Source organism: Paracoccus thiocyanatus (genome assembly GCF_900156255.1).
GTDB classification, from domain to species: domain Bacteria; phylum Pseudomonadota; class Alphaproteobacteria; order Rhodobacterales; family Rhodobacteraceae; genus Paracoccus; species Paracoccus thiocyanatus.
Genome location: NZ_FTMK01000001.1, coordinates 167,281 through 220,852 on the forward strand (window position 1 = coordinate 167,281; position 53,572 = coordinate 220,852).

The 53,572-nt window shown below is 68.4% G+C and carries 57 protein-coding genes and 2 tRNA genes (2 of these 59 running past the window's edge); 36 read left to right on the forward strand and 23 right to left on the reverse strand.

All coding sequences use genetic code 11. The features are described 5' to 3' along the window. Positions 1-50 carry the 3' end of an O-acetylhomoserine aminocarboxypropyltransferase/cysteine synthase family protein gene (locus F3H32_RS00750; protein ID WP_149763512.1) on the forward strand. 1,237 nt of this gene lie to the left of the window's left edge, so 50 of the gene's 1,287 nt are visible here — the last part of the coding sequence; its start codon lies beyond the left edge, outside the window; it ends in the stop codon at positions 48-50. Between the two features lie 45 nt (positions 51-95). Here the strand turns inward: F3H32_RS00750 and F3H32_RS00755 are convergent, their stop codons facing one another. Continuing rightward, positions 96-920: an SIMPL domain-containing protein gene (locus tag F3H32_RS00755; RefSeq protein ID WP_149763514.1), complete on the reverse strand. Its 825-nt coding sequence runs from the start codon at positions 918-920 to the stop codon at positions 96-98. 205 nt (positions 921-1,125) lie between these two features. Between F3H32_RS00755 and F3H32_RS00760 the strand changes: the two genes are divergently transcribed. From F3H32_RS00760 to F3H32_RS00775, 4 genes are all read left to right on the forward strand, one after another. Beyond that, positions 1,126-4,062 carry a hypothetical protein gene (locus F3H32_RS00760; RefSeq protein WP_149763516.1) on the forward strand — a complete coding sequence of 979 codons (2,937 nt, stop codon included), beginning with the start codon at positions 1,126-1,128 and terminating at the stop codon, positions 4,060-4,062. An 87-nt stretch (positions 4,063-4,149) separates the two neighbouring features. Then, positions 4,150-5,664, forward strand: a complete 1,515-nt coding sequence (gene gatB, locus F3H32_RS00765; RefSeq protein ID WP_149763517.1) for an Asp-tRNA(Asn)/Glu-tRNA(Gln) amidotransferase subunit GatB — start codon at positions 4,150-4,152, stop codon at positions 5,662-5,664. A gap of 118 nt (positions 5,665-5,782) precedes the next feature. Further along, positions 5,783-6,274 (forward strand): cell wall hydrolase, encoded by a 492-nt coding sequence (locus F3H32_RS00770; protein WP_149763519.1) that lies wholly within the window; start codon positions 5,783-5,785, stop codon positions 6,272-6,274. Positions 6,275-6,381: 107 nt separating this feature from the next. Next, a complete protein-coding gene (locus tag F3H32_RS00775; RefSeq protein WP_149763521.1) occupies positions 6,382-6,882 on the forward strand; it encodes a DUF4177 domain-containing protein in 501 nt (166 codons plus the stop codon). Positions 6,883-6,952: 70 nt separating this feature from the next. Here the strand turns inward: F3H32_RS00775 and F3H32_RS00780 are convergent, their stop codons facing one another. Further along, complete coding sequence (locus tag F3H32_RS00780; RefSeq protein WP_149763523.1) at positions 6,953-7,168, reverse strand: SlyX family protein; 216 nt, start codon at positions 7,166-7,168, stop codon at positions 6,953-6,955. Between the two features lie 48 nt (positions 7,169-7,216). On the opposite strand from F3H32_RS00780, the gene hisS reads away from it, so the two are divergent. The 4 genes from hisS to F3H32_RS00800 are packed head-to-tail and all read left to right on the forward strand — an operon-like array spanning position 7,217 to position 10,864. Next, positions 7,217-8,701: a histidine--tRNA ligase gene (gene hisS, locus F3H32_RS00785; RefSeq protein ID WP_149763525.1), complete on the forward strand. Its 1,485-nt coding sequence runs from the start codon at positions 7,217-7,219 to the stop codon at positions 8,699-8,701. Continuing rightward, a complete protein-coding gene (locus F3H32_RS00790) occupies positions 8,698-9,765 on the forward strand; it encodes an ATP phosphoribosyltransferase regulatory subunit (protein ID WP_149763527.1) in 1,068 nt (355 codons plus the stop codon). The genes hisS and F3H32_RS00790 overlap by 4 nt, the downstream gene beginning before the upstream one ends. Continuing rightward, positions 9,762-10,439 carry an ATP phosphoribosyltransferase gene (hisG, locus tag F3H32_RS00795; RefSeq protein ID WP_149763529.1) on the forward strand — a complete coding sequence of 226 codons (678 nt, stop codon included), beginning with the start codon at positions 9,762-9,764 and terminating at the stop codon, positions 10,437-10,439. Before F3H32_RS00790 ends, hisG begins: the two co-directional genes overlap by 4 nt. A 50-nt stretch (positions 10,440-10,489) precedes the next feature. Then, on the forward strand, positions 10,490-10,864 hold the full coding sequence (locus F3H32_RS00800; protein WP_223191304.1) for a hypothetical protein: 375 nt from the start codon (positions 10,490-10,492) through the stop codon (positions 10,862-10,864). A 55-nt stretch (positions 10,865-10,919) separates the two neighbouring features. Here the strand turns inward: F3H32_RS00800 and ftsY are convergent, their stop codons facing one another. The 3 genes from ftsY to F3H32_RS00815 all read right to left on the reverse strand — a co-directional run bounded on the left by ftsY (position 10,920) and on the right by F3H32_RS00815 (position 14,455). Then, complete coding sequence (gene ftsY / locus F3H32_RS00805) at positions 10,920-12,032, reverse strand: signal recognition particle-docking protein FtsY (RefSeq protein WP_149763531.1); 1,113 nt, start codon at positions 12,030-12,032, stop codon at positions 10,920-10,922. 128 nt (positions 12,033-12,160) lie between these two features. Further along, positions 12,161-13,090 carry a class I fructose-bisphosphate aldolase gene (locus tag F3H32_RS00810; RefSeq protein WP_149763533.1) on the reverse strand — a complete coding sequence of 310 codons (930 nt, stop codon included), beginning with the start codon at positions 13,088-13,090 and terminating at the stop codon, positions 12,161-12,163. Positions 13,091-13,258: 168 nt separating this feature from the next. After that, on the reverse strand, positions 13,259-14,455 hold the full coding sequence (locus F3H32_RS00815; protein ID WP_149763747.1) for a phosphoglycerate kinase: 1,197 nt from the start codon (positions 14,453-14,455) through the stop codon (positions 13,259-13,261). Between the two features lie 179 nt (positions 14,456-14,634). Here F3H32_RS00815 and F3H32_RS00820 point away from each other — a divergent pair, with 179 nt between their 5' ends. The 4 genes from F3H32_RS00820 to F3H32_RS00835 all read left to right on the forward strand — a co-directional run bounded on the left by F3H32_RS00820 (position 14,635) and on the right by F3H32_RS00835 (position 16,844). Further along, complete coding sequence (locus F3H32_RS00820; protein WP_149763535.1) at positions 14,635-15,144, forward strand: peptidylprolyl isomerase; 510 nt, start codon at positions 14,635-14,637, stop codon at positions 15,142-15,144. Continuing rightward, positions 15,134-15,727 (forward strand): peptidylprolyl isomerase, encoded by a 594-nt coding sequence (locus F3H32_RS00825; RefSeq protein ID WP_149763536.1) that lies wholly within the window; start codon positions 15,134-15,136, stop codon positions 15,725-15,727. The genes F3H32_RS00820 and F3H32_RS00825 overlap by 11 nt, the downstream gene beginning before the upstream one ends. A 61-nt stretch (positions 15,728-15,788) precedes the next feature. After that, positions 15,789-16,244, forward strand: a complete 456-nt coding sequence (locus tag F3H32_RS00830) for a YaiI/YqxD family protein (protein WP_149763538.1) — start codon at positions 15,789-15,791, stop codon at positions 16,242-16,244. A 21-nt stretch (positions 16,245-16,265) separates the two neighbouring features. Continuing rightward, positions 16,266-16,844, forward strand: a complete 579-nt coding sequence (locus F3H32_RS00835; protein WP_149763540.1) for a DUF2585 domain-containing protein — start codon at positions 16,266-16,268, stop codon at positions 16,842-16,844. 143 nt (positions 16,845-16,987) lie between these two features. On the opposite strand, the gene tyrS is transcribed toward F3H32_RS00835, so the two are convergent. Next, on the reverse strand, positions 16,988-18,226 hold the full coding sequence (gene tyrS, locus F3H32_RS00840; RefSeq protein ID WP_149763542.1) for a tyrosine--tRNA ligase: 1,239 nt from the start codon (positions 18,224-18,226) through the stop codon (positions 16,988-16,990). Between the two features lie 58 nt (positions 18,227-18,284). Between tyrS and F3H32_RS00845 the strand changes: the two genes are divergently transcribed. The 9 genes from F3H32_RS00845 (at position 18,285) to F3H32_RS00885 (ending at position 24,064) form a co-directional block, all read left to right on the forward strand. Then, entirely contained in the window at positions 18,285-19,385 is a 1,101-nt protein-coding gene (locus F3H32_RS00845; RefSeq protein WP_149763543.1) for an anhydro-N-acetylmuramic acid kinase, read from the forward strand. Positions 19,386-19,528: 143 nt separating this feature from the next. Further along, a complete protein-coding gene (locus F3H32_RS00850; RefSeq protein ID WP_149763545.1) occupies positions 19,529-20,362 on the forward strand; it encodes a PRC-barrel domain-containing protein in 834 nt (277 codons plus the stop codon). A 137-nt stretch (positions 20,363-20,499) separates the two neighbouring features. Next, positions 20,500-20,576 (forward strand) — tRNA-Asp (locus tag F3H32_RS00855). A 26-nt stretch (positions 20,577-20,602) separates the two neighbouring features. Continuing rightward, a tRNA-Asp gene (locus tag F3H32_RS00860) sits at positions 20,603-20,679 on the forward strand. Positions 20,680-20,847: 168 nt separating this feature from the next. Then, positions 20,848-21,315, forward strand: coding sequence for an SspB family protein (locus F3H32_RS00865; protein WP_115754526.1), 468 nt, complete (start codon positions 20,848-20,850; stop codon positions 21,313-21,315). A gap of 92 nt (positions 21,316-21,407) precedes the next feature. Continuing rightward, complete coding sequence (gene fumC / locus F3H32_RS00870) at positions 21,408-22,805, forward strand: class II fumarate hydratase (protein WP_149763547.1); 1,398 nt, start codon at positions 21,408-21,410, stop codon at positions 22,803-22,805. A gap of 2 nt (positions 22,806-22,807) precedes the next feature. Continuing rightward, on the forward strand, positions 22,808-23,017 hold the full coding sequence (locus F3H32_RS00875; protein WP_149763549.1) for a DUF4169 family protein: 210 nt from the start codon (positions 22,808-22,810) through the stop codon (positions 23,015-23,017). Next, the gene (locus tag F3H32_RS00880) at positions 23,010-23,258 is read left to right on the forward strand and encodes a ribbon-helix-helix domain-containing protein (RefSeq protein WP_149763551.1); all 249 of its coding nucleotides are present in this window, start codon (positions 23,010-23,012) and stop codon (positions 23,256-23,258) included. The genes F3H32_RS00875 and F3H32_RS00880 overlap by 8 nt, the downstream gene beginning before the upstream one ends. A gap of 65 nt (positions 23,259-23,323) precedes the next feature. Continuing rightward, complete coding sequence (locus F3H32_RS00885; RefSeq protein ID WP_115754530.1) at positions 23,324-24,064, forward strand: YebC/PmpR family DNA-binding transcriptional regulator; 741 nt, start codon at positions 23,324-23,326, stop codon at positions 24,062-24,064. 39 nt (positions 24,065-24,103) lie between these two features. Here F3H32_RS00885 and F3H32_RS00890 read toward each other — a convergent pair whose 3' ends face one another. Beyond that, positions 24,104-24,964, reverse strand: coding sequence for a LysR family transcriptional regulator ArgP (locus F3H32_RS00890; RefSeq protein ID WP_149763553.1), 861 nt, complete (start codon positions 24,962-24,964; stop codon positions 24,104-24,106). An 82-nt stretch (positions 24,965-25,046) separates the two neighbouring features. Here F3H32_RS00890 and F3H32_RS00895 point away from each other — a divergent pair, with 82 nt between their 5' ends. Next, positions 25,047-25,646, forward strand: a complete 600-nt coding sequence (locus F3H32_RS00895) for a LysE/ArgO family amino acid transporter (protein ID WP_149763555.1) — start codon at positions 25,047-25,049, stop codon at positions 25,644-25,646. A 38-nt stretch (positions 25,647-25,684) separates the two neighbouring features. After that, entirely contained in the window at positions 25,685-26,635 is a 951-nt protein-coding gene (locus F3H32_RS00900) for a DMT family transporter (RefSeq protein ID WP_223191305.1), read from the forward strand. Here F3H32_RS00900 and choV read toward each other — a convergent pair. From choV to choX, 3 genes are all read right to left on the reverse strand, one after another. Beyond that, the gene (gene choV, locus F3H32_RS00905) at positions 26,632-27,690 is read right to left on the reverse strand and encodes a choline ABC transporter ATP-binding protein (RefSeq protein ID WP_149763557.1); all 1,059 of its coding nucleotides are present in this window, start codon (positions 27,688-27,690) and stop codon (positions 26,632-26,634) included. The two genes, F3H32_RS00900 and choV, sit on opposite strands and share 4 nt — an antisense overlap. Beyond that, on the reverse strand, positions 27,683-28,534 hold the full coding sequence (gene choW, locus F3H32_RS00910; RefSeq protein WP_149763560.1) for a choline ABC transporter permease subunit: 852 nt from the start codon (positions 28,532-28,534) through the stop codon (positions 27,683-27,685). The genes choV and choW overlap by 8 nt, the downstream gene beginning before the upstream one ends. A gap of 165 nt (positions 28,535-28,699) precedes the next feature. After that, entirely contained in the window at positions 28,700-29,653 is a 954-nt protein-coding gene (gene choX, locus F3H32_RS00915; RefSeq protein ID WP_149763562.1) for a choline ABC transporter substrate-binding protein, read from the reverse strand. 130 nt (positions 29,654-29,783) lie between these two features. Between choX and betI the strand changes: the two genes are divergently transcribed. The 3 genes from betI to betA all read left to right on the forward strand — a co-directional run bounded on the left by betI (position 29,784) and on the right by betA (position 33,529). Next, positions 29,784-30,353 (forward strand): transcriptional regulator BetI, encoded by a 570-nt coding sequence (betI, locus tag F3H32_RS00920; RefSeq protein WP_149763564.1) that lies wholly within the window; start codon positions 29,784-29,786, stop codon positions 30,351-30,353. Further along, positions 30,350-31,795: a betaine-aldehyde dehydrogenase gene (gene betB / locus F3H32_RS00925; protein WP_149763566.1), complete on the forward strand. Its 1,446-nt coding sequence runs from the start codon at positions 30,350-30,352 to the stop codon at positions 31,793-31,795. The genes betI and betB overlap by 4 nt, the downstream gene beginning before the upstream one ends. Before the next feature lie 81 nt (positions 31,796-31,876). Then, positions 31,877-33,529, forward strand: coding sequence for a choline dehydrogenase (gene betA, locus F3H32_RS00930; protein ID WP_149763568.1), 1,653 nt, complete (start codon positions 31,877-31,879; stop codon positions 33,527-33,529). Here betA and F3H32_RS00935 read toward each other — a convergent pair. After that, positions 33,526-34,056, reverse strand: a complete 531-nt coding sequence (locus tag F3H32_RS00935; protein WP_149763570.1) for a YceD family protein — start codon at positions 34,054-34,056, stop codon at positions 33,526-33,528. The genes betA and F3H32_RS00935 overlap by 4 nt on opposite strands. A 115-nt stretch (positions 34,057-34,171) precedes the next feature. Here F3H32_RS00935 and F3H32_RS00940 point away from each other — a divergent pair, with 115 nt between their 5' ends. Then, complete coding sequence (locus F3H32_RS00940; RefSeq protein WP_115754537.1) at positions 34,172-34,627, forward strand: outer membrane protein assembly factor BamE; 456 nt, start codon at positions 34,172-34,174, stop codon at positions 34,625-34,627. Positions 34,628-34,719: 92 nt separating this feature from the next. On the opposite strand, the gene msrB is transcribed toward F3H32_RS00940, so the two are convergent. Beyond that, entirely contained in the window at positions 34,720-35,127 is a 408-nt protein-coding gene (gene msrB / locus F3H32_RS00945) for a peptide-methionine (R)-S-oxide reductase MsrB (protein WP_149763572.1), read from the reverse strand. Between the two features lie 98 nt (positions 35,128-35,225). On the opposite strand from msrB, the gene F3H32_RS00950 reads away from it, so the two are divergent. The 3 genes from F3H32_RS00950 (at position 35,226) to rnd (ending at position 38,448) form a co-directional block, all read left to right on the forward strand. Then, on the forward strand, positions 35,226-35,978 hold the full coding sequence (locus F3H32_RS00950; RefSeq protein ID WP_149763574.1) for a GNAT family N-acetyltransferase: 753 nt from the start codon (positions 35,226-35,228) through the stop codon (positions 35,976-35,978). 44 nt (positions 35,979-36,022) lie between these two features. After that, on the forward strand, positions 36,023-37,153 hold the full coding sequence (gene tgt / locus F3H32_RS00955; RefSeq protein ID WP_149763576.1) for a tRNA guanosine(34) transglycosylase Tgt: 1,131 nt from the start codon (positions 36,023-36,025) through the stop codon (positions 37,151-37,153). Positions 37,154-37,275: 122 nt separating this feature from the next. After that, positions 37,276-38,448 (forward strand): ribonuclease D, encoded by a 1,173-nt coding sequence (gene rnd / locus F3H32_RS00960; RefSeq protein WP_188128555.1) that lies wholly within the window; start codon positions 37,276-37,278, stop codon positions 38,446-38,448. Here the strand turns inward: rnd and F3H32_RS00965 are convergent. From F3H32_RS00965 to hisA, 4 genes are read right to left on the reverse strand one after another with little or no spacing between them, the layout of a single operon-like run. Further along, positions 38,445-38,945, reverse strand: a complete 501-nt coding sequence (locus F3H32_RS00965; protein ID WP_149763580.1) for an MgtC/SapB family protein — start codon at positions 38,943-38,945, stop codon at positions 38,445-38,447. The two genes, rnd and F3H32_RS00965, sit on opposite strands and share 4 nt — an antisense overlap. Positions 38,946-38,949: 4 nt before the next feature. Further along, on the reverse strand, positions 38,950-39,276 hold the full coding sequence (locus F3H32_RS00970) for a phosphoribosyl-ATP diphosphatase (RefSeq protein WP_149763582.1): 327 nt from the start codon (positions 39,274-39,276) through the stop codon (positions 38,950-38,952). Then, positions 39,273-40,034, reverse strand: a complete 762-nt coding sequence (gene hisF / locus F3H32_RS00975) for an imidazole glycerol phosphate synthase subunit HisF (RefSeq protein WP_149763584.1) — start codon at positions 40,032-40,034, stop codon at positions 39,273-39,275. Before hisF ends, F3H32_RS00970 begins: the two co-directional genes overlap by 4 nt. Before the next feature lie 26 nt (positions 40,035-40,060). Next, positions 40,061-40,777, reverse strand: a complete 717-nt coding sequence (hisA, locus tag F3H32_RS00980; protein WP_149763586.1) for a 1-(5-phosphoribosyl)-5-[(5-phosphoribosylamino)methylideneamino]imidazole-4-carboxamide isomerase — start codon at positions 40,775-40,777, stop codon at positions 40,061-40,063. 159 nt (positions 40,778-40,936) lie between these two features. Between hisA and F3H32_RS00985 the strand changes: the two genes are divergently transcribed. From F3H32_RS00985 to otsA, 4 genes are all read left to right on the forward strand, one after another. Next, a complete protein-coding gene (locus F3H32_RS00985) occupies positions 40,937-41,323 on the forward strand; it encodes a DUF2147 domain-containing protein (RefSeq protein WP_149763588.1) in 387 nt (128 codons plus the stop codon). A 338-nt stretch (positions 41,324-41,661) separates the two neighbouring features. Then, on the forward strand, positions 41,662-42,441 hold the full coding sequence (gene otsB / locus F3H32_RS00990) for a trehalose-phosphatase (protein ID WP_149763590.1): 780 nt from the start codon (positions 41,662-41,664) through the stop codon (positions 42,439-42,441). Then, complete coding sequence (locus F3H32_RS00995; RefSeq protein WP_223191306.1) at positions 42,438-44,246, forward strand: glycoside hydrolase family 15 protein; 1,809 nt, start codon at positions 42,438-42,440, stop codon at positions 44,244-44,246. Before otsB ends, F3H32_RS00995 begins: the two co-directional genes overlap by 4 nt. After that, positions 44,243-45,655: an alpha,alpha-trehalose-phosphate synthase (UDP-forming) gene (otsA, locus tag F3H32_RS01000; protein WP_149763592.1), complete on the forward strand. Its 1,413-nt coding sequence runs from the start codon at positions 44,243-44,245 to the stop codon at positions 45,653-45,655. The genes F3H32_RS00995 and otsA overlap by 4 nt, the downstream gene beginning before the upstream one ends. Positions 45,656-45,721: 66 nt before the next feature. On the opposite strand, the gene F3H32_RS01005 is transcribed toward otsA, so the two are convergent. Both F3H32_RS01005 and lysM read right to left on the reverse strand, forming a co-directional pair. Continuing rightward, on the reverse strand, positions 45,722-47,608 hold the full coding sequence (locus F3H32_RS01005; protein ID WP_149763594.1) for an acyl-CoA synthetase: 1,887 nt from the start codon (positions 47,606-47,608) through the stop codon (positions 45,722-45,724). Between the two features lie 125 nt (positions 47,609-47,733). Continuing rightward, positions 47,734-48,252, reverse strand: a complete 519-nt coding sequence (gene lysM, locus F3H32_RS01010) for a peptidoglycan-binding protein LysM (RefSeq protein WP_149763596.1) — start codon at positions 48,250-48,252, stop codon at positions 47,734-47,736. A gap of 119 nt (positions 48,253-48,371) precedes the next feature. Here lysM and F3H32_RS01015 point away from each other — a divergent pair, with 119 nt between their 5' ends. After that, positions 48,372-48,884: a CAP domain-containing protein gene (locus F3H32_RS01015; RefSeq protein ID WP_149763598.1), complete on the forward strand. Its 513-nt coding sequence runs from the start codon at positions 48,372-48,374 to the stop codon at positions 48,882-48,884. Positions 48,885-49,046: 162 nt separating this feature from the next. Here F3H32_RS01015 and F3H32_RS01020 read toward each other — a convergent pair whose 3' ends face one another. The 5 genes in view from F3H32_RS01020 to tsaD are tightly spaced (at most 41 nt apart) and all read right to left on the reverse strand, a layout consistent with a single transcriptional unit that may run on beyond the window. Beyond that, positions 49,047-50,837, reverse strand: coding sequence for an ABC transporter transmembrane domain-containing protein (locus F3H32_RS01020; RefSeq protein ID WP_149763600.1), 1,791 nt, complete (start codon positions 50,835-50,837; stop codon positions 49,047-49,049). Positions 50,838-50,878: 41 nt separating this feature from the next. Beyond that, positions 50,879-51,304: an EVE domain-containing protein gene (locus F3H32_RS01025; protein ID WP_188128549.1), complete on the reverse strand. Its 426-nt coding sequence runs from the start codon at positions 51,302-51,304 to the stop codon at positions 50,879-50,881. Further along, positions 51,304-51,576 (reverse strand): YciI family protein, encoded by a 273-nt coding sequence (locus F3H32_RS01030; protein ID WP_374189425.1) that lies wholly within the window; start codon positions 51,574-51,576, stop codon positions 51,304-51,306. Before F3H32_RS01030 ends, F3H32_RS01025 begins: the two co-directional genes overlap by 1 nt. After that, positions 51,576-52,520 (reverse strand): NAD(P)H-dependent glycerol-3-phosphate dehydrogenase, encoded by a 945-nt coding sequence (locus F3H32_RS01035; RefSeq protein ID WP_149763602.1) that lies wholly within the window; start codon positions 52,518-52,520, stop codon positions 51,576-51,578. Before F3H32_RS01035 ends, F3H32_RS01030 begins: the two co-directional genes overlap by 1 nt. Beyond that, on the reverse strand, positions 52,517-53,572 hold the 3' portion of the coding sequence (gene tsaD / locus F3H32_RS01040) for a tRNA (adenosine(37)-N6)-threonylcarbamoyltransferase complex transferase subunit TsaD (RefSeq protein ID WP_149763603.1). Its footprint extends 9 nt past the window's final position; 1,056 of the gene's 1,065 nt are visible here — the last part of the coding sequence; its start codon lies beyond the right edge, outside the window; its stop codon occupies positions 52,517-52,519. The genes F3H32_RS01035 and tsaD overlap by 4 nt, the downstream gene beginning before the upstream one ends.

Below are 53,572 nucleotides of genomic sequence, written 5' to 3' on the forward strand. Positions count from 1 at the left end.
CCGACATCATTGCCGACCTGGACCAGGCGCTGGCCGCCGCCACCGCATGAACGGCAGGGCGACGGGGGCACCTGCCGCCCTGGGCCAAGCCCGGCTCAGTTTTCCGGCGCGCTTTCGGTCGTGCCCTGCGGCGCGGCCGGGCGGCCGTCCGGCGCGTCAAGCGGGCGAAGGGCAAAGACGGCGGTGACATTGGCGTCGACCGTAAGCTCGCCCGCCTCGATCGGCGTGTCGGCCGCGCCCGCCGCCTGGGCCCGCATCGCCATCATCGGCCGCGGCCCGCCGCCCGATCCGACCTCGGCCAGCGAAATCAGCCGGCCCAGCCGCATGCCCGCCGCCTGGGCCATCACCTCGGCGCGGCGGCGCGCGTCGGCCACGGCCTCGCTGCGGGCCTTGTCCTCGACTTCGGTCATGTCGTCGCGCGCAAAGGCGATGCCGCCGATCTCGTTGGCGCCCGACGCCACCAGCCGGTCCAGCACCGCGCCCAGGCCGGCAAGGTCGCGGACCCGCACCGTCACGCTGTTCTGCGCCCCATAGCCGGTCAGCTTGGGCGGCTGGCCCTGGTCGGAATAATCCATCACCGGCGACAGGTTCAGCCCCGAGGTCTGGATGTCGCGGGCCTCGATCCCCTCGGCCTTCAATGTCTCGATGACCTTGGCCTGCTGTTCGGCATTCTGCGTCATGGCCTCGGCCGCGGTGGCGGCGCGGGTGCTGACGCCCAGGGTGATGCTGGCCATGTCGGGCTGGACGGTGGCCTGGCCCGTCCCGGTCACGGTCAGCTTGGCGAAGGCGGCGTGTTTCATCGGATGAACGCCCATCCCGGCGGGCGGTGGCGCATCGGTCGGGGCGGGCTGGGCGATCAGGGGGCCGGCGCCCAGGACGATCAGCGTCGCGGCAGCCATCAGGGGTCGGAAAGCGGGCATCGGGTCTTCTCCTTGGCGGGGCGGGAATTTTCCGCAGGCGGTTGTCTTCACGAACCTCCTTAATGCCGCAAATGCGGTTCGGGGTGCCTCACAATCCGGTGTTCGGCTTTTCACGCATTGCGTTCTGGGTTAGTCCGGGACCATAGCCGATGAAGATGTGTCCGGGCAAAACCGGATGCCAGGAACCGAAAGCAAAAGCCCGCCGATGTCGCCTGTTTGCGCTACTGAATACGCTCTTTCCTTCAGCGAGGACGCCGTGCATCTGGACCGGCGCGACCGCGGTCCCGAACAGGAAAGGCCCGCCACGCCCCGGCCGTGGCGGCACCTGGGCTCGGTCGATTTCGCCTCGGCTGAGTTCGGCGCGGAACTGGCGCGGCTGCGCGCCATGGCGACGGCTGGGGATGGTGGCACGGCGCTGCCCGTCACGCTGGTCATTCCCGACGACCAGATCCTTTATACCACGCTGACTGTGGCGCCGGGTGCGGATCGGGAACAGGCGGTCGGCCGGGCGCTGGACGGGTTGACCCCCTATGCCATCGAAGACCTGGCTTTTGACTGGCGGGGCGAGGGCGACAGCGTCCGCGTCGCCGCCGTGGCCCGCCAGACCCTGCGCGAGGCGGCGGATTTCGCCCGGCAATACGGGTTCGAGGGGCAGGGTTATCGCGCGGCCCCCGCTGCCGGTCTTTACCCCGGCGAGCCGGTTTTCGTGCTTGCGGCCGCGCCGCGCGCCCGACCACAGGTCGACCCGGCCCAGGCCGGCGTCACCGCCGGGGCGCTGTTGATCGAGGATGAGGCCGCCGAGGACGAAGACCAAGCCCGCCCCGGCCCCGAGCAGCCCGGCGCCTTTGACCTGGACGGCGACGGGATCGATGACGCCGGGGACAAGGCGACCGTCTGGTCGCCGCCCCAGGCTGCGGCGGAGCCCGGCATAGAAAAATTCGAAGATCAGAGTATAAACCACAGTTCTGAAACCGAAAAACGTCCTGACACGGGAAAGACGGATGGTGCGGAGACCCTGGTCCCCGTGGCAGGTGAGACACCGCCTGCGGCTGCGGACCGGACGGATGCCGCATCGAAATCGGCCGGCCCTGTGGGCGCGGCGCAGAATGCGGATGCAGGGCCAGGGGCCAGGCCGTTGCCGGCTGCGGCGGGGCATGGCGCGGGGCACACGGCCGCGGCGCCGGTCCTGAACCCGCGCGCGCAGGCATTGCACGACCGCGCGGCCAGCGCCCGACAGGCGCGCCCGGTCGGAAGCGCACCGGCCCAGCCTCGCCGGCCGGGCGAGCGCGGCGGCCTTGCAGGGCTGATCGCCATGCTGGGTGTCCTGGTGATCGGGTTGATCCTGATCTGGGCCTTTCTGGTGCCCGACCGGCAGGATGCCGCCCCCGCAGCCACGACCGCGGCACCGGCTGCGGCTACCAGCCCGGCCCCTTCCGCGCCGCGAACGGCCGCCCCGGCCGGTGCTGAACCCCCGCAGCCCACAGCGGCCGCGCCGGTCGACCCTGCGCCGGCCCCCGCCGATATCCGCGCCGAACCGGAACCCGGCCCCGCGCCGGCCGCCAGCGCGGCCCCGCCGGGTTCGGCCCTGACCGAGCAGGAACGCCGCCGGGTGCTGGTCGCCGCCACCGCCGTCGCCGCCGCCGTGGTGCCGCCCCCGGCCGCCGAACCGGCAGCCCCGCAAGCCGCCTCAAGTCCGCCCCCGGCCGAACCCGCCGCAACCCGCACCGCGACCGAAACGGCCATCGAAGCGGCCATCGAAACGGCGGTCCGGGACGCGGCGACGCAGCCCGCCGCCACGGCCGCGCCAGCCGCCGCGGATGCCGTCGCGACACAGGGCGCGCGTCCCGCCCCGCCCGCGGCGCAACTGACCCGTTCCGCCCGGCCGCAGCTTGCGCCGCGACGCAGCACGCCCCAGACGACGGTGCCGCGCGCCGATACCGCCCCGCGCGTGCCCGGCGACCCGCTGCCTTTCGAGGCCGGGCAGAACCGCAACCCGCCCGTCAACAGCGCCCGCCCGCCGGCGCGCAGCCAGCCGCCCGCCGCCGCCCCGGCGACATCGGCGCCGGCCGCCGCACCCGCCGGCAACACCGTGCTTGGTGGGTCGGCCCGGCCGCCCTTGCGTCCCGAAGGTTCTGCGCCCGAACTGCTGGACCCGGACCGGGCCGAAGCGCTCGACCCGGCCGAGCGCAGCCTGCTGCGCGATCTGGTCCGCGACCTGGGACGCCACGGGCTGATCGCGCGCCCCACACCCCTGTGGGGCGAGCGTCTGGCCCAGGCCCGCCCGCAACCCCGCCCCGGCACGGCGCCCGCAGCCACCGCCAGCGATGCCGTCAACCCATCGGCCATCGACGCGGCGCTAAGATCGGCGGCCAGCTCACCCCCCGACAGGCCAGCGCGCCCCGATGCCGCCGCAGCAGCGCCCGCCCGCGATTCGGGCGGGCTTTTGCGTGGCGCCACGCGGCCGCGCGCCCGCCCGGCCAGCCAGAACGCGCCGGCGGTTTCGGACGATGCGGTCAAGGCGGCGCTTTCGGCCGCGGCGGCGACGCCGGGGGCGGTGCAGCTTTCGGCGCTTGCCTCATCGCCCTTGCCGCCGCGGCGCAGCGACCGTTCCGACAGCGCGACCGCGGCCGAGGCTCCGGCGTCCGAAGGGGCGGAGCTGGCCGCCCGCCGCAAGCTGGACGAACAGTTGCAGGCCCAGGCCGAGGCACGCATCCGCGCCCGCGCCGCCGCCGATGCCAAGGCCGAGGCCGAGGCCCGCGCCCAGGCCGAAGCCCGCGCCCGCGCCCAGGCCGAAGCCGAGGAACGCGCCGCCCGTGCCCGCCGCCAGGACTACAAGCCGCCCGAGGTCGACAACGAACCCGAGATGGCCGCCGGGGCCCTGCCCAAGGGCGCGACCGCCGCCACCGTGGCCAAGGCCGCGACCCAGCCGCGCGGCATCGACATGGGCCGCACCACGATCATCGGCATCATCGGCGCAGGCAAGGCCAGCCGGGCGCTGATCCGGCTGCGCAGCGGCAAGGTGGTGACGGTGCGCCTGGGCGATCGCATCGACGGCGGCACCATCAACGCGATCGGCGATGGGCGGCTGACCTATGTCAAGGGTGGGCGCACCCATGAATTGCGGATGCTGGACGGCCGCTGACCGCCCCCTCGCCGACCCGCGCGCGACCCTTGCGAGCCGCGCGCCAAGCGCCTAGAAAGCGGGCCAGCCTTGCCTTGGGGAAATGCCATGCTCGACCATCTGACCTATACCGCCCCGGAACCGAAGATCATCCAGGGAGCGAAACAGGACTGGGAACTGGTCATCGGGCTGGAGGTCCATGCCCAGGTCGCCTCGAACGCCAAGCTGTTTTCCGGCGCCTCGACCGGCTTCGGGGCGGAACCGAACAGTCATGTGGCCTTTGTCGACGCCGCCATGCCGGGCATGCTGCCGGTCATCAACGAATTCTGCGTGGCGCAGGCGGTCAAGACCGGGCTGGGGCTGAAGGCGGGGATCAACCTGGTCTCGGCCTTCGACCGCAAGAATTATTTCTATCCCGACCTGCCGCAGGGCTACCAGATCAGCCAGCTTTACCACCCGATCGTGGGCGAGGGCGAGGTGATCGTGGACATGGCCCCCGGCATCGCCCGCCGCGTCAGGATCGAGCGCATCCACCTGGAACAGGATGCCGGCAAGTCGATCCACGACATGGACCCCAACATGTCCTTCGTCGACCTGAACCGCACCGGCGTCGCGCTGATGGAGATCGTCAGCCGCCCCGACATCCGCGGCCCCGAGGAAGCGGCCGCCTATGTCGCGAAACTCCGCCAGATCATGCGCTATCTGGGCACCTGCGACGGCAATATGCAGAATGGCAACCTGCGCGCCGACGTGAACGTCTCGGTCTGCGCGCCCGGCGCCTATGAGCGCTACCAGGAAACCCAGGATTTCAGCCATCTGGGCACCCGCTGCGAGATCAAGAACATGAACTCGCTGCGCTTCATCCAGGCCGCAATCGAATACGAGGCCCGCCGCCAGATCGCCATCCTGGAAGATGGCGGCAAGGTGGTGCAGGAAACCCGGCTCTACGACCCCGACCGGGGCGAGACGCGGTCCATGCGCAGCAAGGAAGAAGCCCACGACTACCGCTATTTCCCCGATCCCGACCTTCTGCCGCTAGAGATCGAACGGGCTTGGGTGGACGAAATCGCCGCCGCGATGCCGGAACTGCCGGATGAAAAGAAGGCGCGTTTCGTGGCGGATCTGGGCCTGTCGGAATATGACGCCGGCGTGCTGACCGCCGAGGTCGAGAATGCCGATTACTTCGAGGCCGTGGCGCAGGGCCGCGACGGCAAGATGGCCGCGAACTGGGTCATCAACGAATTGTTCGGCCGGCTGAACAAGGAAGGGCTGACGGTCGAGACCGCGCCGATTTCGGCTGCCCAGCTTGGCGGGGTGATCGACCTGATCGGCTCGGGCGCCATCTCGGGCAAGATCGCCAAGGACCTGTTCGAGATCCTGTGGACCGAAGGCGGCGACCCGGCCGAGATCGTGGAATCGCGCGGCATGAAGCAGGTCACCGACCTTGGCGCCATCGAGGCGGCGGTGGACCAGATCATCGCCGCCAATCCGGCGCAGGTGGAAAAGGCCAAGGCCAATCCGAAACTGGCGGGCTGGTTCGTGGGCCAGGTCTTGAAGGCCACCGGCGGCAAGGCCAACCCGGCCGCGGTCAACGAACTGGTGGCAGGCAAGCTGGGCCTGTGATGGGTTTCGGGGCGCGGGCCGCCGGCGCCTAAACCAGCTTGCCGTTGCCGCCCCCTGCCGGCTGCTGCTAGGATTTACAAAAACCAACAAAGCGGCGAGCAGGCGTAAGGGACAGGCAATGGGCAAATTTCGTGCAGGGTCTTTGGCTTTGGCGGCGCTGGTGGTGCTGTCGGGCTGCGGGGTGGGGCGCCATTCCGAGGTCGAATGCATGGAACGCGCCATGTTCTTCGAATCGCACCGCTCCAGCCGCGACGGCATGATCGCGGTCGGCAGCGTGGTGATGAACCGGGTGCAATCGGGCCAGTATCCGCGCAGCGTCTGCGGCGTGGTGGGCCAGAAGAACCAGTTCGCGCCCGGCATCATGTCGCGGCGGATGAATTCGAAAGCCATGCCCGATGTCCGCGATGCCGCCCGCGCCGTCCTGCGCGGCGAACGCCACCCGCTGATCGGCAATGCGATGTTCTTCCATGCCGCCAGCCATCGGTTTTCCTATGGCAACATGCATTACGTCGTGACCACCGGCGGCAACGCCTTTTATGAAAAGCGCCCGCGCGCGCTGGTGACGCAACCGGTCCCGCTGCGGCCCATCGAAAACATCACCCGCAGATAAGCCCTGCGCCCGCCTCGCGAATTTGTGCGCCGCGCCGGCCGTATCGCCCCGCTTCCCTTGGCCTGCCATCTCGCCTAACCTGCACCGCAAAGCGAAAGGCCAAAGGCATGAGCAGCTACGAATATACCGCCATTCCCGCCCCCATCCGCGGCGAAAAGACCAGGGGCGCCAAATCCGGGATCGACCGCTTCGCCGCCACGATGACCGATACGTTGAACCAGATGGCGCAGGATGGCTGGGATTATGTCCGCGCGGAAACCCTGCCGGCCGAGGAACGCTCGGGCCTGACCAGCCGCTCGACGGTCTATCACAACCTGCTGATTTTCCGCCGCGCCCTGGCCGGGCAGCCGGCACAGCCGCAACCGACCGCCGCCCAGACGGCCGACGCCCAGCCGGCCAACCCCCAGATGCCCGAGGCGCCGCCCGTCCAGGCCGAAGCCCCGGCACCCGCCCGCGGCCCGTTCAGCCAGCCCATGCTGGCCGCGCCCAAGCCCCAGGCCCCGGCCGCGCCGGGCAGCCAGAACCGCGCCCGCGCCGCCGAGCCGCCGCTTTCGGCGCCGCCCAGCCCGGCCCCGGCAGGCCCGCGCCTCGGCCCGGCCAGCCGCTGATTTCGCCGTTTCCCAAATACTCCGGGGTGAGCCCCCGGCACGGGGGCGAGGGGCAGCGCCCCTTACCCCCTTACCAATGCGGCGGCCGCTGATCGGCCAGCGGCACCGTTCCCGCCTCGGCCTCGCGTTCCGCCTCGCGCTCCATCAGCATGCCGACATGGCGCGCCAGCCGGGCGATCTGGGCTTCCTGCCGGGCGACGATGCCCGACAGATCCTCGACGCTGCGCGTCAGATAGGCCACGGCCTCCTCCAGCCGCTCGACCCGCTCCTGGCCCTGCTTGTCCATCCATCCTCCATCCGCTAGACCGCCGCATGGAAAAGCCCGAGGCAAACCATGGCGAAAGATCAGAAGAAACAACCCCGTCCCAAGGCCGAAACGCCCAAGGGGTTCCGTGACTATTTCGGCGCGGACGTGACCGAACGCAAGCAGATGCTCGACCGTATCGCCGAGATCTACCATCGCCACGGTTTCGAGCCCCTGGAAACCAGCGCCGTGGAAACCGTCGAGGCGCTGGGGAAGTTCCTGCCCGACGTGGACCGGCCCAATGCCGGCGTCTTCGCCTGGCAGGAAGCGGACGTTCCGGGCGGCGGCGTGGGCGACTGGCTGGCGCTGCGCTATGACCTGACCGCACCCTTGGCCCGCGTCGCCGCGCAGTTCCGAAACGACCTGCCCAGCCCCTATCGCCGCTATGCCATGGGTCCGGTCTGGCGCAATGAAAAGCCCGGACCCGGCCGCTTTCGCCAGTTCTACCAATGCGACGCCGACACGGTGGGCAGCGCCTCGGTCGCCGCGGACGCGGAAATCTGCGCCATGCTGGCCGCGGCCCTGGAACATGCCGGCATCGCGCGCGGCGACTACCTGATCCGCATCAACAACCGCAAGGTGCTGAACGGCATCCTGGAAGCCATGGGCGTCGCACAGGGCAAGCCCGCCGACGACGTGCTGCGCACCATCGACAAGTTCGACAAGGTCGGCGAAGAGGGCGTGCGCCAATTGCTGACCACCGGCCGCAAGGACGATAGCGGCGCCTTTATCGAGGGCGTGGGGCTTGCCCCCGAACAGGCCGGGCCGGTCCTGGCCTTCCTGACCTCCAAGGGTGCGAACAATGCCCAGACGCTCGCCAACCTGCGCGCCGCCGTCGGCGCCTCGGCCGTGGGCGCCGAGGGGGTCGAGGAACTGGCCCAGATCGCCGACATGCTGTCCGCCATGGGCGTGGGAGAGGATCGCGCCATCATCGACCCCTCGATTGTGCGGGGCCTGGGCTATTACACCGGCCCGGTCTTCGAGGCCGAGCTGACCTTTGAAATCCTTGATGACAAGGGCCGCAAGCGCCAGTTCGGCTCGGTCGCCGGCGGCGGGCGCTATGACGGGCTGGTCGAACGCTTCACCGGCCAGAAGGTGCCGGCAACCGGGGTTTCCATCGGCGTGGATCGGCTGCTGGCCGCCCTGCGCGCCAAGGGGCTGATGGGCGGGACCGAGCCGGGCCCGGTCGTCGTCACCGTCATGGACCGCGAGCGCATGGCCGACTACCAGGCCATGGCCGCCGAACTGCGCCAGGCCGGCATCCGCGCCGAGGTCTATCTGGGCAATCCCAAGAATTTCGGCAACCAGTTGAAATATGCCGACAAGCGCCATGCCCCGGTTGCCATCATCCAGGGCGGCGACGAGGCCGCGCGCGGCGTGGTGCAGGTCAAGGACCTGATCTTGGGGGCGAAGATCGCCGCCCAGGCCAGCCACGAGGAATGGAAATCCCAGCCCGCCCAGACCGAGGTCGCCCGCGCCGATCTGGTCGCGGAAGTCCGGCGTATCCTAGGATGAGCAAGCGCGAGAGACAGGCCATCGGCCAGCAGATCCTCGCCGCCTTTCGTGCCGCCGGAGCGCGGGAGGTCGCGCCCGACATCCTGCTGGAGGCCGAGACGCTCCTGGACCTTTACGGCGAGGATATCCGCGCCCGCGCCTATGTGACCCAGGACCCGATCCGCGGCGAGATGATGCTGCGCCCCGACTTCACCGTGCCCGTTGTGCAGATGCATATGGAAAACGGCGCCGAACCGGCGCGCTATTGCTACCTGGGCGAGGTGTTTCGCAAGCAGGACCATGGCGAGACCCGGCCTCAGCATCCGCGCGACAACGAATACCTGCAAGCCGGGTTCGAGCTTTTCGCCCGCGACCCCGAAGCCGATGCCGAGGTTTTTGCGCTTTTCCACGACATCCTGGCGCCCCTGCGGCTGCAAGCCAGCATGGGCGACATGGACCTGCTGATGGATGCGGTGCGCGCCCTGCCGCTGTCGGGCGCCCGCCGCGCCGCGCTTTTGCATCACATCTGGCGGCCGCGCCGCTTTGCCAAGGCGCTGGCGCGCTTTGCCGCCCCGGCCGAGGCCCGCAGTTTCCCGGAAAGCGCCGCGCCCTGGACCGGGCTGCGTTCACCGGCCGAGATGCAGGCCCGCATCGACCGCCTGCGCGCCGACGCCGCCGAGCCGCCGCTGCCGCCGCAATGGGTCGAGCGGCTGGAGCGGCTCTTCGCCATCCAGGCCCCGGCACCCCAGGCGCTGCGGCAATTGCGCGACCTGGCGGCCCAGATCCCCGACATCGCCGAGGCGGTGGACCGGCTGGAACGCAACCTGGCGGCGCTGTCGGCGCGCGGGATCGACGTCGGCGCCATCCATTTCGACGCCAGCCACGGCCGGCACACCATGGAATATTACGACGGCATGACCTTCAGCTTTGCCGCGGCAGGGCGGGCGGACTGGCCGCCGGTCGCCTCGGGCGGGCGCTACGACGCGCTGGCCGCGGTGCTGGGCCAGGCGCAGGGCCGCTCGATCCCGGCGGTGGGCGGCATCATCCGCCCCGGTCTGGTCCATGAACTGGGGGGGCTGGCATGATCCGGCTGGGCATTCCGTCCAAGGGGCGGCTGATGGAGCAGACCTTCGACTGGTTCGCCGCCCGCGGCGTGACCCTGTCGCGCGCCGGCTCGGACCGCGAATATGCCGGCCGGGTCGAGGGGGCGGACAATGTGGCGCTGGTGCTCTTGTCGGCGGGCGAGATCCCGCGCGAACTCATGGCCGGGCGCATCCACCTGGGCGTGACCGGCACCGACCTGATCCGCGAAAAGCTGGCGGGCTGGCGCAGCCATGTCGAGGAACTGGCGCCGATGGGCTTTGGCCATGCCGACCTGATCCTGGCCGTGCCCGCCTGCTGGAGCGATTGCGAGACCTTGGACGATTTCGCCACCATCGCCCGCGATTTCCGCGCCCAGCACGGCTTCCGCCTGCGCATCGCCACCAAATATCACCGGCTGGTGCGCGCCTGGCTTTCGGACCACGAGGTCGCGGATTATCAGCTGGTGGACAGCCAGGGCGCGACCGAAGGGACGGTCGCGAACCTGACCGCCGAGGCCATCGCCGACATCACCTCGTCGGGCGAGACGCTGCGCGCCAATCACCTGAAGATCATCGGCGAGGAACCGATCCTGCGCTCGCAGGCGACGCTGTTGCGCTCGCTCGCGGCGGGGGACGAGGCCGAACTGCGCGATTTCGCTGCGCGGCTTGGGCTTTAGAAACCTGCGGCGGGGCCGCGGCGTTGGTGTCCCGCACCGCCAAGGAAGAAATGACCATGCGCCTGGCCGCCCTGATGCTGATCCTGTCCGCAAGCCCGGCGCTCGCCTCGTCCGAAACGGCGTGGCAGCAGTTCCGCCAGGATGTCGAGACCGCCTGCACCGCGCTGGCGCCCACCGAGGGCCAGACCGCCATCGAGGTCAATCCCTTCGGCTCGGAAAGCTATGGCGCGGCGCTCTTGATCACCACGCTGGCCGATGGCGCGGCGGACCGCTATGTCTGCATCTATGACAAGCAGGCGGGAACCGCCGAACTGACCGCGCCCTTCACGCCGCCGCAGGATGTGGTCCAGCCCATGGCCGCCCCGGCGGGCAATGTCGCGCCGATCGAGGACACCAGGACGGACGCGCATCTCGTCAAGCCGTGACGCCTGCGCCGGTTGCGCGGCCGCAGGGTATTTGGAAAACGGAAAGCGGCGAGGGTCAGTCCCCAAGCCCGACCAGCGCGCGGGCAAACTCGCGGGCGTCGAATGCGTCCAGATCGTCGATCTGTTCCCCCACGCCGATGGCATGGATCGGCAGGCCGAAGCGGTCGGCCAAGGCCACCAGCACGCCGCCGCGCGCGGTGCCGTCCAGCTTGGTCATGACCAGGCCCGAGACATCGGCCAGTTTCTGGAATGTCTCAACCTGGCTCAGGGCGTTCTGGCCGGTGGTGGCGTCCAGCACCAGCAGGGTATTGTGCGGCGCGTCGGGATCCTTCTTGCGGATGACGCGGACGATCTTGGCCAGTTCCTCCATCAGGTCCTGGCGGTTCTGCAAGCGGCCGGCGGTGTCGATCATCAGCAGGTCGGCGCCCTCGGCCTCGGCCCGCACCATGGCGTCGAAGGCCAGGCTTGCCGGGTCCGAACCCTCGGGCGCGGTCATCACCGGCACGCCGGCGCGCTGGCCCCAGACCTGCAACTGTTCGACGGCGGCGGCGCGGAAGGTGTCGCCCGCCGCGATCACCACCTGCTTGCCGGCCGCCTTGAACTGGCTGGCGAGCTTGCCGATGGTCGTGGTCTTTCCCGAGCCGTTGACCCCCACCACCAGCACCACCTGCGGCCGCTTGGGATAAAGCGGCAAGGGCTTGGCGACCGGGGTCATGATGCGGGCGATTTCCTGGGCCAGCAACTCCTTCAGCTCGGTGGCGGAAATGCGGCGCCCCATGCGGCCTTCGGCGATATTGGCGGTGACGCGCAGCGCGGTCTCGACGCCCATATCGGCCTGGATCAGCATCTCTTCCAGATCCTCAAGCATCGCGTCGTCCAGTTCGCGGCGCGGCTCGGCCGGGGCGGGCGCGCGGCCCAGGATCCGGCCCAGCATCCCCGGACGCGCGTCGGGCGATGCGGCTGGATTGGCGGTGGGTTGGGGCTCCGCCACCGGGGCAGGCATGGGCTGCGCCGCCGGGGCTGGCGCCGGCGCCAGCCCGGCGGGCCGTTCGGGTGCCGATGCCGGCTCTTCCTCGACCGCGGCGTCCGCGACGATCTCGTCCAGCCCCGCGCCGATCTTCGACGAGGACCGCGTCAGCCGGTCGCGCAGCTTCGAGAAAAACGACATGCACCCATCCTTCTGTCTGTCCTGCGAAACCTAGGCAATCTCGGTCGAAAGGAAAAGGGCGCCCCGAACCGGACGCCCCTTCACCGTTTGAAAAATACTCCGGGGTGTGGGGCAGCGCCCCACGGCAATCAGGCCTTGCCCAGATAGATGTCCACCAGCTTGCCCAGCATCTCCAGCGCATCCTCGCGCGAGCGCTGGAAGCTGTTGCGCCCGATGATCGAGCCGTTGCCGCCGCCGTCGCGGATGGCGCGGGCATCGTCGAAGACCGCATCGGCGCCCTTGGCCGCCCCGCCCGAGAACACCACGATGCGGCGCCCGTCAAAGGCCGACTGCATGCAATGCGCCACGCGCTTGGCCTGGGTCGAGATGTCGATACCCTTGGCCTCGTAGACCTTTTTCGCCTCGGGCAGTTCCAGGTGGCCGGTCGACAGCTTGATCTTGATGACATGCGCGCCGATCAGCGCCGCCATCTGCGCGGCATAGGCGGCGATGTCGATGGCCGTCTCGCCGTCCTTGCTGATCGCCTCGCCGCGCGGATAGGACCAGACCACGGTCGCCACGCCCTTGGCGGCGGCTTCGCGGCGCATCTCGACGATCTCCTCGATCATGTCCAGCGCCATGTCCGAACCCGGATAGATGGTAAAGCCGATGGCCGCGCAGCCCAGCCGCAGCGCGTCGTCGACCGAAGCCGTGATCGCCTGGTTCTTGCCGGCAGTGTCCGACATCAGCGAATTGGCCGAGTTCACCTTCAGGATCGTCGGGATCTGGCCGGCGAAGGTGTCGGCGCCCGCCTCGATCATGCCCAAGGGGGCGGCATAGGCGTTCAATCCGGCGTCGATGGCCAGTTGATAGTGGTAATGCGGGTCATAGCCGGCCGGGTTCGGCGCAAAGCTGCGCGCCGGCCCATGCTCGAAACCCTGGTCCACGGGCAGGATGATCATCTTGCCGGTGCCGGCCAGCCTGCCGGTCATCAGCATGCGGGCCAGCTGTGCCTTCACACCCGGCGCTTCGCCCTCGTAATTGGCGAGGATCTTGCGGACGGTATCGGTCATCTGCATCGGGAACTCCATGTCTGAATGCCGGCTGCTTAGCAGACCCGCCGCCAAGGGCAATTGGGGTTGCGCTAACGGCCGGGCCGGCGCAGCCGGCCGTGGCGCGCCCGCGGCCGGCCCGGCCATGAAAAAAGGGGCCCGAAGGCCCCTTATGCGCTTCCGGTTCCCGCCGGTTCAGCGTTTCTGCAAGGCCGCCACGCCGGGCAGTTCCTTGCCTTCCATCCATTCCAGGAAGGCGCCGCCGGCGGTCGAGATAAAGGTGAAATCGCCCGAGACGCCCGCCTTGTTCAGCGCCGCCACCGTGTCGCCGCCGCCCGCGACCGAGATCAGCTTGCCGTCGCGCGTCAGCCGCGCCGCCTCTTGCGCGGCCGCATTGGTCGCGGCGTCGAAGGGCGGGATTTCAAAGGCGCCGAGCGGGCCGTTCCAGATCAGCGTCCGGCTGGCCTCGAACACCTCGGTGATCTTCGCCACCGTCGCCGGGCCGGCGTCGAGGATCATCGCATCGGCCGGGCAGGCATCCGCCGCCACCGTCTCGTTCTCGGCGCCGGTCTTGAATTCGCGCGCGGCCACCACGTCCACCGGCAGGTGGATGGTGCAGCCGGTCTTTTCCGCCTTGGCCAGCACCTCGCGCGCCGTCTCGGCCATGTCGCGCTCGGCCAGGGACTTGCCGACCTCGATCCCTTGGGCGACCAGGAAGGTGTTGGCCATGCCGCCGCCGATCACCAGGTGGTCCACCTTTTCGATCAGGTTGCCCAGCAGGTCCAGCTTGGTCGAGACCTTGGCGCCGCCGACCACCGCCACCACCGGGCGCTGCGGATTGCCCAGCGCGGCGTCCAGCGCCTTCAGTTCCGCCTCCATCAGCCGGCCGGCGGCGGCGGGCAGCAGCCGCGCGATGCCCTCTGTCGAGGCATGGGCGCGATGGGCCGCGGAAAACGCGTCGTTCACATAAGCCTGGCCCAGGGCCGCAAGCGAGGCGGCAAAGGTCGGGTCGTTGCTTTCCTCGCCCGGATAGAAGCGGGTGTTTTCCAAAAGCAGCACATCGCCCGGCTTCAGATCGGCGACGGCGCGCTTGGCCGGTCCGCCAATCGCCTCGTCCGCGAATTTCACCTCTTGGCCCAGCGCCTGCTCCAGCGCCGGCACGACCACCTTCAGGCTCATGCTGTCCACGCGCTTGCCCTTGGGGCGGTCGAAATGCGCCAGCAGCACCGGAATGCCGCCCCGGCTTTGGATGTCCTTGACGGTCGGCACGATCTTTTCGATCCGCGTGGCATCGCTGACCTGGCCGTTTTCGACCGGCACGTTCACGTCCACCCGGACGAGTGCCACCTTGCCGTCCAGATCGAGGTCGTCGATCGTGTTGAAATCCGCCATGCTCATGTCCCTTTCCTGTTGGGCTGACACGTCCCCCGCGGGGGTTGTCCCGCATCATGACATTTTCGTCAACCGGCGGCGGAATCCCGGCCTGCGGCGAAACGCGCGGCAAAGGCGGGCGTTGTCTGGACGGGCCGAAATGCTTATGCCTTTGCCCAAGCCATCAGAAGGAGACCCCCATGGCCGAGATCAAGGATCCCGAGAACACGGTCATCATCGCGCTGAAGGACGGCCCGGTGGTGATCGAACTGCTGCCCGACGTGGCGCCGAAACATGCCGAGCGCATGAAGGAACTGGCCCGTGCCGGGAAATACGACAACGTGGCCTTCCACCGGGTGATCGAGGGTTTCATGGCCCAGACCGGCGATGTGGAACACGCGAATATGGAAAACAACTACAATCCGGGGCGCGCCGGCACCGGCGGCTCGGACCTGCCGGATCTGCCGGCCGAGTTCTCGCGCCTGCCGCATGACCGCGGCACGCTGGGGGCGGCGCGGTCGATGAACCCGAACTCGGCCAACAGCCAGTTCTTCATCAACTTCAAGGACAACCATTTCCTGAACGGCCAATACACCGTCTACGGCCGGGTGATCGAGGGCATGGAGCATGTCGACAAGATCGCCCGCGGCGAGCCGCCGGCCAATCCCGATCGCATGCTTTCGGTGAAGGTGGCGGCCGATGCGGAATAAGCTTCTGGTTCCCGCCCTGATCCTGAGCGCCGGCGCGGCCGGGGCCCAGGGGCTGCCGGGCGTCACCGACGGGCCGGGTCCGAACCTGGTGATCGAGGTGGCCGATGCCAAGGGCACGGCCAAGGGCAGCATCGTTCTGGACCTTTACAACGACAAGGCCCCGAAACATGTCGAACGGTTGGTGACGCTGGCGAAATCCGGCAGCTATGACGGGGTGGTGTTCCACCGCGTGATCGACGGGTTCATGGCCCAGACCGGCGATGTCGAATACGGCAAGCAGGGCGGCGATACCGCGCGGGCAGGGATGGGGGGTTCGGACCTGCCCGATCTTCAGGCCGAGTTCAACGATGTCAGCTTCCAGGCCGGCACCGTCGGCATGGCGCGTTCGCAGGACCCGGACAGCGCCAACAGCCAGTTCTTCATCGACCTGGCCCCGGCCGAGTTCCTGGACGGGCAATACACCGTCGTCGGCCAGTTGGTCGACGGCTGGGACGTGCTGAACGCGGTCAAGAAGGGCGATCCCGCCGCCAATGGCGCCGTGGTCGAGCCCGATTACATGCTGAAAGTCACGGTTCAAGAGTGATCCCGGCCTGATCCATCGGGAAAGCCCCGCCCGCGCGGGGCTTTTTCATCCAGGAGCCCGCATGACCACGCTTTACATCGACGCCGATGCCTGCCCGGTGAAAGCCGAGGCCGAGCGCGTGGCCACCCGCCTGCGCCTGCCGATGGTGCTGGTCTGCAACGGGGGCTTGCGGCCCTCGGCCAACCCGCTGGTGTCGCTGGTGATCGTCCCCGAGGGGCCGGATGCCGCCGACCAATGGATCGCGGCGCGCTGCGGGCCAGGCGACGTGGTGGTGACGACCGACCTGCCGCTTGCCGACCGCTGTCTCAAGGCCGAGGCGCAGGTGGTGCAGCCCGACGGCGAGGTGCTGACCCCCTCCAATATCGGCCCGCGGCTGGCGACGCGCGACCTGATGCAGGACATCCGCGCCGCCGACCCGTTCCACCAGGGCCGGGGCGGCGGTTTCGGCAAGGCAGAGCGGGCGCGGTTCCTGCAAGCGCTGGACCGGGTGATGGCCGCGGCGCTGCGGGCGGGCTAGGCGCGACAGGCGGCGGGACGGATGATTTCAGCGCCTGGCATTTTCAAACGCCGATCCACGCCCTATTGGGCGGCCTTCCTGGTCATCCTTGCCGCCGCGGCCTGGCTGCTGTGGCTCGGGCGCGCGCCGATCTGCACCTGCGGCTATGTCAAGCTGTGGCATGGCCAGACGATGAGTTCCGAAAACTCGCAGCATCTGGCGGACTGGTATACGCCGTCGCATGTCATCCACGGCTTGCTGTTTTACGGCGCGCTGTGGCTGATGGCGCGGCGCCTGCCGTTCGGCTGGCGGCTGGCGATCGCGACGCTGGTCGAATCCGCCTGGGAGATCGTCGAAAATTCCGACGCGATCATCGAACGCTATCGCGCCGTGACCATCTCGCTGGACTATCATGGCGACAGCGTGGTGAATTCGGTGGCCGACATCCTGGCGATGGTGCTGGGCTTTGCGCTGGCGGCGCGGCTGCCGGTCTGGGCCTCGGTCGCGCTGGCCATCGGTTTCGAGGCTTTGACGACCTGGCTGATCCGCGACGGGCTGGCGCTGAACGTGCTGATGCTGGCCTGGCCGATGCAGGCCGTGAAAGCGTGGCAAGGCGGGTAAGCGGCCGGGCCGTTCCCGGCCGACAAGGCGGCGTGGTCGCCTGGGCGCGCCGCGGCTGTGAGTATTTGGGAAACGATGAAAGCCGGGCAGGCGGACCCGTGGCGGGACAGCGGCGGGAAAAGACGCCGTGCCCCGCCGGGCGCTTAGCCCAGCCGCAGCATCCGGTGCTTCTTCTTCCCGACCGAGACCTTCAGCCCGTCCCCGATCAGCGCCGCGTCCACGGCAAGCTGCGGGTCGCTGACGGCTTGGTTGTTCAGCCGCAGCCCGCCTTCGGCGATCAGCCGCTTGGCCTCTTTCCCCGAGGCGGTGATGCCGGTCTGGGCCAGCAATTGCACGACCGAGACGGGCAGGGCGCCGGCACCGATGGTCACCACCTCCAGGTCGCCGCCGGCGCCGCCCTGCTCGAAGACCTCGCGCGCGGTGGCCTCGGCGCTGCTGGCGGCCTCGGCGCCGTGCAACAGCGTCGTGACCTCATTGGCCAGGATGATCTTGGCCGCGTTGATCTCGGATCCCGAAAGCGCGCCCAGGCGGTCGCATTCCGCGACCGGCAGTTCGGTGTAAAGCTTGAGGAACCGGCCCACATCCGCGTCGGTGCTGTTGCGCCAGAACTGCCAGAATTCATAGGGCGACAGCATCGCCCCGTTCAGCCAGACCGCGCCGCCCGCGGACTTGCCCATCTTGCGCCCGTCCGAGGTGGTCAGCAAGGGCGAGGTCAGTCCCCAGATTTCCGCATCCAGCACCCGGCGGGTCAGGTCGATGCCGTTGACGATATTGCCCCATTGGTCCGAGCCGCCCATCTGCAACCGGCAGCCATAGCGCCGGTGCAGTTCCAGGAAGTCATAGGCTTGCAGGATCATGTAGTTGAATTCAAGGAAGGACAGCGATTGTTCGCGGTCCAGCCGCGACTTGACCGATTCAAAGCTCAGCATCCGGTTCACGCTGAAATGCCGGCCGATGTCGCGCAGGAAGTCCAGGTAGTTCAGCCCGTCCAGCCATTCGGCATTGTTGAGCATCAGCGCCCCGCCGCCGGCGTAATCCAGGTAGCGGGCAAAGACCTGCTGCATGCCGTCGATATTCGCTTGGATGGCGTCGGGGGTCAGCAGCGGGCGTTCCTCGGACCGGAAGCTGGGATCGCCGACCTTGGTGGTGCCGCCGCCCATCAGGGTGATCGGGCGGTTCCCGGTCTTCTGGAACCAGCGCAGCATCATGATGTTCAGCAGGTGCCCGACATGCAGGCTGGCCGCCGTGGCGTCATAGCCGATGTAAGCCGTCACCGGACCCTGGATCAGGGCCTCGTCCAGCGCCTGCATGTCGGTGCAGTCCGCCAGATAGCCACGCTCGATCATCACGTTCAGAAAATCGGATTTGGCACGGTAGGTCATGGGCTTTTCCTTTCGACTGGCGCGGATATACCGGGGGAAAGGCCGAAGGGAAAGCAGGATGATCCATGCGCTGGGGATGATGTCGGGCACCTCGCTGGACGGGGTGGACGCGGCGATGATCAGGACCGACGGGCGGCGGATCGCCGGTTTCGGCCGCAGCGCCTATCGCGCCTATGGCGGCAATGAATCGGGCCTGCTGCACGCGGCGCTGGGGCAATGGCCGGGCGGGCCGGACGTGGCCGAGGCGGCGGCGCTTTCCGTGGCCGCCCATGCCGCGCTGGCGGAAGGTTTCCCCGAGGCGGAACTGGTCGGCTATCACGGCCAGACGCTGGCGCATGATCCGGGGGGGCGCGGCACGCATCAGGCGGGCTGCGGCGCGGCGCTGGCGCGGCGGCTGGGCCGGCCGGTGGTCTGGGATTTCCGCAGCGAGGACGTGCGCCAGGGCGGCCAGGGCGCGCCGCTTGCGCCGTTTTTCCATTGGGCCTGCGCGGAATGGGCGGTGGGGCGGGGGCTTTTGCCGCGCGCGCCGGCCGCCTTTCTGAACCTGGGCGGGGTGGGGAACCTGACCTGGGTCGATCCCGCCGCCGCCGCGCCCGAGGCGCCGGGCGCCTGCATCGCCTTTGACACCGGCCCGGCCAATGCGCCGGTGAACGACCTGATGCGCGCCCGGCGCGGGCTGGCGCGGGACGAAGGCGGGCGGCTGGCGGCGCAAGGCCGCCCGGACGAGGCGGTGATCGCCCGGTTCCTGGGCCACGCGCATTTCGGCCGGCCCTTGCCGAAATCGCTGGACCGGGACGCCTTTGCCCAGGCGCTGGAGGTGTCGCATTTGGCCGATGCCGACGCCGCCGCCACGCTGACCCATGCGGCGGCGGCGGCGGTGGCGGCGGGGCTGGCGCTGCTGCCGCAAGCGCCGGGCCTGCTGCTGGTCTGCGGCGGCGGCCGCCACAACGCGGCGATGATGGCGGCGCTGGCGCAGCGGCTGCCCTGCACCGTGGCGCCGGTCGAGGCGGCGGGGCTTGATGGCGACATGCTTGAGGCGCAGGCGTTCGGCTGGTTGGCGGTGCGGGTGCTGCGCGGCCTGCCCACATCGGGGCCGGGCACCACGGGCGCGCCGCGGCCGGTCTGCGGCGGCCGGATCAGCCATCCGCGGCGGCGCTGAGGCGGGGTGCGCCGCGGGCGGCTTTCCGCCTTGTGACTGATTGCGCGGCATTTCATGGGAACGAAGCCGCAAAGAGTGGCGTTTGACGGTCATGCGACGGCGGCTGCCGTTCGCGATAACGACAACCGGAAAGGACATCGTCCATGAAACCTCTTGTCATCGCCGCCACCACGCTGGCTCTGGCTGTTCCTGCCCTGGCGCAGACGGAAACCACCCCTCCGGCCGAGCTGCCGGCCGAGCAGGTCGAGGGTGCGGCAGGCACGACCGAAAACGCCGCCGGGGCGGCGGATGCCGCGGCCGAACAGGCGGAAGAGGCCGCGGACCGCGCGGCCGACGAATCCGGCGCCGCCGCCGCGGATGCGGCCGAGGATGCGGCCCAGGCCGCCGATGCGGCCAGCGACGCGGCCAATGAGGCGACGGGCGCCGCCGCCGGCATGGGCGTTGCCCCCGACGCCCCGCCCGGCGATGCGATCCCCGCGGCCGAGGCCGACGCGGCCGGCGGCGCGGCCGACGATGCCGCCAATGCCGCCGAGGACGCCGCCGCCGCGGCCAATGACGCAGCCGACGCGGCAGCCGACGCCGCCGAAGAGATGCCGGTCACGCCCCCCGACGTGAACCCGCCCGCCATCTCGGAAGCCGATCCGGGTGTGCTGTCGAGCTGGCTGACCAGCCGGCGCATCTGGACCACCAACCAGCCCTCGACCACCGAATGGACCGATCCCGCGGTCGAGGAGCGCCCCGCCGAATGGCAGGACATCGCCAAGGTGAACGATATCGTTCTGGACGATTCGGGGCAGGTCGTGGGCTATATCGCCGATATCGGCGGCTTCCTGGGCATCGGCGCCAAGAAGGTGCTGCTGGGCGTCGATGCGATCCACCTGATCACCATCGGCAACGACACCTTCTTCGCCACCAACTACACCAAGGCCGAGTTGGAGGCGCTGCCGGATTTCGACCAGAAGACCGTGCGGCAGTAAATTTCCGACCGATTTGGGACCAGCGGGGCGCCTTTCGGGGCGCCCTTGCGTTTTTTGCGCAATCGGCCTTGACGCCATGCGCGGCCATGCGTAAACCCCCTCGCACCCCGGACGGCGATCCGGGGGAAGTGGTCTGCGCGGTTGTAGCTCAGTTGGTTAGAGTACCGGCCTGTCACGCCGGGGGTCGCGGGTTCGAGCCCCGTCAACCGCGCCACCACCACCTTAACGAAGAAAAAATGCGCGGTTGTAGCTCAGTTGGTTAGAGTACCGGCCTGTCACGCCGGGGGTCGCGGGTTCGAGCCCCGTCAACCGCGCCATCTTTCCCCAAAATCCTGCAAGGCTTTGCCAGCCGCGCTTATGGCGCGGTTTCTTGGGTATTTGGGCAACGAAGAAGCCGGCCGGCGGCCCGGACCAGGGTCGGCGCTAGGGGCTTTTCAAGCCGTCTCAATTCCCTATGCTGGCCCCCGATCACGACGGAGGACGCCATGGCACGCGGAATAGATTACGGCGGAATGATGCACCGGGCCATGCAGCGGCTGATCGCGGATGTGCTGGAAACGGTGGCCCGCGAAGGGCTGCCGGGCGAGCATCATTTCTTCATCACCTTCGATACCCGCGATTCGGAGGTCGAGATGGCCGACTGGCTGCGCGACCGCTATCCCGAGGAGATGACCATCGTCATCCAGCACTGGTTCGACGACCTGGCCATTACTGACGAGGGATTCCGCATCACGCTGAATTTCGGCAATTCGCCCGAGCCGCTTTACATTCCCTTCGATGCGCTGCGCACCTTTGTCGATCCCTCGGTCGAGTTCGGCCTGCGCTTCGAGAATCACGACGAGCGGGAGGATGAGGAAGAGCCCGAAGAGGAAGAGGGCGCGCCCCCCGAACCCGATGACGACGGTCCCGCCGGCGGCGCCGAGGTCGTCAGCTTGGACAAATGGCGCAAGTAAGGCGCGGGAGCCGGATCGCATACCATGGCATGCCGATTGCGAATCCCCGCCATCGGGCCTAGAAGCCCCACAACACCGTGAGGGAGCATGCCATGACCAAGACCACCCGCACCGAGACCGACAGCTTCGGCCCGCTGGAAGTGCCGGCCGACAAGTATTGGGGGGCGCAGACCCAGCGCTCGATCCAGAACTTCCCCATCGGCTGGGAACGCCAGCCGGTGCCGATCATCCGCGCGCTGGGTGCGATCAAGCAGGCCGCGGCCGAGATCAACATGGCGACCGGCAAGCTGGACCCGGAAATCGGCAAGGCCGTGGTGCAGGCGGCTGCCGAGGTGATGGCGGGCCGGTTCGACGACAACTTCCCGCTGGTGGTCTGGCAGACCGGATCCGGCACGCAGTCGAACATGAACGCCAACGAGGTGATCTCGAACCGCGCCATCGAGATCCTGGGCGGCGAGATGGGCTCGAAAAAGCCGGTGCATCCGAACGATCATGTGAACATGGGGCAGTCGTCGAACGACACCTTCCCGACCGCCATGCATGTCGCCATCGCCATGCAGGCCCGCGACGTGCTGCTGCCGGGGCTGGAAAAGCTGCACAAGGCGCTGGTGGCGAAGGCCGAAGAGTTCAAGGACATCATCAAGATCGGCCGCACCCATACCCAGGACGCGACGCCGCTGACCCTGGGCCAGGAATTCGGCGGCTATGCCCACCAGGTCCAGAAGGGGATCGAGCGGGTCAAGCTGACCCTGGGCGACATCTACGAACTGGCCCAGGGCGGCACCGCGGTCGGGACCGGGCTGAACACCAAGAAGGGCTGGGATACGGCCATCGCGGCCGAGATCGCCAAGATCACCGGCCTGCCTTTCGTCACCGCGCCCAATAAGTTCGAGGCGCTGGCGGCGCATGACGCGATGGTCATGTTCTCGGGCGCGCTGAAGACGGTGGCGGCAAGCCTGTTCAAGATCGCCAATGACATGCGGCTGCTGGGTTCGGGCCCGCGCTCGGGCCTGGGCGAATTGATTCTGCCGGAAAACGAGCCCGGTTCCTCGATCATGCCGGGCAAGGTGAACCCGACCCAGGCCGAGGCGCTGACCATGGTCTGCGCCCATGTCATGGGCAATGACGCGGCGGTGGGCTTTGCCGGCTCGCAGGGCCATTTCGAACTGAACGTCTATAACCCGATGATGTCCTATAACGTGCTGCAATCCATGCAGCTTTTGGGCGACGCGGCGGGGTCGTTCACCGACAACATGGTCGCCGGCACCCAGGCGAACATCCCCCGCATCGAGAAGCTGATGAAGGAATCGCTGATGCTGGTGACGGCGCTGGCGCCGACCATCGGCTATGACAATGCGACCAAGGTGGCCAAGACCGCGCATAAGAACGGCACCACGCTGCGCGAGGAGGCGATTGCGCTTGGTTTCGTGGATGGCGAGACCTTCGACCGCATCGTCCGCCCCGAGCAGATGATCGGCCCGGAAGACTGATCTTGGCCGGGTCTGGTCCAGGCAAGGTCATCAACCTGCGGGCGGCGCGCAAATCCGCCGCCCGCGCTGCCGGCCGCCAGCAGGGCGACGAGAATGCGGCGAAGTTCGGCCGCAGCAAGGCCGCGCGCCTGGCCGAGCAGCAAGCGGCCGACCGGCTGGCCCGCCACCTGGACCGGCATCGCCGCGAGGATGGGGCGCCGGGCGATGAATGAGCCGCTGTCGCTGCCGCCGCTGACGGCGCCGGTCAAGCGCTCGGTCACGATCGGGGGGCATCGCACCTCGGTCAGCCTGGAGGATGCCTTCTGGCGCGAGCTGCGCGACATCGCCCGCGCGCAGGGGCGCACCGCGGCCATGCTGATCGCCGCAATCGACGCCGCCCGCCCGCCCGAGGTGGGGCTGGCCACCGCCTTGCGGCTTTACGTGCTGGCCCAGATCCGCGGGAATCGGGCGTAACGCTTGCAGCGCCGGCCGCGGCTGACTAAAAGCCCCAGCACAGATCCAAAATTCCGGGACATACCATGGCAGGCCATTCCAAATGGGCCAATATCCAGCATCGCAAGGGCAAGCAGGACAAGCTGCGCTCGAAGCTGTTTTCGAAACTGGCCAAAGAAATCACCGTCGCCGCCAAGATGGGCGATCCAGACCCCGAAAAGAACCCGCGCCTGCGGCTGGCGGTCAAGGAAGCCAAGTCGAATTCGGTGCCCAAGGACGTGATCGACCGCGCCATCAAGAAATCGCAGGGCGGCGACGCGGAAAGCTATGACGAGATCCGCTATGAAGGCTACGGCCCGAACGGCATCGCCATCATCGTCGAGGCGATGACCGACAACCGCAACCGCACCGCGTCGAACGTGCGCAGCTATTTCACCAAATATGGCGGCGACCTGGGGCAGACCGGCTCGGTCAGCTTCATGTTCGACCGCAAGGGCGAGATCTTCTATTCCGCCTCGGCCGGCGATGCCGACACGGTGATGATGGCCGCGATCGAGGCCGGGGCCGAAGATGTCGAAAGCGACGAGGACGGGCACTGGATCTATACTGCGGACAGCGACCTGGCCGAAGTTTCCTCGGCCCTGGAAGCGGCCTTGGGCGAATCCGAACATGCCAAGCTGATCTGGAAGCCGCAGGCCCCGACCGAGATCGACCTGGAAACCGCCACCAAGCTGATGAAGCTGATCGACGCGCTGGAAGAGGACGACGACGTGCAGAACGTCACCGGGAATTTCGACATTCCCGAGGATGTGGCGGCGCAGCTTTGAGTTTCCGCCTCCGGCGGGAGTATTTGGAAAACGATGAAATCAGGGTCGCAGTTCTGCTGCGGCCCTTTTCCTGATCGCGGCGGTCAGGGGGGCCATGGCGGGCGCCATGGCGCGCTGCACATGCCAATGGAGCGCCACGTCCAGGGCCAGGTCCGGGACCAGCGGTTGCAGCCGGCCCTGGCGCAGGGCCGGGGCCGCCATGCTTTCGGGGATCATGCCCCAGCCCAGGCCAAGTTCCACGGCGCGGGCAAAGGGTTCCGAGGCCGGGATGCGGTGGCCGGGCAGGTGCAGACGCTCGCCCGCGGCCATCTGCGCCCATTGCGATTGCAGCGCGTCCTTGGCGTTGAAGATGATCGCCGGCGCGGCGCGCAGGCTGGCCGCGGTTACGCCGGCGGCGAAGTGCCGGGCCAGGAAATCGGGCGCGGCCAAGGCAAGATAGCGCATGGACCCCAGGGCCAGGACGTCGCAGCCCGGCACCGGCTGGGGATCGGAACTAATCGCCGCCGAGACCTGGCCCTGGCGCAGCCAGTCGCGGGCATGGTCCTGGTCGTCAAGCACCAGGTCGTAAAGCACCGGCAGCGCCGTCATCGCCGCCGGAAACCAGGTGGCCAGGCTGTCGGCATTGACCGCCAGCCGCAGGACCGCCGGCGGGTGCAGGCTGGCGTCAAGCCTTTGTTCCAGAAGCCGCACCTGGTCAAGATGCTGCATCAGCCGCAACCCGGTCTCGGTGCCCCGCGCCGGGGGGCCGCGATGGATCAGCACCTGGCCCAGCCGTTCTTCGAGCCCCTTGATGCGCTGCGACACGGCCGAGGGCGTGACGCCAAGCGCCGCCGCAGCCGCGTCAAAGCTGCCGCGGCGGATGATTTCCGAAAGCGCCGCAAGGGCCGCATAGTCCAGCATTAAGCCAACCTTACTCTGGATAATGATTTTGAATTTGCCTGAACACCGGCGCAGCGGCAAGACGGCGGCGAAGGAGAGCCGCATGCACGCCTATTTCGCCGGACTTGGCACCGCCCTTTCGCTGATCGTCGCCATCGGCGCGCAGAACGCCTTTGTGCTGAAACAGGGGCTGATGCGCCGGCATGTGCTGGCGGTCTGCGCCTTTTGCGCCATCTCGGATGCGATACTGATTTCGGCGGGGGTGATGGGCGCCGGCGCGGTCGCTGCGGCTGCGCCCTGGTTTCTGGGGGTCATGCGCTGGGGCGGCGCGGGCTTTTTGCTGATCTATGGCGCCAGGAGCTTTCGCGCCGCCTGGCGGGGTGGCGCGGTCTTGCAGGCCGGGCCGGGCGGCGGGGCGGGGCTGGGCGCGACGCTGGCGGTTCTGGCGGGGCTGACCTGGCTTAATCCGCATGTCTGGCTGGACACGGTGGTGCTGATCGGTTCGGTCTCGGCCGGGTGGGAGAGCCGGGGGGTGTTTGCGGCCGGCGCGGTCTCGGGCTCGGTGCTGTTCTTCTTTGCGCTGGGATATGGCGCGCGCTGGCTGACGCCGCTTTTCGCCCGACCGCTGGCCTGGCGGGTGCTGGACGGGTTGGTCGGCCTGGTGATGTGGTCGATCGCGCTGGGGCTGGTGCTGGGCGGCTGAGCCTTGCGCCGGCGGCGCGGGCGGGGCATGGCTGGGCGATGGACAGGACCGGACCCATCGCGCGCAGCGACCTGCGGGGCATTCTTTGGATGCTGGCGACGGGGATCTGCTTTGTCGGCATGAACGGCACGGTCCGCTGGCTGGGCACGGCGCTGCCGGCCGCCGAGGGCGCCTTTATCCGATTTGCCTTTGGGCTGCTGTTTCTGGTCCCGGCGCTGCTGCCGGCCTTGCGGCGGGGATTTCCGGCGCCGGTCTGGAGGCTTTTCGCATTGCGCGGCGGGTTGCACCTGCTGGCGGTGATCCTGTGGTTCTATGCGATGGCGCGCATCACCGTGGCCGAGGTGACGGCCATCGGCTTTCTGAACCCTATCCTGGTGACGGCAGGCGCGGCGCTGCTGATGGGAGAGCGGATTTCCTGGCGCCGGGCGCTTGCCATTGCCGTGGCGCTGGCGGGGGCGATGATGGTGCTGCGTCCCGGCATCCGAGCGCTGGAGCCGGGCCATGTGGCGCAGCTTAGTGCGGCGCTGGTCTTTGCGCTGTCCTATCTGGTGGCCAAGCGGTTGTCGGAACTGGTCCCGGCCTCGGTCGTGGTGGCGATGATGTCGCTGACGGTCTGCATCGGGCTGGCGCCGGTCGCGGCGCTGGTCTGGGTGCCGCCGACGCTGGGGCAATGCGCGGTGCTGGCCTGCACGGCGCTGTTCGCCACCGCCGGCCATTACGCGATGACGCGGGCTTTTGCCGCGGCGCCGCTGACGGTGACGCAGCCCATCACCTTTCTGCAACTGGTCTGGGCCAGCCTGCTTGGCGCCCTGGTTTTTGCCGAGCCGGTGGACCCCTGGGTGCTGGCCGGCGGCGCGGTCATGATCGCCGCCATCAGTTTCATCACCTGGCGCGAGGCGGGGCTGGCGCAACACGCGGCCACCCCGCCCGTGCCGGCACCCGCAAGCGCCCGGCTTGCGGATCGCCGCGCCAAGTCCCCCCGGCCTTAATATTCGACCGCGCCGCCGCCCTGGCCGGGCTGCACCACCAGGCGCGACAGGATGCCCTGGCGCGTGACCTGTCCGCCGCCCTGCAAGGGCAGGGCTTCGGCCCCCGCCTCGGTCATCATGCGGATCACGTCGCGCACCGGGGTTGCCCGGTCGAGGGGGCTGCCCAGGGCTTCGCCCGGCTCTGCCATGTCTTCGGCGCGCAGCACGGCCAGCGGGTTCATATGGGCGACGAAATCCTCGACATAGGCATTCGCCGGGTGGGCGATGATTTCGCGCGCGGTGCCGATCTGGACGATGCGGCCGCCCTCCATCAGCGCGATGCGGTTTCCGATGCGGAAGGCTTCGTCCAGGTCGTGGCTGACGAAGATGATGGTGCGGCGAAAGCGGTCCTGCAATTCCAGCAACTCGCCTTGCAGCCGGTTGCGGATCAGCGGGTCCAGCGCCGAGAATGGCTCGTCCATCAACAGGATCGGCGCCTGGGTGGCAAAGGCGCGCGCCAGCCCCACGCGCTGCTGCATCCCGCCCGACAGGTCGCCCACCTTGCGCTCAGCCCAGTCGGCCAGGCCCACCGTCGCCAGTTGCTCGTCGACGCGGCGGCGCCGTTCGGCCTGGGGGATGCCCGCCAGTTCCAGCCCCAGCCCGACGTTTTCGCGCACGCTGCGCCAGGGCAGCAGGCCGAATTGCTGGAAGACCATCGCCACATGTTCGCGCCGCAGGCGCCGCAACTGGGCGCCGCGGGCCTTGGTGACCGAGGCCATGCGCGCGCCGTCCCAGATCCGCACCTCGCCGCGGCAGACCGAATTCAGCCCGTTCACCGCCCGCAACAGCGTGGACTTGCCCGAGCCGGAAAGCCCCATCAGCACCAGGATCTCGCCCTCGCGCACTGCCAGCGAGCAGTCGTGGACGCCCAGGACCTGCCCGGTCTCGGCCTTGATCGCGCCGCGTTCCAGCCCCTGGTCCATCAGCGGCAGGGCAGCGTCGGGATCATCGCCGAAGACGATGTTCACCTTGTCGAATTCGACCGCGTTGCGTGCGGTTTGGCTGGTGTCAGTCATTACGCCCCCTTACGCGCAGCATCCGGTCAAGCATGATGGCCACGACCACGATGATGATGCCGCTTTCAAAGCCGAGCGACGTGTTCACGCTGTTGAGCGCGCGGACCACCGGCACGCCCAGCCCCGAGGCACCGACCAGCGCCGCGATCACCACCATGGACAGCGACAGCATGATGGTCTGGTTCAGGCCCGCCATGATCTGCGGCGTGGCACTGGGCAGTTCCACTTTCCACAGAAGCTGGCGCGGCGTGGCGCCAAAGGCGGTGGCGGCTTCGACCAGGGCCTGCGGGGTTGACGAGATGCCCAGATGTGTCAGCCGGATCGGCGCCGGCAGCACGAAGATCACCGTGGCGATCAGGCCGGGCACCATGCCGATGCCGAAAAAGACGATGGCCGGGATCAGATAGACAAAGGTCGGCAGCGTCTGCATCAGGTCCAGCACCGGCCGCATCCAGGCGTAAAGCCGCGGCCGATGCGCGGCGGCTATGCCGATCGGCACGCCGATCGCCATGCAGACCACGCAGGCCGCAAGGACCAGCGTCAGCGATTGCATGGTTTCTTCCCAGTAGCCCTGGTTCAGAATGAAAAGAAAGCCAAGCCCCACCAGCAGGCAGGTCTTCCAGTTGCGCTGCAAGCCCCAGGTCAGCGCCACGGCCAGCAGGGTAAAGACCAGCGGATGCGGAAATTCCAGCATCCGCAGGATGGCGCCGATCAGCCCGTCCATCAGCCCCGAGATGAAGTTGAAGACGACCGCGGCATGGCCGTTCAGCCAATCGAAAATCGCCTTGGCGGTTCGGCCCACCGGGATTTTCCTGTCGGTCAAGAATGCAGTCAATTGGTCCATGCGTCCCCTTCTTTCTGCCTTGCGAAGGGACCGGATCCCGGCGGCGCTGCGCCCGCAGGGCGGGGCAGGGCTTGGGCGGGCCGTCCGGTCGGTGGATGCGGCCGCCCGTGGACAAGGCGACGCGGCGCGCGCACGCGGGGGGCGGCCCCCCGCGCCCGGCAGGGCTTATTCGGACAGCAGCTTGTCCAGCGCGGCCTGCGCATCGCCGCCATCGGCGCTGGTCACGCCGGCCAGCCAGGGCTTGGCGGCATCGGGATTGGCCTTCAGCCAGGCCAGCGCCGCGTCCGAAGGCTGTTCACCGTCGTTCAGGATCCGGCCCATGACCTCGTTCTCCATGGGCAGGGTGAATTCCAGGTTTTGCAGGAAGGCGCCGACATTCGGGCAGGATGTGACATAGCCGGCGCGGGTGTTGGTATCGACGCGCGCGCCGCCGAAATCGGGGCCAAAGACATCGTCGCCGCCGGCCAGGTAGGTCATCTGGAACTGGCTGTTCATCGGATGCGGCTCCCATCCCAGGAAGACCATGGGCTTGCCTGCGCCGTCGGCGCGGGCGACCTGGGCCAGCATGCCCTGTTCGCTGCTTTCCACCACCTCGAAGGTGCCCAGGTCGAACTTGTTCTCGGCCACCATCTCCAGCAGCAGGCGGTTGCCGTCATTGCCCGGCTCGATGCCGTAGATCTTGGCGTCGAGCGCGTCCTTGTGCTGGACGATCTTGGCGAAATCGTCGATGCCCAGATCGGCCCCGGCCTTGTTGGTGGCCAGCGTGTATTTGGCGCCGGTCAGGTTGGTGCGCAGCACCTCGACCGTGCCGGCGTCGCGATAGGGGGCCAGATCGGCCTCCATCGTCGGCATCCAGTTGCCCAGGAACACGTCCACATCGTCGGTGGACATCGCGGTATAGGTCACCGGCACGGAAAGAACCTTGATCTCGGTCTGGTAGCCCAGGGCCTGAAGCACGGTCGTGGCCAGTGCCGTCGTGGCGCTGATATCGGTCCAGCCCACATCCGAGAAGACGACCTTGCGGCACTCCATCGGCTCTTGGGCCGCAGCCATGCCAGCCGAGGCGAGCGAGGCGACCAGCCCGACGGCAAGAGCTGCGGTAGTGCGGCGAAATGTCATCTTTATCTCCTTGTCTTGTTGACGGTGAGCCAATTAAGGCTTTTATTGATTGACGAGTCAATCAAAGATCGGCCAGATGCGGCTCTCTTGCGCGAATTTTCCAACCGAAACTGCATCATGGTATTCTGTCATGCCCAAGCTTGGCGCTGAACCTATCCGAAAAGCGGCATTAATCAACGCCGCCATTGCCACGATCGGCCGCGCCGGGTCGCTGGACGTCACCGTGGCGCAGATCGCGCGCGAGGCGGGCATGTCCTCGGCGCTGGCGCATCACTATTTCGGCTCGAAAGAGCGGATCTTCCTGGCGGCGATGCGCCACATCCTGACGCAATACGGCGATTCGACCCGCGCGGCGCTGCGCGGAACGGTCGCGCCCCGCGACCGGCTGCGCGCCATCGTCCGCGCCAGTTTCGACGCCGCGAATTTCGAACGGGAAACCGTCGCCGCCTGGCTGAACTTCTATGCGCTGGCGCAGGTCGACCCGGAAGCGGCGCGGCTGTTGCGGGTCTATCACCGCCGGCTGGCCTCGAACCTGCTGGCGGCCCTGCGGCCGCTGACCGGGCCGGCGGCGGAAGCCATCGCCCGCACGCTGGGGGCGCTGATCGACGGGCTTTACGTGCGCGCGGCGCTGTCAGAGGCCGCTGACGCCGCCGTCGCCGAACAGACCACGCTGGACTATCTGGAGAAGGTGCTGCCATGAGCCATGACGCGCAACCCGATGCGAGCCTTTACATCGCCGGCCGCTTCGCCGAGGGCGAGGGCGAGGCGCTGCCGGTGCATTATCCCTATGACGGTGCGGTGATCGCCACCCTGCGCGCGGCGACGCCGAAGCAGGTGGCGCAGGCCATGGCGGCTGCGCAGGCCGCGCAGCCCGCCTGGGCGGCGTTGCGCCCGGTCGAGCGCGGCCGGGTGCTGATCCGCGCCGCGCAGATCATCCGCGACCGCGCCGAGGAGCTGGCGCGGCTTGAGACGCTGGATACCGGCAAGCCGATCCAGGAAACGCGGGTGGCCGACTGGCCCTCGGGCGCCGAGGCGCTGGAATATTTCGGCGGGCTGGCGCCCACCGTCACCGGGCAAGCGATCCCGCTGGGCGGCGATTTCGTCTATACCATCCGCGAGGCGCTGGGGGTCTGCGCCGGCATCGGCGCCTGGAACTATCCCAGCCAGATCGCCTGCTGGAAGGCGGCGCCGGCGCTGGCCATGGGCAATGCCATGGTCTTCAAGCCCAGCGAGGAAACGCCGCTTGGCGCGCTGAAGCTGGCGGAAATCCTGACCGAGGCCGGGCTGCCGCCGGGCATCTTCAACGTGGTGCAGGGCGGGGGCGCGGTCGGCGCGGCGCTGGCGACGGACCCGCGCGTGGCCAAGGTCTCGCTGACCGGCTCGGTCGCGACCGGGCAAAAGGTCTATGCCGCAGCCGCCGAGGGGATGCGTCATGTCACCATGGAACTGGGCGGCAAGTCGCCGCTGATCGTCTTTGACGACGCCAGCCTTGAGGACGCGGTCGGCGCGGCGGTGCTGGCGAATTTCTATTCCTCGGGCCAGGTCTGCTCGAACGGGACGCGGGTCTTCGTGCAGGAGGGCATCCTGCCGGCATTCCTGGAGCGGCTGGCAAAGCGGCTGGCCGCGGTGCGGATCGGCGATCCGCTGGACGAGGCGACCCAGCACGGCCCGATCATCAGCCCCGCGCAGCTTTGCAAGGTCCGCGCCGCCATCGAACGCGGCCAGTCCGAGGGCGCGCGGCTGGTCTGCGGCGGGCCGGGCGAGGGGACCTTCGTGCCGCCCACGGTCTTTGCCGGGGTGACGGACGACATGTGGATCGCCCGCGAGGAAATCTTTGGCCCGGTCATGTCGGTCCTGGGTTTCGCCACCGAAGCAGAGGCGGTGGCCCGCGCCAATGCCACGCCCTATGGGCTGGCGGCGGGGGTGTTCACCCGCGACCTGGCGCGCGGCCACCGGGTCGCTGCGGCCTTGCAGGCCGGCACCACCTGGATCAACGCGTATAACCTGACCCCGGTCGAGGCGCCCTTTGGCGGCGTCAAGCTGTCGGGGATCGGGCGCGAGAACTCGGCCGCGGCGATTGAGCATTATTCGCAGTTGAAATCGGTCTATGTCGGCATGGGAGGGGTCGATGCGCCCTATTGATCGGCATGGCGCCGGTGGCGCGGTGGGCGTGGGTATTTGGAAAACGGTGAAAGCCGCGACGACGGTGCAGGGGAGGCAGGCGTGACCGCGGATTATGTGATCGTCGGCGCCGGCTCGGCCGGCTGCGCGCTGGCATACCGGCTGGTGATGGCCGGCAAGCGGGTCGAGGTCATCGAATACGGCGGCAGCGACATGGGGCCCTTTATCCAGATGCCGGCGGCGCTGAGCTATCCGATGAACATGCGCCGCTATGACTGGGGCTTTTCCTCCCAGCCCGAGCCGCATCTGGGCGGGCGGCGGCTGGTCACGCCGCGCGGCAAGGTCATCGGCGGGTCGAGTTCGATCAACGGCATGGTCTTTGTGCGCGGCCACGCCAGGGATTTCGACTTCTGGGCGGAAAGCGGCGCCAGCGGCTGGGCCTATGCCGACGTGCTGCCCTATTTCAAGCGCATGGAAAATTCGCATGGCGCGGTCAGCGATTATCGCGGCAGCGAGGGGCCTTTGCATGTCACCCGCGGCTCGCGCAGCAATCCGCTGTTCGACGCCTTCATCCGCGCCGGGCGCCAGGCCGGCTATCCGACGACCGAGGATTACAACGGCGCGCGCCAGGAAGGGTTCGGCGCCATGGAGGCGACGATCTGGGAAGGGCGGCGCTGGTCGGCCGCCAATGCCTATCTGCGCCCGGCGCTGGAAACCGGGCGGCTGCGGCTGCGGCGCGGCTTGGCGCAGCGCGTGGTCTTCGAGGACGGGCGCGCCGTGGGTGTCGAGGTCAGGAATACCCGCGGCGTCAATGTCTTCCGGGCGAAGCACGAGGTGATCCTTTCGGCGAGTTCGATCAATACGCCTAAGCTTCTGATGCTGTCTGGCATCGGCCCGGCGGATCATCTGCGCGAGCGCGGCATCGAGGTCCGGGCCGACCGGCCCGGCGTCGGCGCGAATCTTCAGGATCATCTTGAAGTCTATATGCAATATACCGCGACCAAGCCGGTCACGCTTTACAAGCACTGGAACCTTTGGGGAAAGGGCTCGATCGGGGCGCAATGGCTGGCGACGGGGACGGGGCTGGGGGCGTCCAACCAGTTCGAAAGCTGCGGGTTCATCCGCTCGGCCGCGGGGGTCGAATATCCTGATATCCAGTATCACTTCCTGCCGCTGGCGGTGCGCTATGACGGCCGGGCGGCGGCCGAAGGGCACGGCTTTCAGGTCCATGTCGGGCCGATGCGGTCGAAATCGCGCGGCACGGTGCGGCTGGTCTCGGCCGATCCCAAGGCGGCGCCCGAGATCCGCTTCAACTACATGTCGCATCCCGACGACTGGGCCGAGTTCCGCGCCTGCGTGCGCCTGACGCGGGAAATCTTCGCGCAGCCGGCCTTTGCCGAATACAAGGGTCACGAGATCCAGCCCGGCGAGGAGGTGGTGAGCGACGACCAGATCGACGCCTTCATCCGCGACCATGCCGAGTCGGCATTTCACCCCTGCGGCACGGCGCGGATGGGCCGCGCCGACGATCCGATGGCGGTAGTGGACCCGGAATTGCGGGTGATCGGGGTCGAGGGGCTACGCGTCGCCGACAGTTCGGTCTTTCCGCGCATCACCAACGGCAACCTGAACGCGCCCACGATCATGACCGGCGAAAAGGCCGCCGATCACATCCTGGGCCAGGGCATGCTGGCGCCGCTGAACCTGGGACCAGAGATCGCGCCGGATTGGGAACGGCTTCAGCGGCTGCCCTAGTCGGGGCGGTGCCTGGACTGTTTCAGCAGGTCCGCCAGCCCGGCAAGCGGCTTGCGGGCCGGCTCGTCGGGGGCGGGTTCGGCGGCGTCCAGCGCCGCGCCCTCGGCGCGCGGATAAAGCGGCAGGGCCAGCACCAGCGCCTCTGTCATGATCGCCTCGGTGTCGATGAACTGGCCCAGCGGCTCAAGCGCATCGTCGGGCATCTCGACCTCGTCGCCCTGGGGCGGGGCGACATGGGGCGAGAAGATGCGATGCACCATGTCCTGCAAGTCGGTCGCGACGGGGGCCAGCGTCACCACGCAGGGCTGCACGACGCGGGCGCAAAGCGTGCCCGTCACCTCCCAGGCATCGCTGGAGACGGCCCGGATCTGGCCGGTAAAGCCTAGCCGGGGCAGGGCATCCAGCCCCAGTTCGTCCGCCAGCGCCGCGCGCGCGGCGTCATCGGGTGCCAGGGCGAAGTCGGTCGGCTGGCGCGGGTTCAGATGGGCCACCCGGAACCGGGTCTGCGGGGTTTTGGAAACGGTCATCGGTGGCCTTTCGCGGGCGATTTGGCCCATGGGTCTGGATATTCTTGAGCGTGGGGCATGAGTTTGCTAAGCCTGTCGCGCGGCGTCAACAGGCGCGTAAGGGGACAGAGAGAAGATGAAGTTTTCCCGGCGGCAGCTCATGGGTCTTGCATTGGCCGCGTCTCTTGGCCTTTCTGCCTGCCAGGCCACCTATCGCAACCACGGATATACCCCGCCCGAAGAGCAGCTGGCGCAGGTCGTCGTCGGCCAGACGCAGCAATCCGAACTGGAGGGGCTGATCGGCCGCCCATCCGCGGGGGGGCTCTTGACCGGCTCGGCCTGGTATTACGTGGGTTCGCGCTGGCGATTCTATGGGCCGCGCGAACCGCAGGAAATCGACCGCGAGGTCGTGGCGATCAGCTTTGCCGAAAACGGCGTGGTCAGCAATGTGGAACGCTTTGGGCTGGAGCGCGGGCGGGTCGTGGTGCTGTCGCGCCGCGTCACCGATTCTGGCATCACCAGCCTTGGCCTGATCCGGCAGCTTCTGGGCAATGTCGGCCGCGTGCAAGCCGGCGATTTCCTGGGCGATTGATGGGAAAGGGCGCCCGGCCGGGCGTCCCTTTTGCGCTGGATCCCGCCGCCGGGATCCATGCGGGCCGGGCCGGTGCCGCCTTGCCGCGCCCGTCAACCCGGTTCCGGCACGAAGCGCAGGGCCACGCCGTTGATGCAATAGCGCAAGCCCGAGGGCGGCGGCCCATCGGGAAACACATGGCCCAGATGCGCGTCGCAGCGATGGCAACGGACCTCGGTGCGGATCATGCCGTGGCTGGCGTCGTGATGTTCGTCGATCCGGCCGGCCTGGGCAGAGCTGCTGGGCCCCGAAAAGCTGGGCCAGCCGCAATGGCTTTCGAACTTGGCATCCGCGTCGAACAGCCGCGCGCCGCAACAGACGCATTCGTAATGCCCCGGCCCCTTGGGAAAGCCCGGATGCGAAAACGGCCGTTCCGTCCCCGCCTGCCGCGTCACGCGATAGGTTTCGGCATCCAGTTCCGCCCGCCATTCGGCGTCGCTCTTGACGATACGCTCTGTCATCTTGGCCCTTCTATCCTGCTGCGCTGCTGTTACAAGATAGGTGCAGGATGGGCGCTGGCAAGTCGAACGGGGCCGATTCACGGATCGGGCAGAATGCCATGATGTCACTGAGCAAGGGCCGCTACCGCCTGGGATTTGCCGAAAGCGCCGCGGAAATCCGCGAGGCCCAGGCGCTGCGCTGGCTTTGCTTTCCGGCGCGCGACGGCAGCGCGGGGGCCCAGCCGCTGGACCGCGACGATTACGACGACCGCTGCCGGCATGTGCTGATTCGCGAAACCGCCGGCGGCCGGCTGGTGGGCTGCTTTCGCATGCTGACCCTGTCCGGGGGTGCCCAGATCGGCGACAGCTATTCGGCGCGCCATTACGACCTGTCGCGGCTGAACGGCTTTTCTGGCCGCATGGCCGAGATCGGGCGCTTCTGCATCCGGCCGGGATGGCACGATCCCGATATCCTGCGCCTGGCCTGGGGTGCGCTGGCCCGCCATGTCGATGACCAGCGCATCGAGATGCTGTTTGGCTGTTCCAGCTTTGCGGGTACGGATACCAGCGGCTACGAGGACGCATTCGCCATGCTGCGCGAGCGGCATCTGGCGCCGCGGCGCTGGCTGCCGCGGGTCAAGGCGCCGCAGGTGTTTCGCTTTGCCCGCGCCCTGCGGCTGCGCAAGCCCGATCCGCGCCGCGCCATGGCGGCGATGCCGCCGCTTCTGCGCTCATACCTGGCGATGGGGGGCTGGGTCAGCGACCATGCGGTGGTGGACCGCCAGCTTGATACGCTGCATGTCTTTACCGCGCTGGAAATCGCCGCCATTCCGCCGGAACGGGCGAAACTGTTGCGCGCGGCCGGCGGGTAAGGCCGGCTTTGCATCCGGCGGCGAAACCCCCTATCTGCGCAGGCATGAGCGACAGATTCCATTTCACCGTCCACGCGCGCGACGGCCGCGCCCGCAGCGGCGTCATCCACACCCCGCGCGGCGAGATCCGCACCCCCGCCTTCATGCCGGTCGGCACCGCCGCCACGGTCAAGGCGATGCTGCCCGAATCGGTGCGCGCCACCGGCGCCGACATCCTGCTGGGCAATACCTATCACCTGATGCTGCGGCCGGGTGCGGAACGCATTGCCCGCTTGGGCGGGCTGCACAAGTTCATGAACTGGCCGCGGCCGATCCTGACCGATTCGGGCGGCTTCCAGGTCATGTCGCTGTCCAGCCTGCGCAAGCTGACCGAAGAGGGCGTGATCTTTTCCAGCCATGTCGACGGCTCCAAGCATCACCTGTCGCCCGAAAGCAGCATGGAAATCCAGCGCCTGCTGGGCTCGGACATCGTGATGGCCTTTGACGAATGCCCGGCGCTTCCGGCCTCGGACGAGGCGGTGGCGAAATCCATGCGCATGTCGATGCGATGGGCGCAGCGCAGTCGCGATGCCTTTGGCGACCGGCCGGGACATGCGCTGTTCGGCATCATGCAGGGCGGCGTCAGCCGCGAACTGCGCGAGGAATCGGCACAGGCGCTGCGCGCGATCGGCTTTGACGGCTATGCCATCGGCGGCCTGGCCGTGGGCGAGGGGCAAGAGGCCATGTTCGGCGTCCTGGACTATGCGCCCGGCTTCCTGCCCGAAGACAAGCCGCGCTACCTGATGGGCGTGGGCAAGCCCGACGACATCGTCGGCGCGGTCCTGCGCGGGGTGGACATGATGGATTGCGTGCTGCCGTCGCGGTCCGGGCGCACGGGGCAGGCCTGGACCCGGCGCGGACAGGTCAACATCAAGAACGCCCGCCATGCCGACGATCCGCGGCCGCTGGATGCCGACTGCACCTGTCCGGCCTGCACCGGCTACAGCCGCGCCTACCTGCACCATGTCTTTCGCGCCGGCGAGATGATCTCGGGGATGCTGCTGACCTGGCACAACCTGCATTATTTCCAGGAATTGATGGCCGGGCTGCGCGATGCGGTGGCGCGCGGAACCCTGGCCGGTTTCGTCGCCCAATTCGAGGCAATGCGGGCACAGGGCGACATTGATCCGCCTTGAACGTCGGGTCGTGTCTTGAAATTCGATCACGCCTGGATAATTCCCAAGGAATCGCCGGCGGAAGAACCGCCCCTTGAAAGAGCCCGATGCCCGCAAAAGCACCAAATGACGAGAAGACCGAAATTCGGACCCTGACGACGACCGAGGAACTGGCAGAGTTCTGCGCCCTGGCCAAGACCCAGCCTTATGTCACGCTCGACACCGAATTTCTGCGCGAACGGACCTATTATTCCCGGCTTTGCCTGATCCAGGCGGCGCTGCCCCCGGCCTCGGCCGCCAAGGCCGCCGGCGGCACCGCGGTGCTGATCGACCCGCTGGCCGATGGCCTGTCGCTGGAACCGCTTTACGACCTGTTCCGCCACAAGGCGACCGTCAAGGTGTTTCACGCCGCCCGCCAGGACCTGGAGATCTTTTTCCACGACGCCGGCGTGATGCCCGATCCGCTGTTCGACACACAGATCGCCGCCATGGTCTGCGGCTTTGGCGAACAGGTCGGCTACGAGACCCTGGTCAAGAAGATCGCCCGCCAGCCGCTGGACAAGTCGTCGCGCTTTACCGACTGGTCGCACCGGCCGCTGTCCGAGGCCCAGGCGGCCTATGCGCTGGCCGACGTGACGCATCTGCGGGCGATCTACGAATTCCTGTCGGCGCAGCTCGACAAGACCGGCCGCGCGCCCTGGCTGGGCGAAGAGGTCGCGGTGCTGCTGAACCCGGAAACCTATATCACCCGCCCGCAAGAGGCGTGGGAGCGGGTGCGCACCCGGTCGGGCTCGCCCCGCTTCCTGGCCGTGGTGCGGGAACTGGCGCGTTTCCGCGAAACCTATGCGCAGGACCGCGACATCCCGCGCGCCCGCGTGTTCAAGGACGATGCGCTGATCGAGCTTGCCTCGACCAAGCCGCTGACCGAGGGCGACCTGGCCAAATCCCGGCTGCTGCTGCGCGACGCGCGGCGGGGCGAGATCGCCAGCGGCATCCTGGCCGCGGTCAAGGCCGGGATCGAGGCCAAGGACCTGCCCAAGCCCGCCCCCGAAGAGCCGGGCCGGCCCGGCAATGCGGCGCTGGCGGATCTGCTGCGGGTGCTGCTGAAGGCCAAGGCCGATGCGGCCGGGGTGGCGCCGCGGCTGATCGCATCGGCCGCCGACCTGGACGCCATCGCCTCGGGGGCGCGCAACCTGCCGGCGCTGTCGGGCTGGCGGGCCGAGGTCTTTGGCCAGGACGCGCTGCGGCTGGCGGCGGGCGAGATCGCGCTTTCCGCGCAGGGCGGCGCGGTCAGGGTGGTCGCGGTCGCGCCCTAGTCGCTGTCGCGGCCGTTCGCGCCACGGGCGGCCGGGCTGATCAGCACCCGGATCAGATACAGCACCACCATGGCCATGCCGGTGGCCATCAGCGCCAGGCGCAAATCGCCGGTGCCGCAGCAAAGCCCGATGGCGCCGCAAAGCCACATCGAGGCGCCGGTGGTGATGCCGCGCACATTGCCGCGGTTGATCACGATCGACCCGGCGGCCAGGAATGCGACGCCCGCCGTCACCGCCTCGATCAGGCGTAGCGGATCGGTGCGCTGCTGGCTTTCGTTCACCGGGCTGAAATCGACCAGCTCCATCGCGACCAGGGTGAAACAGGCCGCGGCCAGCGCGATCAGCATATGCGTGCGCAGCCCGGCTGCGCGGGATTTCACCTCGCGTTCCCAGCCGATCACCCCGCCCAATAGAACCGCCATGGTCAGCCGCAATGCGACGACGCCGGCGGGCAGGCTCATCGGGCGCGAGAACTCGCCCGCCAGCATGTCCAGCATGTTGTCACTTTCGAGACGCTTTTTCCTCGATCCCCGAACGCCCCTCGCGGCGGTCAAGTTCATTTTCCACGTCCGCCAGCGTCACATCGCGCGCCGCCAGCATGACCAGCAGGTGGTAAAGCGTGTCGGCCGCTTCGGAAACCAGCCGCTCGCGGTCGCCCTTGACCGCCTCGATGATCGCCTCGATGGCCTCTTCGCCGAATTTCTCGGCGCATTTCTCGGGGCCCTTGGCCAGCAGCTTGGCGGTCCAGCTTGTGCAGGGATCGGCGCCCTTGCGCGCTGCGATGGTCTGGGCCAGGCGATGCAGGCCGGTCTGGGGCAGGGCGGTCATGCCAGCCGCACCGGGATGCCGGCGGCGGCCAGGTGTTCCTTGGCCTCGCGCAGGGTGAAGGTGCCGAAATGAAAGATCGAAGCGGCCAGAACCGCGGATGCATGGCCTTCCAGCACCCCCTCGACCAGATGGTCCAGCGTGCCGACCCCGCCCGAGGCGATGACCGGGATCGTGACCGCATCGGCCACGGCGCGGGTCAGCGGGATGTTGAAGCCCGATTGCGTGCCGTCGCGGTCCATGCTGGTCAGCAGGATTTCGCCCGCGCCCTTGGCGGCGACGGTGCGGGCGAATTCCACCGCGTCGATGCCGGTGGGCTTGCGGCCGCCATGGGTAAAGATTTCCCAGCGGCCCGGCGCCACGGTCTTGGCGTCGATGGCGCAGACGATGCATTGGCTGCCGAAACGGTCGGCCGCCTCGGCGATCACGTCGGGGTTCGCGACGGCGGCCGAGTTGAAGCTGACCTTGTCGGCGCCCGCCAGCAGCAGCGCGCGCACATCCTGGTGGCTGCGCACGCCGCCGCCCACGGTCAGCGGCACGAAACAGGCTTCGGCGGTGCGCGTCACCAGGTCATACATGGTGCCGCGGTTTTCATGCGTGGCATGGATGTCGAGAAAGCAGATCTCGTCCGCGCCGGCGGCGTCATAGGCGCGCGCGGCTTCGACCGGGTCGCCGGCATCGCGAAGGCCGACGAAATTCACGCCCTTGACCACGCGGCCATCGGCGACATCCAGACAGGGGATCACACGGGTCTTCAGCATGCGTCCTGTTACCTCGTCCCGCGCCGTCAGGCCAGCGCCTTCAGCGCCGCATTCAGGTCGATGGCGCCGTCGTAAAGCGCCCGGCCCGAAATCGCGCCGGCGATGACCCCGGTTGCCCGCAGCGCCATCAGGTCCTGCATCGAGCTGACCCCGCCCGAGGCGACGACCGGAATGTTCACCGCCCGCGCCAGGGCCTCGGTCGCGGCGATGTTGGGTCCGGCCATGGCGCCGTCGCGGTCGATATCGGTATAGATGATGGCGGCCGTCCCCGCGTCCTCGAAGCGATGCGCCAGTTCGACGGCGGTGACATTGGTGTCTTCCGCCCAGCCGCGCACCGCCACCCGGCCGCCGCGCGCGTCGATGCCCACGGCGATCTTGCCGGGAAATGCCATCGCCGCCTCGCGTACCAGGTCGGGGTCTTCGACCGCGACGGTGCCCAGGATGACCCGCGCCAGCCCGCGATCCAGCCAGGCCTCGATGGTGGCCATGTCGCGGATGCCGCCGCCCAGTTGGGCGGGCACGTCGATGGCGGCCAGGATCGCCTCGACCGCGTCGGCATTCACCGGCTTGCCGGCGAAGGCGCCGTTCAGGTCGACCAGATGCAGCCATTCCGCCCCGGCATCCTGGAATGCGCGGGCCTGCGCGGCGGGATCGGTGCCGAAGACGGTCGCCGCCTCCATGTCGCCGCGCAGCAGGCGCACGCAATTGCCGTCCTTGAGGTCGATCGCGGGATAAAGGATCATCGCATCTCTCCTGATAGCGTGGCGTCCCTTTGCCACAGCCCGCCGCGATCCGAAAGGCCCCGGCGCGGTGGCTGCGACCTCACGTCAGGCTTGATCGGCAAAGCTTCGCGCCCGCATCCTGCAAGCCGCGCCATCACCTTGGCAAAAGGGGGAATCATCATGAAGGCATTGGCAACCGCCGCCCTGCTGGTCTTGGCCGGAACCACGGTCCAGGCCCAGGGCATAGGCGGCATCTTCCAGACCCAGGCCAATGACGACGGCAATGTCGGCATGGTCGAGTTCTACGATTGCGGCGGCAAATATTGCGGGCGGCTGGTCAAGAGCTTCGACCGGGCCGGCAAGGAAATCGGCTCGCCCTATGCCGGCAAGAACATCGTCGCCGGCATGACCGATGACGGGGGCGGCAAGTTCTCGGGCGGCACGATCTGGGATCCGGGCGCCGACAAGACCTATAAGTCCAGGATGCAGCTTGACGGCAAGCTGCTGGATGTTTCCGGCTGCGTCGCGATGTTTTGCAAGACCCAGCGCTGGGTCCGCGTGAAATAGTCCGGCAAGGGCCGGGATCGCCCAGGCTGCGCCCGGTCTTGCCCATTCCCGCGGCCCCTGGCGATGTCCCGCCGGGGCCGCAAGGGACGGTGTTTTCCCGCCCCGTCCTTGCCGCATTGCGCAATCCCGCCGCCGCGAAACGACCTTGCGGGTTTCCGGCGGAACCTTTTGCTGCTATTGCTGTTGTATGCCTGCACCGTCGCAAGGCGCAGGAAGGGGCCGGAACGCCGGTCTCGACATGGTCGCCAGGTGCATCAAGCGCCCGACGCGGCCCGCCAATCGCACTATCGCAATGCCTGCGCCCCAGGGCCGCAGCGAAATCGTGATCTTTGGGAGTTATGCAGAAAATCATCTCGGCAACCACGGCGGACGCAAACGCAATCATTGACGGTTCGCTGTCGGACTGGGCTTTTTTCCTGGACCTTGACGGAACGCTTCTGGACCTGGCCCATACCCCCGAAGCGGTGGTGGTGGCGCCGGGCCTGCGCCAGACCCTGGCGCGGCTTGACGCGGCAACCGGGGGCGCGCTGGCCATCGTCACCGGCCGCTCGGTCGGCTTTGCCGAAAGCCTGTTTCCCGGCCAGCCGCTGACCCTTGCCGGGCTGCACGGGGCCGAAATGCGGCTGCGCCAGGACCATTCCGCCCTGTCGGAACAGCCGCCCCCGCCCAGCTATGCCAAGGCGCGCGAGATGGCGCAGCGCGCCGCCCAGTTCCTGGCCGGCGTGCTGTTCGAGGACAAGGGCGCCGGATTTGCCCTGCATTACCGGCTTGCCCCCGACCACGCCCAGGCGGTCGCCCGGATCATGGCCCAGGCGGCCGGGCTGGCCGGTCCCGCCTATGCGCTGCGCCCCGGCAAGGCGGTGGTCGAACTGGGACCCGCCGATGCCAACAAGGGCCGCGCCGTCAAGGCGCTGATGGACATGCCGCCCTTTCTGGGGCGGCGCCCCTTTGCCGCCGGGGATGACGTGACCGACGAGGATATGTTTCGCGCCGTCAATGGCCGGGGCGGGCTGTCCATGCTGGTCGGGTCCCAGGCGCAGTTCAGCCGCAGCGCCGCCCTATCGCGGCTGGAGGAGCCGGCCGATTTCCGGCGCTGGCTGGGGGGGCTGGTCCCATGAACGCCGCGCCGCCCCCTTCGATGCAGACGCTGGATCTGGGCGTCATCGGCAATTCCGCCGTGGCGGCGCTGATCGACCCGGCCGGAACGCTGAACTGGATGTGCTTGCCGCGGCTGGACGGCGACCCGGTGTTTTGCGCGCTGCTGGGCCCGCCGGGCGAACCGGGCGAGGGCGCCTGGAGCCTGCGGCTTTGCGACCAGGTGTCGACAAGCCAGCGCTATCAGCGCAACACCGCGATCCTGGAAACGGTGCTGACCGACCGCGACGGCAACCAGGCGCGGATCACCGATTTTGCCCCCCGCTACCGTAAGAACGGCCGCATCTTTCGCGGCGCCACCATCACCCGCATCGTCGAGCCGATCCGCGGGACGCCGCGATTGACCGTGTCGCTGCGCCCGCGGCAATCCTATGGCGCGCATCCGCCCGAGATTTCGCGCGGCACCAACCATGTGCGCTACATGCTTGGCGATCAGACCCTGCGGCTGACCACCGACGCGCCGATCGAATATGTGCTTTCGCGCACCCCCTTTCTGCTGGACGGGCCGCATGTCTTCCTGCTGGGACCGGACGAGGGGCTAAGCGACAGCGCCTCGACCATTGCCAACATGTTCCTGGCCGAAACGCGGCTTTACTGGCTGGACTGGGTGCGCAGCCTGTCGCTGGCGGCGGATTTTCAGGACGTGGTGATCCGCGCGGCCATCACGCTGAAGCTGTGTTCCAACGAAGAGACTGGCGGCATCGTCGCGGCGCTGACCACCTCGATCCCGGAATACGGCGCCAGCGGGCGGACCTGGGATTACCGCTATTGCTGGCTGCGCGATTCCTATTTCACCGTGCAGGCGCTCAACAGCCTCAGCGCCACCCGCACGATGGAGAACTACCTGATCTACGTGTCGAACCTGGTGGCCGCGTCCGAGGACGGCTATATGCAGCCCCTGTTCGGCCTGGGGCTGGAGCGCAAGCTGGACGAGCAACTGGTGCCGACGCTTGGCGGCTATCGCGGCTTCGGCCCGGCGCGCTGCGGCAATGCCGCCTGGACGCAGGTGCAAAATGACGGCTACGGCTCGATCGTGCTGGCGGCGATCCAGTGCTTTTTCGACGAAAGGCTGCCCCAGCTTGGCGGCGAACATCTGTTCCGCCAGCTTGAACGGCTGGGCGAACAGGCGGTGGCGCGCTGGGACCGGCCCGATGCCGGCCTGTGGGAGTTCCGCAACCGCAGCGAAGTGCATACCCATTCCGCGCTGATGTGCTGGGCGGCCTGCGAGCGGCTGGGGCGCATCGCGGCCCGGTTGGGCCTGCCCGACAGCGCCGCGCGCTGGAGCGCCGCCGCATCCACGATCCACGAGGGCATCCACCGCCGCGCCTGGAACGAGGCGCGCCAGTCCTTCGTCGCGACATTCGAGGGCGAGGACCTGGACGCCAGCCTGCTATTGATGGCGCAGACCGGCTTCGTGGCGCCCAACGATCCGCGCTTCCTGTCGACCGTCGCCGCCTGCGAGGCGGAGCTGCGCTTTGGCAACCATGTCTATCGCTATCGTCGGCCGGACGATTTCGGCCCGCCCGAAACGGCATTCACCGCCTGCACCTTCTGGCTGATCGACGCCCTGGTCCGCACCGGCCGGCGCGAGGAGGCGCGCCACATCTTTGACGACATCCTGTCGCGCCGCAACCATCTGGGCCTTCTGTCCGAAGGCGTCCATGTCGAAAGCGGAGAGCTTTGGGGGAACTTCCCCCAGACCTATTCCATGGTCGGGCTGATCAACTCTGCCATTGCGCTCTCGCGATCCTGGGAGGAGATATTATGAGCCGCCTGATTGTCGTTTCCAACCGCGTGCCCGATCCCGACCGCGCGCCGGCGGGCGGGCTGGCCGTCGCCTTGCAGGCCGCGCTACAGGACCGCGGCGGGGTCTGGATGGGTTGGTCGGGCAAGTCCTGCGGCGAAGACGAACCGGGGCCGCTGGCCTTTCAGCAACAGGGGTCGATCACCTATGCGCTAAGCGACCTGTCCGAACGCGACCTGTCCGAATATTACAACGGTTTCGCCAACAGCGTGCTTTGGCCGCTATGCCATTACCGCATCGACCTGACCGACTTTGCCCGCCGCGATGCCCAGGGCTATTTCCGCGTCAACCGCTTTTTCGCCGAGCGGCTTTTGCCGCTGATCCAGGAAGACGACCTGATCTGGGTCCATGACTACCACCTGATGCCGCTGGCGGACGAATTGCGCCGGCTGGGGGTGCGCAACCGCATCGGCTTTTTCATGCATATCCCGTGGCCTGCGCCCGATGTCTATCTGACGCTGCCGATGGGTGCCCGGCTGTTGCAGTCGATGACCGCCTATGACCTGCTGGGATTCCAGACCGAAAACGATGCCGCCAATTTCCGCGAATGCCTGCAACGCGGCGAACTGGCCACCCGCCGCGCCGGCGAGACCGATTTCGTCGACACCACCGGCCGCCACTTTCAGGTCGGCACCTTTCCGATCAGCATCGATACCGGCAATTTCGCGCGCCTGGCCTGCCAGGGGGTGCGCAATCCGACGGTGCGCAAGTTCCGCGCCACCTTGGGCGAGCAGCAGCTAATCGTGGGCGTGGACCGGCTGGATTATTCCAAGGGGCTGGTCCAGCGCCTGAACGGCTATCGCCGCTTCCTGGAAACCCAGCCGCATTGGGCGGGCCACGTCACCTATTTGCAGATCACCCCCAAAAGCCGCTCGGGCGTGCATGAATATGACAGCTTGCAGCGCGAGGTGGCCGAGCTTGCCGGCCATATCGGCGGCACCATGGGACGGCTCGACTGGGCGCCGATGCGTTATGTCAACCGCGCCTTCAGCCAGCAGGTGCTGGCCTGCATCTATCGGATGGCGAATGTGGCCCTGGTGACCCCGTTGCGCGACGGGATGAACCTGGTGGCCAAGGAATATGTCGCCGCACAGGACCCCGAGGATCCGGGCGTGCTGGTTCTGTCGCGCTTTGCCGGGGCGGCGGCAGAGCTGGGGCCCGGCGCGCTTTTGGTCAATCCCTATGACGAGGACGCCATCGCCCAGGCCATTACCCAGGCGGTGTCGATGCCGCGCGAGGAAAGGCAGCGCCGCCATGCCCGGATGATGGAGGGGCTGACCCATAACGACGTGTTCCACTGGTGCACCGATTTCCTGGGCCGGCTGGCGCCCTCGCAGGTGCTGCCGCTGAAAGGGCCGCCCAACGCCGCCTAAGGCCGGCCGGATGCGGCGCCGCCCGCACCGGACTGCCCGTTGATGCGGCCGGCGCGATGGGCGGCGTCACGCCCATTCCCAGGGCAGCGCATATTGGCCCAGCAATTGCTCGACGGCGCCGCGGTCGACCTGGCCCCTGGGCTGGATGCGGGCGACCAGGCCGCGCTTGCGGTCGTCGATCACCTCGGCCACCTGGGCCGCCAGACCCGATTCGGCCAGGGCTGCGTCATAGACCCGGCGGATCGCCAGCTTGCGCAGGTCGGGCTTGAAGATCTTGCCGACCGCGGTCTTGGGCAGTTCGGGCAGGATCTCGATATGCTTGGGGATGGCCGCGCGTTCGTGGATATGGGCGCGGGCATGGTCCATCAACTCGTCCAGGCCGACCTCGGCCCCCGCGATCAGTTCGACATAGGCACAGGGCAGTTCGCCCGCAAAGCTGTCGGGCTGGCCGATGGCCCCGGCCGAGGCGACCTTGGGATGGGACAGCAGCGCGTCCTCGATCTCGGCGGGGTCGATGTTGTGGCCGCCGCGGATGATCAGGTCCTTGGCGCGGCCGGTGATCCACAGATAGCCGTCGGCGTCCATCCGCCCCAGATCGCCCGTGCGCAGAAAGCGGCTTTCGGCGAACAGGTCATGGTTCTTGTCGGCCTCGGTATAGGTCGAGCCCTCGAAGACGCCGGGATTGGCCACGCAGATCTCGCCGATCTCGTCGGTGGCGCATTCGCGGAAACCGCCGTTCTGGCGTTGCAGGATGCGCACATGCGTATAGGGCAGTGGCAGGCCGACCGAGCCGACCTTTTTCAGCCCGTCGACGGGATTGCACGATACCAGGCAGGTCGCCTCGGTCAGCCCGTAGCCCTCGGCGATCTCGACCCCGGTCGCGGCCTTGAAGCGGTTGTAAAGCTCGATCGGCAGGGGGGCCGAGCCCGAGATCGCGGTCTTGAGCGACGAGACATCGGCATCGACCGGGCGCTGCATCAGCGCGGCGATGGCGGTGGGCACGGTGATCAGGAAGGTCGCCTGCCAGCGGTCGATCAGCTTCCAGAAATTGTCGAACACCCCCTCGCCGCGATAGCCGGCGGGCGTCGGCATGACCAGTTGCGCGCCCGATATCAGGCAGGACATCAGCACCGGATAGGCGGCGAAGACGTGAAACATCGGCAAGGGGCACATCAGCACGTCGGTTTCCGTGAACAGCAAAGTGCCGCCCAGCCAGCCGTTATAGATCATGCCCGACTGCTTGTGCTGGGCGACCTTGGGCATGCCGGTGGTGCCGCCGGTGTGGAAAAAGGCGGCGACCCGGTCCTCGGCCGGCTCGTCGAAGGTCAGGCGGTTGTGCTTGCAGGCGCTGGCGGCGGCTTCGAAGTCGATCACCTTGGCCGGGTGGCGGGCGGGAACCTTGGGCCGCATCAACGGCACCAGCAGGCGCTTGACCCCGGTCAGGTAGCCGCGCAAGTCGACCTCCAGCACGGTCTGCACCTTCGGGGCCTGCGCCACGGCCTGGGCGGCCTTCTGCGCGACCTCGGACTTGGGAAAGCTTTTCAGCGTCACCAGCACCTTGGCCCCGGTTTCGCGCAGGATGGCGGCGATATGGTCCGGCTCCAGCAGCGGGTTGATGGGGTTCACGATCCCCGCCGTCGCGCCGGCCAGCAGCACGATCGGCGCCTCGATGCAATTGGGCAGCAGATAGGCCACCACATCGTCCGGCCCGACGCCCAAGCTGCGAAACAGGTTCGCGGTTTCCGTCACCCGCTCGTGCAATTCGGTCCAGGTCAGCGTGCGGGCCGGGGCCTTGGGGTCCGAAAAAAGCTGGAAGCTGATCGCGGGGCGCTGGGGATGGCGGTCTCGGGTCTGGGTCAGGGCCTGATAGACGGTGCGCGGCACCGGCCGCTGCGCATAGGGCATTTCCGTCTCGACCGCGTCGCGGTCTGCGACGCCTGCGAACCTGACCATTCCTGACCTCCCATTCCCAGGTCCGGGATCCTGCCCGGCCCAAGGGCAGAATGGTCCAAGACGGCGCGCGCTGGCAAGTATCGCGCCGCCCGCGCCGCGGCCGGAACGCAGCGTCGCATCCGGTTTCAGCCCTGCGGAATGCGCAGGGTCTGGCCGGGATAGATCTTGTCGGGATCGCTGAGCATGGGCTTGTTCGCCTGAAAGATCTCGGGATAGCGCGAGGACTTGCCCAGGTATTTCTGCGCGATGGCCGACAGCGTCTCGCCCTTCTGGACGGTATGGAACAGCGGCTTTGCCCCGGCCGGGGCGGGCGTTTCGGTGCCGGCATCGTCGGCCAGTTCGACATGGGCGATGCCGCGGATATTGCCGACCGCCAGGATCAGCTTTTCCAGCGTTTCCTGGTCGCGCGCCTTGCCCGAAATGACGACGGTATCGCCCCGCAGCTTCAGATGCACATCCTTGCCGGTCAGGCCCAAGGCGGACAGTTCGGCCTTGAGCGCGGCCACCTTGCGGTCGGTGTCGCTTTGCGCGGCTTGGGCCTGCGGGGCTTGGGCCTGCGGGGCCTGGGCGGGGGCCTCATGCGCCTCGGCCTCGGATCCGAACAGCGATTTCCCGGCGTCTTTCACGAAATCCCAGATGGCCATGACCTCTCCTTTTCTGGCTGCGTCTGGGCGGCAACGCTTCGCCGGGGCCGGGGTTCCAGACAATTTTCAACATTCGAAGATTGAGAAATACGCGTCCCCTTCCTATCTTCCCCGGCTGAATGGGGGACAAATTGATCATATACCGCAACTTACTGGCCTATCTCATTTTTCTTGGTCTGTCGGCACCGGCTTTGGCGGCGGGCGGGACGGCGCCTGGCAAGGCCACATGCTATCAGACCAGTCAGGTCGAAAACGCGGCCGCGACCCGGGCCACCAATGCCACACGCAAGGCCCATGGCCTGGCACCCTTGCAGCCCAGCCGCGACCTGGCCGCAGCGGCGGCAGCCCATGCCTGCGACATGGCCAGCCGCGGCGTGATGTCGCATCAGGGCAGCAGGACCAAGGGGCCGATGCAGCGGTTGAAGAAACAGGGCTATCGGCCCGCCCTTGCCGCCGAGAATATTGCCGCCGGCCCCTGGGGACAGGACCGGGTGCTGACGGAATGGGTCCGTTCCGGCGACCATCTGGCGAATATTCTGATCCCCCAGCTTCATCATTACGGCATCGGCCGCGCCTTGGGCGCGGATGGCCGGACGGTCTATTGGGCGGCGGTCTATAGCGCCCCGCGCTAGCAGTCGCCGGCGGAAAAGGGGCGGCCTGACGCCGGATATCAGCCGGGGCGGTTATGCGGCGTGGCCGGTCGCCCATCGCGGCAGGGGCCGGTCCTGCCGCGATGGGTCCGCGACTGCGCCGCCCCGCTGCCGGGCAGGGCGCGGGGCACGGGACGCGCGCGTTCAGGCGATGTCCGCCCCGCCTTCGGTGAACTGCAACCGCGCCAGCCGGGCATAAAGTCCACCCTGCGTCACCAGCTCCTCGTGCCGGCCCTGGGCCACAATGCGGCCATGGTCGAAGACCACGATCCGGTCGGCCTTCTTCACCGTGGCCAGCCGGTGGGCGATGATGATGGTGGTGCGGGACCGGGCCAGTTCGTCCACCGCATCCTGCACCAGCCGTTCGGATTCGGCGTCCAGCGCGCTGGTCGCCTCGTCCAGAAGCAGGATCGGCGCGTCGCGCAGGATGGCGCGGGCGATGGCGATGCGCTGCTTTTGTCCGCCCGACAGCATCACCCCGCGCTCGCCGACGAAACTGTCATAGCCGTCGGGCAGCAAGGCCAGGAACTCGTCGGCATGGGCGGCGCGGGCGGCGGCCTCGACCTCGGCATCGCTGGCATCGGGCCGGCCGAAGCGGATGTTCTCGCGCGCCGTGGCGGCAAAGATCACCGGATCCTGCGGCACCAGCGCGATGGCTTGGCGGAAATCGCCGCGCGCCATGTCGCGCAGGTCGATGCCGTCGATGCGCACCGCCCCCGAATCGGGGTCCCAGAAGCGCAGCAGCAACTGGATCACCGTGGTCTTGCCGGCGCCCGAAGGCCCGACCAGCGCCACCGTTTCGCCTGGATGGATGTCCAGCGTGACCCCCTCCAGCGCCGAACGGTCGGGGCGCGAGGGGTAATGGAAGGTCACGTCGTCAAGCCGGATCGCGCCCTGGACCGGGCGGGGCAGGGCAATCGGCTGGGCCGGATCGGCCAGCAGATCCTGCGCGGACAGCAGCTCGGTCAGCCGCTCGGTCGCGCCGGCGGCGCGCTGCAATTCGCCCCAGATTTCCGACAGCGCGCCCACGGCGCCGGCGACCAGGACCGCGTAGATGACGAACTGCACCAGTTCGCCCACGGTCATCATCTCTAGCCGCACGTCGCGGGCGCCGATCCACAAGACCCCCAGCACGCCCGAGAAGATCAGGAAGATCACGATCACCGTCATCACCGTCCGCGTCCCGACCCGCTTCAGCGCCGCGTCGAAGGACCGCTCGGTCACGTCGTCGAAGCGCGCGCGCGTCGGCCCTTCCTGCGTGAAGGCCTGGACGGTCTGCGCCGAAAGCAGGCTTTCCGAGGCCGCGCCCGAGGATTGCGCGATCCAGTCCTGGTTCTGGCGCGACAGCTTGCGCAGCCGCCGGCCCAGCACGACGATGGGCACGACGACCAGCGGCACCAGCAGCAGCACCAGCCCCGACAGCTTGGCCGAGGTCCAGACCAGCATCGCCATGCCGCCGATCAGGATCAGGAAATTGCGCAACGCGATCGAGACCGAAGAGCCGATGACCGACTGGATCAGCGTGGTGTCGGTGGTGATGCGGCTGATGATCTCGCCGGTCAGCACGCGTTCGTAAAAGGCGGGGCTCATGGCGATGACGCGGCTGAACACGGCCTTGCGGATGTCCGCGACCACGCGTTCGCCCAGCCGGGTGACAAGGTAATAGCGCATCCCCGTCCCCAGCGCGAGCAGGGCCACGATGGCCAGCGCCGCGCCGAAATACTGGTCCAGCAGCTGCGCCCCGGCGCCAAAGCCGTCCACCACCCGGCGCACCGCCAGCGGCAGGACCAGGTTGATGCCCGCCGTGACCGCCAGCGCCACCAGCGCCGCCGCCAGAAGCCCGCGATAGGGGCGCAGAAAGGGCCAAAGCGCCCTTAGCGCGCCGATGCGTTTCGTGGTCGGCCGATCCACGATGGGTTTGGGTCCGCGTGCCATATATCCTCCCTGGGTCGCCGACGGGCTGCCTGATGGCGCGTTCACAGCGGTTCGGTGCCGCCGGCCAGCTCCAGAATGATTTCCCATTCCGCGTCCGAGACGGGCTGCACCGACAGGCGCGAATTGTTGACCAGCACCATGTCCCCAAGCCGGGGTTCGGCCTTGGCCTCGTCCAGCGAGATCGGGCGCTTGATGCGGGCGACGGCGCGGACATCGACGCATTCCCATTTCGGGTCGGCGGCGGTGGTGTCGGGATGCGCCTCGGCCACCACCTCGCAGATGCCGACGATCTCCTTGCCGATATTCGAGTGATAGAAGAAGCCGCGCTGGCCCTTCTTCATGGCGCGCATGTTGTTGCGGGCCTGATAGTTGCGCACGCCGTCCCATTGCTCGCCCGTCTCGCCGCGGCTGATCAGGTCGTCGAAGCTGAAGACGTCCGGCTCGGATTTGAACAGCCAATACGCCATCAGCCGATCACCTTCTTCCACTCGATCACCTCGACCGAGGCGAACAGTCCGGCCGCCTTGTAGGGGTCCTGCGCCGCCCAATCCTTGACCTCTGTCAAGCCGTTGCCCTCGACCAGCAGCAGCGAGCCGCAGGGCTGGCCGTCCTCGACCAGCGGGCCGGCCAGCTTGACGCCGGGCTGCGCATCCAGGAAGGCCAGGTGGCTTTCGCGGGTATCCAGGCGGGTTTGCAGCTTGCCGGCATGGTCGCGGCAGATCACGGCGAAAAGGGGCATCATTCCTCCTTCAGGGGGCGGTTGAGCAGAAAATCCAGCGCATGTTCCATGGCGATGCTGCCTTGGGCAAGCCCCGCGACCAGATTAGAGATCGGCATCTCGATCCCCAGCCTTTCGGCCAGGGCGGTGACGGCGCGGGCGGTGGCGGCGCCCTCGACCGTGGTGCCGGGGGCAAAGTCGCGCCCGGAACCCAGCGCCAGCCCGTAGCGAAAATTGCGCGATTGTTCCGAGGTGCAGGTCAGCACCAGGTCACCCAGGCCCGACAGGCCCGGCAATGTCTCGGGCCGGGCACCAAGCGCGGTGGCCAGCCGCAGCATCTCGGCAAAGCCGCGGGTGACGATGCTGGCGCGCGCGCTGTCGCCATAGCCCGCGCCGATGGCGGCGCCGGCGGCGATGGCGATGATATTCTTCAGCGCCCCGCCCAGTTCCGCCCCGGTGACGTCGGTGCTGCGGTAAAGCCGCAGCGTCGCGGTGGAAAGCTGGCGTTGCAGCGCCTCGGCCGTGCCGGCATCGGCGCAGGCAAGCGTCAGTGCCGTGGGCAGGCCGCGGGCGATGTCGGCGGCAAAGCTGGGTCCGGTCAGCACCGCCACCCGCGCCTGCGGACAGGCGGCGGCGATCAGCGCCGAGGGGCCGGTCAGCGTCGCCAGGTCGATCCCCTTGGCGCAACTGACCAGGTTGCGGCGGTCGAGGCGCGCGCCATGCTCGGCCAGGAACCCGCCCAGCACCTGCGCCGGCAGCGCCAGCAGCACGGTGTCTGCCGCGATCTGATCCAGCCGGTCGGTGACATGCAGCGCCGGCGGCAGGGCGACGCCGGGCAGGCGCGGATTCTCGCGCGCCGCGGCCCAGCCGATGTCGCGGCCCCACAGCGTGACCGGCCCCTTGGCCGCCAGCGAAACCGCCAGCGCCGTGCCGAATGCGCCCGCGCCGATCACCGCCACGCTCATGCCTTGGCCCCCCGCTTGCCGGCGCCCAGCATCGGTGCGGCGTCCCGGTCCAGCGGCCAGCGCGGCCGCGCGGCCAGGTCCATGCCGTCGCGCTGGCCGGTCCGGTAGGCCTCGATCCCGGCCCAGGCGATCATCGCGGCATTGTCTGTGCAAAGCCGCAGCGGCGGCGCCAGGAAATCCGCGCCGGCCTGGGTCGCGACCGCTTGCAGCGCCGCGCGCAGGGATGCGTTGGCCGCGACGCCGCCGGCCACGGCAAGCACCGGCACCGGGGACAGGGCCAGGGCGCGGCGGGTCTTTTCGGCCAGCACCTCGGCCACCGCCGCCTGGAAGCCGGCGCAAAGATCGGCGCGGTCCTGTTCGTGCAAGCCCCCCTGCGCCGCGACCAGCGCGTCGCGCTGGCGCAGCACCGCGGTCTTGAGCCCGGAAAAGCTAAGGTCGCAGCCCGGCCGGTCCAGCAGCGGCCGGGGCAGGGCAAAGCGGCGCGGATCGCCCGTGCGCGCCGCCGCCTCGACCGCGGGGCCGCCGGGCTGGGGCAGGCCCAGAAGCTTGGCCACCTTGTCGAAAGCCTCGCCCGGCGCGTCGTCGATGGTGCCGCCGAGCCGGGTGAAATCCGCCGGGCCGTCCACCCGCAGGAACTGGCAATGCCCGCCCGAAACCAGCAGCATCAGATAGGGAAAGGGAATGCCGTCGGTCAGACGCGGCGTCAGCGCATGGCCGGCCAGGTGGTTGACGCCGACCAGCGGCAGCCCGCTGCCCGCCGCCAGCCCCTTGGCCAGCATGACGCCCGACAGCACCCCGCCGATCAGCCCCGGCCCGGCAGTGACCGCGACCCCGTCCAGGTCGGCCAGCCGCATCCCCGCCTGGGCCAGCGCCTGTTCGACGCACAGGTCCAGCCGCTCGGCATGGGCGCGGGCGGCGATTTCCGGGACCACGCCGCCGAAATCGTCATGCAGCGCCGTCTGGCCCGCCACGACCGAGGCCAGGATGGCGCGGTTTTCGCACACCACCGCGGCGGCCGTGTCGTCGCAGCTGCTTTCAATGCCCAGAAAGAT

Bases quoted from the DNA above. Each gene is read 5' to 3' on its own strand.
- F3H32_RS00755 (WP_149763514.1), bottom strand. From the start codon at position 920: ATGCCCGCTTTCCGACCCCTGATGGCTGCCGCGACGCTGATCGTCCTG.
- F3H32_RS00760 (WP_149763516.1), top strand. From the start codon at position 1,126: ATGTCGCCTGTTTGCGCTACTGAATACGCTCTTTCCTTCAGCGAGGAC.
- gatB (WP_149763517.1), top strand. From the start codon at position 4,150: ATGCTCGACCATCTGACCTATACCGCCCCGGAACCGAAGATCATCCAG.
- F3H32_RS00770 (WP_149763519.1), top strand. From the start codon at position 5,783: ATGGGCAAATTTCGTGCAGGGTCTTTGGCTTTGGCGGCGCTGGTGGTG.
- F3H32_RS00775 (WP_149763521.1), top strand. From the start codon at position 6,382: ATGAGCAGCTACGAATATACCGCCATTCCCGCCCCCATCCGCGGCGAA.
- F3H32_RS00780 (WP_149763523.1), bottom strand. From the start codon at position 7,168: ATGGACAAGCAGGGCCAGGAGCGGGTCGAGCGGCTGGAGGAGGCCGTG.
- hisS (WP_149763525.1), top strand. From the start codon at position 7,217: ATGGCGAAAGATCAGAAGAAACAACCCCGTCCCAAGGCCGAAACGCCC.
- F3H32_RS00790 (WP_149763527.1), top strand. From the start codon at position 8,698: ATGAGCAAGCGCGAGAGACAGGCCATCGGCCAGCAGATCCTCGCCGCC.
- hisG (WP_149763529.1), top strand. From the start codon at position 9,762: ATGATCCGGCTGGGCATTCCGTCCAAGGGGCGGCTGATGGAGCAGACC.
- F3H32_RS00800 (WP_223191304.1), top strand. From the start codon at position 10,490: ATGACCATGCGCCTGGCCGCCCTGATGCTGATCCTGTCCGCAAGCCCG.
- ftsY (WP_149763531.1), bottom strand. From the start codon at position 12,032: ATGTCGTTTTTCTCGAAGCTGCGCGACCGGCTGACGCGGTCCTCGTCG.
- F3H32_RS00810 (WP_149763533.1), bottom strand. From the start codon at position 13,090: ATGCAGATGACCGATACCGTCCGCAAGATCCTCGCCAATTACGAGGGC.
- F3H32_RS00815 (WP_149763747.1), bottom strand. From the start codon at position 14,455: ATGGCGGATTTCAACACGATCGACGACCTCGATCTGGACGGCAAGGTG.
- F3H32_RS00820 (WP_149763535.1), top strand. From the start codon at position 14,635: ATGGCCGAGATCAAGGATCCCGAGAACACGGTCATCATCGCGCTGAAG.
- F3H32_RS00825 (WP_149763536.1), top strand. From the start codon at position 15,134: ATGCGGAATAAGCTTCTGGTTCCCGCCCTGATCCTGAGCGCCGGCGCG.
- F3H32_RS00830 (WP_149763538.1), top strand. From the start codon at position 15,789: ATGACCACGCTTTACATCGACGCCGATGCCTGCCCGGTGAAAGCCGAG.
- F3H32_RS00835 (WP_149763540.1), top strand. From the start codon at position 16,266: ATGATTTCAGCGCCTGGCATTTTCAAACGCCGATCCACGCCCTATTGG.
- tyrS (WP_149763542.1), bottom strand. From the start codon at position 18,226: ATGACCTACCGTGCCAAATCCGATTTTCTGAACGTGATGATCGAGCGT.
- F3H32_RS00845 (WP_149763543.1), top strand. From the start codon at position 18,285: ATGATCCATGCGCTGGGGATGATGTCGGGCACCTCGCTGGACGGGGTG.
- F3H32_RS00850 (WP_149763545.1), top strand. From the start codon at position 19,529: ATGAAACCTCTTGTCATCGCCGCCACCACGCTGGCTCTGGCTGTTCCT.
- F3H32_RS00865 (WP_115754526.1), top strand. From the start codon at position 20,848: ATGGCACGCGGAATAGATTACGGCGGAATGATGCACCGGGCCATGCAG.
- fumC (WP_149763547.1), top strand. From the start codon at position 21,408: ATGACCAAGACCACCCGCACCGAGACCGACAGCTTCGGCCCGCTGGAA.
- F3H32_RS00880 (WP_149763551.1), top strand. From the start codon at position 23,010: ATGAATGAGCCGCTGTCGCTGCCGCCGCTGACGGCGCCGGTCAAGCGC.
- F3H32_RS00885 (WP_115754530.1), top strand. From the start codon at position 23,324: ATGGCAGGCCATTCCAAATGGGCCAATATCCAGCATCGCAAGGGCAAG.
- F3H32_RS00890 (WP_149763553.1), bottom strand. From the start codon at position 24,964: ATGCTGGACTATGCGGCCCTTGCGGCGCTTTCGGAAATCATCCGCCGC.
- F3H32_RS00895 (WP_149763555.1), top strand. From the start codon at position 25,047: ATGCACGCCTATTTCGCCGGACTTGGCACCGCCCTTTCGCTGATCGTC.
- F3H32_RS00900 (WP_223191305.1), top strand. From the start codon at position 25,685: ATGGACAGGACCGGACCCATCGCGCGCAGCGACCTGCGGGGCATTCTT.
- choV (WP_149763557.1), bottom strand. From the start codon at position 27,690: ATGACTGACACCAGCCAAACCGCACGCAACGCGGTCGAATTCGACAAG.
- choW (WP_149763560.1), bottom strand. From the start codon at position 28,534: ATGGACCAATTGACTGCATTCTTGACCGACAGGAAAATCCCGGTGGGC.
- choX (WP_149763562.1), bottom strand. From the start codon at position 29,653: ATGACATTTCGCCGCACTACCGCAGCTCTTGCCGTCGGGCTGGTCGCC.
- betI (WP_149763564.1), top strand. From the start codon at position 29,784: ATGCCCAAGCTTGGCGCTGAACCTATCCGAAAAGCGGCATTAATCAAC.
- betB (WP_149763566.1), top strand. From the start codon at position 30,350: ATGAGCCATGACGCGCAACCCGATGCGAGCCTTTACATCGCCGGCCGC.
- F3H32_RS00935 (WP_149763570.1), bottom strand. From the start codon at position 34,056: ATGACCGTTTCCAAAACCCCGCAGACCCGGTTCCGGGTGGCCCATCTG.
- F3H32_RS00940 (WP_115754537.1), top strand. From the start codon at position 34,172: ATGAAGTTTTCCCGGCGGCAGCTCATGGGTCTTGCATTGGCCGCGTCT.
- msrB (WP_149763572.1), bottom strand. From the start codon at position 35,127: ATGACAGAGCGTATCGTCAAGAGCGACGCCGAATGGCGGGCGGAACTG.
- F3H32_RS00950 (WP_149763574.1), top strand. From the start codon at position 35,226: ATGATGTCACTGAGCAAGGGCCGCTACCGCCTGGGATTTGCCGAAAGC.
- tgt (WP_149763576.1), top strand. From the start codon at position 36,023: ATGAGCGACAGATTCCATTTCACCGTCCACGCGCGCGACGGCCGCGCC.
- F3H32_RS00965 (WP_149763580.1), bottom strand. From the start codon at position 38,945: ATGCTGGACATGCTGGCGGGCGAGTTCTCGCGCCCGATGAGCCTGCCC.
- F3H32_RS00970 (WP_149763582.1), bottom strand. From the start codon at position 39,276: ATGACCGCCCTGCCCCAGACCGGCCTGCATCGCCTGGCCCAGACCATC.
- hisF (WP_149763584.1), bottom strand. From the start codon at position 40,034: ATGCTGAAGACCCGTGTGATCCCCTGTCTGGATGTCGCCGATGGCCGC.
- hisA (WP_149763586.1), bottom strand. From the start codon at position 40,777: ATGATCCTTTATCCCGCGATCGACCTCAAGGACGGCAATTGCGTGCGC.
- F3H32_RS00985 (WP_149763588.1), top strand. From the start codon at position 40,937: ATGAAGGCATTGGCAACCGCCGCCCTGCTGGTCTTGGCCGGAACCACG.
- otsB (WP_149763590.1), top strand. From the start codon at position 41,662: ATGCAGAAAATCATCTCGGCAACCACGGCGGACGCAAACGCAATCATT.
- F3H32_RS00995 (WP_223191306.1), top strand. From the start codon at position 42,438: ATGAACGCCGCGCCGCCCCCTTCGATGCAGACGCTGGATCTGGGCGTC.
- otsA (WP_149763592.1), top strand. From the start codon at position 44,243: ATGAGCCGCCTGATTGTCGTTTCCAACCGCGTGCCCGATCCCGACCGC.
- F3H32_RS01005 (WP_149763594.1), bottom strand. From the start codon at position 47,608: ATGGTCAGGTTCGCAGGCGTCGCAGACCGCGACGCGGTCGAGACGGAA.
- lysM (WP_149763596.1), bottom strand. From the start codon at position 48,252: ATGGCCATCTGGGATTTCGTGAAAGACGCCGGGAAATCGCTGTTCGGA.
- F3H32_RS01015 (WP_149763598.1), top strand. From the start codon at position 48,372: ATGGGGGACAAATTGATCATATACCGCAACTTACTGGCCTATCTCATT.
- F3H32_RS01020 (WP_149763600.1), bottom strand. From the start codon at position 50,837: ATGGCACGCGGACCCAAACCCATCGTGGATCGGCCGACCACGAAACGC.
- F3H32_RS01025 (WP_188128549.1), bottom strand. From the start codon at position 51,304: ATGGCGTATTGGCTGTTCAAATCCGAGCCGGACGTCTTCAGCTTCGAC.
- F3H32_RS01030 (WP_374189425.1), bottom strand. From the start codon at position 51,576: ATGCCCCTTTTCGCCGTGATCTGCCGCGACCATGCCGGCAAGCTGCAA.
- F3H32_RS01035 (WP_149763602.1), bottom strand. From the start codon at position 52,520: ATGAGCGTGGCGGTGATCGGCGCGGGCGCATTCGGCACGGCGCTGGCG.